Below are 57,671 nucleotides of genomic sequence, written 5' to 3'. Positions count from 1 at the left end.
TTGAGGCGTTGTATCAGACGCGCAACGTCACCGCCGCAGGCCGGCGTCTTAACCGCGCGCAACCTTCCGTCAGCAATGCATTGGCGCGGCTGCGCATTCTTCTGAACGATCCGCTGTTTGTTCGCAGCGGCGGCGGCATGGCCCCCACGCCGCGCGCCCACCAGTTGATGCCGCAAATACAGCGGGTGCTTGAACAGATCCATCTGGCGTTGGCGCCTCCTGCCCGTTTCGACCCGGCCACCGCCGGGCAGCGGCGTTTTACGCTGGCGGCCGGCGACTATGCCGATATCTTGCTGCTGCCCGCCATCATCAGTCGATTACGTCAGACCGCACCCGGCATCGATATTCGCGTTTCGCGCCTGGATCGCCACAATATTTACCGGCAACTGGATCGCGGCGAGGTGGATATCGCGCTGGGAGGGCACCTTTCCGGTGCGGAAAGCCACTATGTGCGCACGTTGTTTGAAGAACATCTGGTGTGTATCGCCAGCCGTTCACACCCACAGTTGGCGGATGGCCGCTGGGATCTGGCGCGCTACCTCAGCCTGCCGCATGGGCTGTACGCACCGGCAGACGACGGTTCTGCCAGAGGGTTGGTCGACCGGCGTCTGGCGGAAATTGGCGGTCAACGGCGCGTTGCCGTGACCTTTTCACACATTGCCGCTCTGCCGGCGGTGGTCGCCGACAGCGATCTGATCGCCACGCTGGCCGCCAGCGCGGCCCGGCATTTTTCCGATCCGCAACGCGTACGCATTCTCCCGCTGCCTGACGAGTTGGCCATCGCGCCTTTCCCCATTGAGCTGATCGCCGGCCGGCAGGCGCAACGCGACCCGGCTTTAATCTGGCTCTGCGAGCTTATCGGTCAACTCTCCTTCGCCTTCTCTCCACGCTAACGGCGACATTCGCTGCATTTTCAACCGTTCAAACGCATGTTCCCAGGCCCGTCGGTGGGCCCTGGAACGCCCACCAAATAGGAATCATCCGAATTAACATTCGCCAAATTTATATATTTGATCATCTTTAACTGGCAAATGGTAAGGATAAAAAACAGTCAGTGACTTTTTTTACGTAAAAAAAGAGTTGTTTTATAAGCACGTTGGCTTATGTGTTACACATTTAATTTTTGGTATTACCAATTCCCCAATAATTTGAGATAAAAAATGATCTATGCGCATCTATATGTTTTAAATAATAAAAAACAAGATCGTGAGCGAGTTAACGAATTGAGCATTGATCCACAAGGCTATTTTGCAAATGCAGTGCTCTATTGTAGACTGCACAAATCGTGCCTTTGTGTAAACTTTGTTAAATCTTTCGTCAGTTCCTGTCTCCATTCGTGACAGATACGCCATCGGGATCGCGCGTCAATTCTCGTGCGGTAGCTATGTCTAAACCGGGGAATAGTATGGATCGTCTTATCATTGCGCACACGCCTTTGCCCGCCCATCAGCTGTTGTTCAGAAGCCTTTCCGGTGAGGAAAAACTGGCCGGCCTGTTCGAATTCGACGTCGAGCTGCTCAGCCCCGACAATCGACTCGATCTGAAAGCGCTGTTGGGACAAAAAATCACGCTGGAACTGCGGGGCAATCCGTTGGCGCCGCGTTATCTCAACGGCAATATCACGCGCATGACCCTCTCCGGACGAGAAGCCGGCGGCAACCGTTACTATATCTACCGCGCCGTGCTGCGCCCCACGCTGTGGTATCTGACGCAAAACCGCGATTTTCGCATCTACCAGGAACAAACCGTTCCCGACATCCTGACTCAGGTGCTGGGGCAGTATCAGGTGAAAATCGATAACCGCCTGAGTTACGACTACCGCATCTGGGGGTACTGCGTGCAGTACCAGGAGAGCGATTTCGATTTCATCAGCCGTCTGATGGAACACGAAGGCATCTATTACTATTTCACGCACCAGCAAGACGGCCATACGCTGGTGCTGGCTGACGCGCCGGCGGCCCATCAGGAACTCGCCGGCTACGCCAGCATTCCCTATCAGCTCGCGGAAGGCGGCCTGGTGGAAAACAAAGACAGCATCAACAGCTGGAGCGTTTCTGACGCCATCACGCCCAGCCTGTATAGCCTGGATGACTATGATTTTCGCAAGCCGCGCGCGCGGTTGCTGGAGGCCCGGCAAAATCCCGCCTCATTCGCGCAGGACAAAGCCGAGGTGTTCGACTGGCCCGGCCGTTATACCGATCACGCCCATGGCCAGTTTTACGTCAAGGTTCGCCAACAGGAGTTCGAAGCGCAGCATGAGCAGATGAGCGGCGAAGGCAATTCGCAGGGCATTGCGCCCGGCTATCGTTTTCAACTGACCCAGGCGCCGCGTATGGAAGACAACCGCACCTACCTGGTGGTCAGCGCACATTACTTCATGCAGGAAAATAGCTACGCCAGCAACGATAACGACGTCGGCGAACAGCGAACCGAATTTCAGGTCGTTCCGGCGGATATCAATTGGCGCCCGGCGCGCACCACGCCCTGGCCGAAAACCCATGGCCCGCAAACTGCCGAAGTGGTGGGCCCGGAAGGCGAAAGCATCTGGACCGATAAATATGGCCGGGTGAAACTCAAATTCCGTTGGGATCGCCACGGCAGCGGCAACGAAACCAGCTCCTGCTGGGTGCGCGTCTCCAGCGCCTGGGCCGGCTGGAAATACGGCGGGATCCAGATCCCGCGCGTCGGTGAGGAAGTGGTGGTCGACTTTATCAACGGCGATCCGGATCGCCCCATCATCACCGGCCGCGTTTACAACGAAGACAGCATGCCACCGTGGGATCTGCCCGGCGACGCCACCAAAATGGGCTTTATGAGCCGCAGCAAAGGCGGCGGCGTCGACAACGCCAGCTTCCTGTTCCTGGAAGACTCGCCCGGCAACGAATCTTTCGACATGCACGCCGAACGCAACATGAACATGACGGTGGAGAACGACAAGAACGTCAATATTGACGGCAGTCGCACCACCACCATCGGTCGCCAGCAGGACGACACCGTCATCGGCGACGCCACGTTCCTGTACAAAGCGAAGCGCACCACAACGGTCAATGGGCTGGAAACCGCCAACCTGAACGCTCACCAGACGGTGAACATCAAAGGCGGCCGCGACCTGACGATTATCGACGGCGGCGATAAAATCGACATCACCGGCAATCAGTCCTTCAAGCTCGACGGCGCGCAGACGCAAAACATTACGCAAACCCAGCATGTCACGGTGAAAGGCAACCAGACCCTCGACATTACCGAGGGGCAACAAACCAGCACCATCAAGCAAGGGCAGACGGTCAATATCACCTCCGGCGGGCAGCACACCACCATCACCGCCGGCGGGCAAACCACTACCGTCACCGCAGGCGGTCAAACGCTGACGGTGGAGGCCGGCGGCCAGACCACCGACATCACAGGGAATGTCAAAGAAACCTACAAAAACGATCAGCAAACAACCATTAGCGGTTCGCTGACCATCACGGCAAAAACCATCAACATTACCAGCGAGGACGGCGTGTCTATTTCGGCGCCCACCTGGAAAGACAACTGCCACGGCTATAAGTGGACCGCGATAGGCGCCAACCTTGCCTTAACGGGGCTAAGCGTCAAGCACACGATGTTCGATGTTTCCCATAACCCGCTTTCGATCAGCAAAACCAACTTCAAGCTAAGCAACGATCCCATGACGTTCACGCAGCTTGGGGCCTTAATAACCAACGGTTCTTTGCGATTGAGCAGCAAGGCGCTGGCGATCTTTTTATAAGTAGGGATGCCCATGTCCAAAGCCAAAAATATCTTCACCGTAATCGGTTTGATTTTATTGGCCCCTATTCTCAGCCTGGTGGGCTTTTTCAAATTCATCACGGTCGATATCTGGGGCTATTTCAAACACATCGGTTCTTCTCTCAGCGTGATGGAGAACGGAGTTTCCGCCTCCGGGCAGATCGTCAGCATTCGCCAGACCAACCTGTGGGACGGGAATCGGCCGGTCTGCGAAGTTGAAGTCAAGTACATCGCCCAAGACGGAAAAAACCATACGGCCGTAGCGAAAGGTCCGATCAGCGTCGTTGATCTGCCGCGTTATCAGCCGGGTCATTTCACCGCGATAAAGTACGACCCCAAGAACCCCAAAAAAGCGGTGATCGAAGAGTTATCCCGACTTTGAGCGAAAAGAACCTTTTCAATCAACGTGATCCGATTTCAACGTTGTGAAAACGGCGTATCGTCCATCAATTCGCTAAATCACCTTGCATAAGGAAGTGCCACGATGGGCGCATTTATTGCCTTTGCGACGCAGGACAGCCTCTGGGGACAAATCCTGTTTACCTTCTTAGGCATCTTGGTTGGCGGCGTATTGATCGCCGCCATTTGCAAGACAGTCTTACCGACGGGCAGAACGGCGGCATTGTCCGTCCGGTTGCTGGTCTTTGTCGCACTGATGCTGGCGATCCTGAAGTACAACCAGCAGGTGATGTCTGCGGTGAACGTGCCCGCGGAGCTGATCGGGCTCCTGATTTTACCCGGTTTTTTGACGGGTTACCTGGGGGCGGCGGCGCCCGGCAGGCTGGCGCTGGCGATAGAGCTACCCTGTTTTGCGGCGCTCGCCGCGCTGCTGATTCTGGGCACCGCCGGCGTCGGCTTTTTTGCCCCCTATCATTTGGAGAGCGCCGGCCAATTTAGCGCCAAGGCGATCGCCGCGGCATTGTCCGTCGCCGTCGTACTGCTGGTTCGCAGAATAAGCGGGAAGGACAGCGCACTGTCCTCTTGATCATCCATTTCGACGCGGGGCTCTCCCCGTATCCGCGATCGGCTCTGGACGCCGCATCGTTTTCTTCATCTGTTGTGACATAGCCTGATATCTATTAAACCGAAAAACGGATTGTTTTTGAGCATGCAGCCTGGCTGCCGGCTGATATCCACAGGAAGCTTTACACACACAATGAAAGTCGTAAAACCTCTGCGCCTCAGCGCGCTTCATCGCCCCTTCTCTTGGCAAGGGCAAAATCATCTGGGCGTTTCCGTTTTGGCCTTGGCCGACATGGGGGCTTCCCCGCGCCTGCGCCCCGAACCGGAGTTGTGGCAGTTGGCCGCCGACGAACTCACGTTGAGCGGCGGCGTGCTCGATCTGGCTATCCCAAAAGCCTGTGCAGAGTTTCTCGCCACCGGCAACGCCTACACCCACCATCAACAAGACAAAACCGCCTGCGCCGTGAAGATCCAGCTTGATTCGCTGGAGAAAACGCTGGTGGTTTTCGGCGATCGCCATTGGATCAACGATCGCCCCTCCTCTCCCCTCCCTTTTGCAGAAATGCGTCTGGACTGGCGCCGGGCTTACGGCGGGACTCAGTTCGCCGATAATCCACACGGCATCGGCGCCACTCCAGAAACATTTCCGCAAGGCCGCATCCATCGCCTACCCAATGTTGAACCGCTGCAGGGGCGCCTCGCGTCTCCTCGGCAAAACGCCCTGCCGGCAAGCTTTGACGCGTTGGATATCACCTGGCCGCGCCGCTTCTCACGCATCGGTAAAAACTACGACGCCGACTGGTTGAAACACGCTTTTCCCGGCTTCGCCAACGATATCGACTGGCGTCTGTTCAACATGGCGGAAAGCGATCAGCAGTTTCCCCAACGCGACAGCTTGCCGCTTCAGGCCGCCTACCGGATATGGAACATGCATCCTTCAGAGCCGATTCAGCAAGGCCGTTTGCCGCCGTGGCGCGCGCGCTGCTTCATTAACCGGCTGCGCGGCAGCGAAGCGCATTTCGGGGAAATCGCGATGCGCCACACCACCGTGTGGTTCTTTCCCCATCGCGAACAAATGCTGTTGATCTACCAGGGCAGCCTTCCCATCAATGAAGACGATGCCGCAGACGTCATGCAGCTCATGCCGGCGCTGGAAATTGAGGGTAAAAGCCGCACCGTCGCTCATTATCGGCAGGTGCTCGATCAGCGGCTTGATAAAGAGCATGGCGCTTTGCACGCTTTTCGTGAAAAAGATTTGCTGCCGGAGAGCTGTATCGGCCCTTGGTTGGATACGGAAACGCCGACGCAGCAAAGCCCGATGGTAGAAAACATCGCCGCCTACGAACATCACCAACGCGAACAACACCGCCAACGTCTGCAGCGCGAAGGCCGAGACATCGATGACATGTTTCCCGCGCCGCCAGCTGAACCGATGCCCTCTTTGGAGAAGTTGGCCGAATTTGTCGACGACATGGAACAGCGCGCTGAAGCGCATTACCGTGAAATCCGCGATGACGCGCTGGCAAACGGCATTGATATTGACGGCCCAGGCCCCGCCGACCTTTCCGGCGCGGAAAGCTACCAACAGCAGCGCGACCAGCTGTTTCAACAGGCGCGTCAACGCCCCGCCGCGTTTAGCGACAAGCAGCTGGGGGAAAGCGAACGCGCGCTGCACCAAATGTATTTAATGTCGGCACAGGCGCAAAGCCCTGCACTGCGCCTGCGTGGCGATCTGGCGCAAATCATTCGCCAACGCGTCGCCGCCGCCATGCTGCGCGATAAGGATCTCAGCGGCCTGGATCTCACCGGCGCCGATCTGTCCGGCATGGATCTCTGCCAGGCTAACTTGCGCGGCGCTTTGCTGGAAAACGCCAATCTGCGCCAAACCCAATTGGTGGGTTGCGATCTTCGCGAGGCGATGTTGGCGCGCGCCGATCTCAGCGGCGCCGTCTTACAGCAGGCCGATTTGAGCCACGCCTCCTTGGCCCTGGCGAAATGTGAAGCGACGGATTTCGGCGGCGCGCAGTTGCACGAAACCAACATTCAGCAAACGTTGTTTCAACGCTGCGATTTCACGATGGCGTCGTTACGCGACTTGCTGGGATACGAAACCCTGCTCGGGCAGTGTGACTTCAACCGCGCCACGCTGGCCAACATTACGCTGATGGAGCTGCAACTGGAGCAGCTGACATTCAGCCACGCCCGGCTCGACAAAGTCAGCTTCGTCAAATGCCGGCTGCTGGCGGTGAACTTCGATCGGGCGCGGCTAGAGAGCTGCGCCTGGGTTGATACCGAGACGCAAAGCCTCAGCTTCCGCGCCGCACGCCTCACCGCCTGCGCCTTCGCTGCAAAGACGCTGTTGCCGCAGGCGGATTTCGGCGACGCGACGCTGAACCAGTGCAATTTGCGCCAGATGCCGTTGCAGCGAGCTAATTTCAGCCGTGCGCGCCTCGACAACTGCGACCTGTCGGAAGCCCGGCTGAACGAGGCCGATTTCCGTCAGGCCAACGGCAGCGGCAGCCTGTTCATTCGCTGCGATCTGTCCCAGGCCAACCTGCGCGACGCCAATTTCATCGCGGCGATCCTGCAAAAATGCGTGCTGTCAGGCGCCGACCTGCAGGGCACCAATCTGTTCCGGGCCGATTTGTCTCAGTCGCAAGTGGATCAGGCGACCCGGCTCGACGGTGCCTATACCGCCAGGGTGAAAACATTGCCTCGCCACAACGGGAAGGAAGTATGACGTCAAAACCTGAGCAGATACGCCAGCGCGTGAAACGCGGCGAGCTGATTGCCGGTGAGGATTTGCACGGCCTGTCATTCGCCGGTATGGATTTGGCCGGCGGCATGTTCAACGAACTGAACCTGAACGGCGTGAACTTTTCCGATTGCGATCTGCGCGACAGCGTCTTCAGCGATTGCCGGCTCGAACACGCTCAATTTGCGCGGGCGAACCTGAAGCAAACGGCCTTCAATCAGTGCGCCATGGCGGGCGGCCGCTTCAGCGAGAGCCATATCGAACTGACGATGTTCAACGGCTGCCGGCTTGAACAGAGCGACTTTAGCCGGCTGTCGCTCAACCAAAGCCACTGGATGTCATGCCAATTGGCCGGCGCGAATTTTTCCGCCACTCAGCACGATCGCACCACCTTTTACGAAAGCCCGCTCGACGGCGCAGATTTAAGCCATACGAGGCTGTCACTTGTCACGTTCTTTCGATTAAATCTCTGTGAAACAAGGTTTGAAGGGGTTGATTTCGACCGCGTCACGTTTTTCGAATGTGACCACCGCGGCAAAAGTTACGCCGGGCAGCGCCTCATCGCCTGCCAGTTTACCGATAACCAACTGGACGACGTCGATTTCAGCCAGGCGACGTTGCGTCAAAGCAACTTCAAGGGCGCTTCGCTGCTGCGCGCCAACCTGACGGGCGTGCAAGCGCAGCAGTCACTGTGGCTGGAGGCCAATCTGACCCACGCGCAGTGCCGCAGCGGGCAGTTCGATCAGGCGATCTTCAGCGAAGCGACGCTGGACGCCGCCAACTTTAACCAGGCGCGCCTGTATCAATGCGTGTTCCAGCGCAGCCGCGCGGCGCGCTGTGATTTCAGCGACAGCGACCTGACCTACGCCGACTTCTGTTACGCCGACATCGGCGCCGCCGATTTCCGGCGCGCGCGTTTTATGCGCACCCGCATGCACCGCGCCCACCAGCAGCAAACGCGCTGGGGCGATCGCAGCGGGATCCTCGAGCGCGACGAAGAACTGTACGCCGCCGAAACCTGGAGCGCACAGCGCCAGAGCCGAATCTGAATGCATTGACCACTTCACGAGGGGATCACCATGAGCGTTGCCAACACAACTCGCGCCGTCAACATCGCACCGCCCCAGCAGGCCGCCGGCCAGGTCGTCAACCTGTTGCCGGACGGCAGCCTGGTGGTGGAGTGCGAAGGCCGCGGCTGGCATTGCCGCCGGGCGGCGAGCTGCCTGCTGACGCCGGCCCTCGGCGATAACGTGCTGGTCGCCGGTTGCGGCCACCAGCTGTGGGCGATCGCCGTCCTTGAGCGCGCAGAGCCGCAAAGCGCGGCGCGGCTCTGCGTCGCAGGCGATCTGCACATTGAAACGCCGAACGGCTCGCTGTCGTTGCACGGCGCGCAGGCGCTGAACCTGAGCGGCGACGCCATGACGCTGCAAGCGAACAGCGGCGACTGCCACGTCGACAAGATGAAATACAGCGGCGAAGAGCTGTCGGCCTTCGTCAGCCTCAGCCGCCTGGTCGGCAAACGCTGCGAGTCACTGTGGCATTCGGTCAGCCAGATCAGCCATTCGCTGTTCCGCAAAGTGCGCCAAACCGAGCACGTGCGCGCCGGGCAGCTGGATTACCAGGCGGAAGATTACGCCCGCATTCATGCGCGCAATACGCTGATTACCTCGAAAGACATCACCAAGCTGGATTCGGAACAAATCCACGTCGGATAACCTGCGGAGGCCTTTATGTTTGCCAACAGCCAAATGATCGGCGTGGACCTGGCGTTTCCCGACGTCTGTCTGACGCCAAGCCCGACACCGGTGCCCGTGCCTTACCCGGATATCGCCCTGGCGCCGACCGCCATCCCGAATGCGTTCAACATTCTGTTCGTCGGCACACCGGCGCACAACATGGCGACGGTGACGCCCCTGACCAACGGCGACAACCCCGGCGTGGCCACCGGCGTCGCTTCCGGCACGGTGATGGGGCCGTCCCGCCACCTGACCGGCGCCTTTACCGTGCTGCTCAAAGGCACCCCGGCCACCCGGTTGACCAGCCTCAGCCTGCAGAATTCCACCAACGCGCTCGGCATGCGCATCGTGCCGAGCCAATTAAAAGTGTTGCTGCTTGCGCCCTGATGACGGCGCCTTATTACACAGCCATTCAATCAAGAAAAAGAGGACATTGTGAAAACACGGATTACCCTGACGCTGCTGACCGCCCTGACGCTTGCCGGTTGTTCCACCCCGCCGCCACCGCCGCCGGCGCTCAATAACGACGCCATCGTCAGCAGTGAAGTCAATGGCGTCACGCTAAAACACCGCGCCGCGGTGAGCGCGCCGAAACAGTTCAAGCCGATCGGTGAGGAATACCGCAGCCTGTACGCCGCCAGCATCATGAGCAGCCCCGATTATACCGGCACCGCCGTCGGCAGCCTGGACAACGCCGCCGCGTTCTACGCGCTGGGCGAAGTGGAAAACAACTGGTTGGCGATCTCCGCCATTCGCGGCGGCGACCTGGTGGGTTATATCCAGGCCAACGCCGGCGTGCCGGAAGCGCGCTACAAATCAACGCTGCGCAAAGATCTGCCGCGCCGCGCGCGCGCCGCCAAACAGGACTGCGTCAAAGTCGGCGGCGACAGCAAGGCGTGTAAAAACGCCGGCTCAGCCACCTGGATCCTCCAGTAGTCAGTACGCCTGCGGGCGACGAGATTCCCATGATGACGACCCCTATCGCTTCCCGCTGGTGCGGGATGCTGTTTCTGCTGCTGGGCGCGTTGGCGCTCGGCGGTTGCATGTCTTCCGCCAAAAGCGTGCCGTCGCGCTACAGCCTGGTGTTCGATGCCGATCGCCAGGTCAACGCCGCCGCCGGCGCGCAACCGGCGCCGATAAAAATTCGCGTGCTGCTGCTGCGTTCGGATGCGGAATTCATGGATGCCGACTTCTTCAGTCTGCAAAACGACGCCAAAAGCGTGCTCGGCAATAGCCTGCTGGACAGCGATCAGTTCTTCCTGACGCCGGGCCAGACCGGCAAGACGCTCGGCGGGCAAAGCGCATTGGACGCACGTTACATCGGCGTGATCGCCGAGTATCAAAACCTGGACGGCAAGGCCTGGCGCATTTCGCTGCCGCTGCCGGAGCCCACCGAAACCAATTTCTACAAGGTATGGCAATTCTCGCCGGATGAGCTGGAAGCGCATATCGTCGCGGGCGTGAATGGCCTGCGCCCCGTAAAAAAGGTCGACTGATCTACCGCTGCGCTGAAGCGAAGTAACTATAGGTGTGATGATGAAAGATGCTCATAAGGTTGTCTGGACTGAGGGGATGTTTTTACGCCCTCACCATTTCCAGCAGGCGGAAAACTATCTCGAAGGCTATATGCGCAACTGGGGCCAGGCCCACAGCGGCTGTTTCTGGGGGTTCCTGACCCTGGATCTGGACCAAACGCTGCTGCGCCAGGGCAAGATTGCGCTCAACGCCGCCAGCGGCATCATGCCGGACGGCACGCCGTTTCGCTTCTCCGGCGCCCAGCAGGCGCCCGCGCCGCTGGCCATCGCCGACAACAAGACCGGTGAAAACGTGGTGCTGGCCCTGCCGACTTACCGCGCAGGGCGTGAAGACGTGATCTTTCAGGAAAGCCCGGAGGCGCTGGCGCGCTATCTGGCTTACGAGAATGAAGTCGACGATCTCAACGCCGTCTCGGTGGGCAGCGCGGCGCTGCAATTCGGTCGCCTGCGCCTGCGGCTGATGCTGGAGAGCGAGCTGAACGCCGAATGGACGGCGCTCGGCGTCACCCGCGTGCTGGAAAAGCGCGGCGACAACAGCCTGCGTCTCGATACGGCGCAAATCCCGCCGATGCTGAACTGTCAGGGCAACCCGGTACTGAAGACCTTCATCAACGATCTGCAGGGCCTGCTGCAACAGCGCAGCCAGCAGATGAGCCAACGCCTGCTGCAGCCGGGCCGCGGCGGCAGTTCCGAAATGGTCGATTTCATGCTGCTGCAGCTGATCAACCGCCATCTTGGCCAGGTGAGCCATGCCTATCACCTCGACCATCTGCACCCGGAACGCCTGTTCGCCGATTGGCTGCAGTTCGCCACCGAGCTCGCCAGCTTCTCGGCGCAGCGCACCCCGGAAGGCCGCCTGCCGGTGTACGACCACGACAACCTGGCGCTGTGCTTCGGTAAGCTGATGCTGTTGCTGCGTCAAGGATTGTCAGTGGTGCTGGAAGACAACGCCATTCAGCTGACGCTGGTCGAACGATCCCACGGGTTGAACGTCGCCACCGTGCAGGACACCAAAATGATGCGCGACTTCGGTTTCGTCTTGGCAGTGCGCGCCGACGTGGCCGCCGAGGTGTTGCTGACCCACTTCCCGGCGCAGATGAAGATCGCCCCGGTCACGCGCATCCGCGATCTGGTGCAGCTGCAGCTGCCGGGCATCGGCCTGCGCACCATGCCCGCCGCGCCGCGTCAGATCCCCTATCACGCCGGCTATACCTATTTCGAGCTGGAAAAAGGCGGCGACCTGTGGAAACAGATGGAAAAATCCAGCGCCTTCGCCCTGCATCTGGCCGGTGAGTTCCCGGGGCTGGACATGGAATTTTGGGCGATTCGCAGCCATACGGACCGGTAACCTATGACTCAGGAAAATAGCATGGCGCCAGCGGCCAATCCGCTGGTGGACGCCGCCAACCCGCTGCTGAACGCCATTTCGCAGATCCGCCAGTCGGCCACGCACGCCAACCCGGCGCAGCTGCGCCAACAACTGATCGACGAAATGCGCCGCTTCGAGATCCGCGGCCAACGCGCCAATCTGCCGTACGAAGTGATCATCGGCGCGCGTTATTGCCTGTGCACCGCGCTGGATGAAGCGGCGGCGCTGACCCCGTGGGGCAGCAACAGCGTGTGGTCCGGCAGCGGGCTGCTGGTGACCTTCCATAACGAAACCTGGGGCGGCGAAAAGTTTTTCCAGCTGCTGGCCAAGCTGTCGCAGAGTCCGCGTGAGCACATCAACCTGCTGGAGCTGATCAATTATTGCCTGCTGCTGGGCTTTGAAGGCCGCTATCGGGTCATGGAAAACGGCCGTTCTCAGCTGGAAACCATGAAACAGCGCTTGCTGCAGCTGATCCGGACGGTGCGCGGCGGCTACGCCCCTCCCCTGTCGCCTCATGCGTTGGATCTGCCGGTACAGCAAAAACTGTGGCGCCCGCTGGTGCCGCTGTGGGCCTGCGTGGCGCTGACCGGCTTCCTGGCTTCGCTGCTGTTCATCGCCCTCAACTGGCGGCTGGGCGACAACACCAGCCCGGTGCTGGCGGCGATTTACCAAACCAATCTGCCGCAGGTGGCGATCGGTAACCCGGCGCCGGCCGCGCCGCCGACGCTGAGCCTGAAAAGCTTCCTGCGCAAAGAGATCGCCGAAGGGCTGGTGGTGGTGCGCGACGAAGCGCAGCAAAGCGTGGTGATCCTCAAAGGCGACGGGCTGTTCGACTCCGCCGCCACCACGGTGCGCGCCAACTATATCCCGGTCATCGACCGCATCGCCGCCGCCATGAACGGCGTCAGCGGCAAGATCCTGGTCACCGGCTACAGCGACAACCTGCCGATCCGCAGCGCCCGTTTCGCCTCCAACTGGGAGCTGTCGCTGGCGCGCGCCGAAGCGGTCAGCGCCCGCTTGCAAAAACACCTCGCCAACCCGCAGCGGGTCAAGGCCGAGGGCCGCGGCGAGAGCAACCCCGTCGCGCCGAACGATAACAAAGTGAACCGCGCGTTGAACCGCCGGGTAGAAATTACGCTGTTGGTCGCCCCGGAAAACACCCAGGCGGAAATCAACGGCTTGCCGCAAGGAACCGGAAAGTAATGCTCAGTACGTTATTCTCCATCATCACCAGCCGCCTGCTGTGGGGCTTTGTCGGCATTACCGCGCTGGCGTTCATCATCTGGATGATCGGCCCGCTGGTGGCCATCGGCGACTATCGCCCGCTGGAGCCGGAACTCAACCGCCAGATCGCCATTGGCGTCATCTACCTGATCTGGTTCCTGTGCCGCCTGATCCCGCGCCTCTACAGCGCCTGGTTCAACAGCCGCCTGCTGAGCAACCTGCGCGCCGCCGAAACGGTGCCGGCGGAAGACGGCAAGCCCGAGGTTAAACAAGACGATCAGCTGGCGCAGCGCTTCGACGAAGCGGCGCAGTTGCTGAAAAAGGCGCGCTTCGCACCGGGCCAGGGCGACGGCAAACACCGCTGGATGACCCGCTTTAGCCGCCAATACCTGTACCAACTGCCGTGGTATGTGATCATCGGCGCGCCCGGCGCCGGCAAGACCACCGCGCTGGTCAATTCCGGCCTGCACTTCCCGCTGGCGGATCGCTTCGGCAAATCCGCGCTGCGCGGCGTGGGCGGCACCCGCAACTGCGACTGGTGGTTTACCAACGACGCCGTGTTGCTCGACACCGCCGGCCGCTACACCACCCAGGAAAGCCAGCGCGAAGAAGACGCCGGCGAATGGCAAAGCTTCGTCGCGCTGCTGAAAAAATATCGCACCCGCCAGCCAATCAACGGCGTGATGGTCACCATCAGCGTCGCAGATCTGCTGAGCGACAGCGCCGAAGCGCGCGCCGCCCAGGCCAGCGCGCTGCGCAAACGCCTGATCGAACTGCACGAACAGCTGGGCATTCACTTCCCAGTCTATGTGCTGGTGACCAAAACCGACCTGCTCAACGGCTTTATGGCCTATTTCGGCAGCTTCGACAAAGCGCAGCGCGACCAGATCTGGGGATTCACCTTCCCTTACGAACGCTCGCGGCAGCCGGACTTCAACCTGAACGCCGCCTTCGAACAGCAATACGCCCTGCTGCAACAACGGCTGGATGCGGCGCTGCCGGATACGCTGCTGATGGAGCACGACGCGCGCCAACGCGCCGAAAGCTATCTGTTCCCGCAGGAATTCGCCGCGCTGCGCCCGCTGCTCGGCCACTATCTGGAACAGGTGTTCGCCACCTCCAGTTTTGAAACCCGCTTTACCCCGCGCGGCATCTATTTCACCAGCGGCACCCAAGAGGGGCTGCCGTTCGACCGGGTGATGGGCGAACTGAACCGCTACCTGCAGCTGCCGACGGCCAACTCAGGGGCGCAGGCCAACGCGGCCTGGGACAGCGTGGGCCAGGAAACGCCGATCCCGGCGGCCAAGGGCCAGAGCTTCTTCCTGAAAGAGACGCTGGAATCGGTGATCTTCCAGGAGTCCGGGCTGGCGGGCAGCAACCGCTGGTGGGAATACCGCAACCGCGCCCTGCACTGGGCGGGTTACATCGCGCTGGCGGTGGTCCTGGCGGTGCTGGCGATGCTCTGGTTCACCAGCTACGGCAACAACAAGGCCTACCTGACGGAAGTGGCCGCCAAGGTGCCCGGCGTCGAGCGCCAGGGGCAAAACCTGACGCAGGTGGGCAACGGCGACATGTTCTCGCTGCTGCCGTTCCTCAACAGCCTGCTGCACCTGCCGGACAGCCAGAACTTTTCGCTGAACGATCCGCCGTTCACTTACCGCATGGGGCTGTTCCGCGGCGATCAGGTCGGTGACGCCGGCAATGCCCTGTATCAAAAAGCGCTGAAAGAGCTGCTGCTGCCGCAGGTGGCGCAACAGATTGCCACCACGCTGCGCAACGACAACCACGGCGACGCGGACTTCAGCTATGAAGCTTTGAAGGCCTACCAGATGCTGTATCTGCCGAAGCAGTACGACGGCAAATTCCTGCGCGCCTGGGTGATGCTCAACCTGCAGCGCAACCTGCCGCAGGGCAGCACCCAAAAACAGCTGCAGCAGATCGAATGGCACCTGAGCCAACTGCTGGATGCGCAGATCCAGGCCTCGCCCTACGCCAAAGATGAACAGCTGGTGGCGCAGGCGCAGGCCGCCATCAATCGGGCGCCGCTGTCGCAGCGCGTCTATGGCCGCCTCAAGCGCTTGCTGCTGAAACAGACCGACATCAAGCCGGTCAGCCTGGTCGATTTGGCCGGCCCGCAGACCGAGCTGGCGTTCAGCCGCAAAAGCGGCAAACCGGTCACTGACGGCGTGCCGGGCCTGTTCACCTCGCAAGGGTACTGGAAAGCGTTCAACGACAACATCGATCCGGTGACCGATACCCTGCGCAAGGAAGACGTCTGGGTGTTGAACAGCCAGACGCCGGAGCAGAAGAGCGCCGATTTGACCAAGACCATCCGCCAGCTGTACATGCAGGATTTCATCAGCGCCTGGGATGAGCTGCTGGGGGATATCCAACTGGCCAACATCGGCAACCTGACCCAACGCATCAGCAGCGCGCGCCTGCTGTCAGGCAACCCGTCGCCGATGCGCAACCTGCTGGTCAACGTCAGCAAAAACGTCACCCTGCGCGACGAGAAAAGCGACGCCGATTCCCGCTCGCTGCTGGCCAAAACCGAAGACAGGCTGAATCAAAACGCCAACCGCACGCTGGAGGCGCTGTTCACCAACCGGCCGGCCAACGCCGACGGCGACGTGTCGGCCCAGCCGGAACAGCTGGTGATGGCGCACTTCGCGCCGCTGCTGGAGCTGGCGCAAAGCCAGGGCGAAGGCAATAAGGCGATCCCTTTCGACAGCGTGCTGAAACAGGTCGATGAGCTGTACAGCTACCTGACGGCGGTGCAAGGCGCGGCCAACAGCGGCATGTCGGCGCCGCCGAGCGACATCATCCCGCGCCTGCAGGCCGAGTCCGGCCGCTTGCCGGTGCCGTTCAAACAGATGCTGCTGTCACTGGCGATCGGCGCCAGCAGCGACACCCAGCGCAAAGAGATGGAGAACGTGAAAAAGCGCATCAGCTTCGAGGTCGGCAGCTTCTGCCGCCAGGCGATCGCCGGGCGTTATCCGCTGGTGGCCCGGGCGCGCCAGGAAGTGACGCCGGACGATTTGGCGCGCATGTTCGCGCCGAACAGCGGGCTGATGGACAGCTTCTTCCGCGACAACCTGCAGGGCAAGGTCGACACTACCCGCGCCAACTGGCGCTTTACCCCCGGCGTGGACGGCAAGACGCTGCCCGGCGGCGAAGGCATCTTGCGTTCGTTCCAGCAGGCGCAGCGCATCCGCGACGCCTTCTTCGCCAACGGTACCGCGACGCCCTCGTACCGCGTGACCGTGCGGCCGGTGCGGATGGATAACGACATCCTCAACCTGACGCTGGATATCGACGGGCAGCTGTTCAAATACAGCCACGGCCCGCAGGTGCCGCTGGTGGTCAGCTGGCCGGGCACCCGCAATACCAACCAGGTGCATCTGCAGCTGGCGCTGGCCAACGGCACTACCGCCAGTCTGGTGACCAGCGGGCCGTGGGCGCTGAACCGCCTGGTGGATATGGCGCAGTCTTCGGGCACCGGCGGCCTCGGCCGTCAGGCGACGTTCAATCTCGACGGCCACCGCGTCACGCTGGAGTTCACGCCCAACAGCATTCGCAATCCGTTCCAACTGCCGGCCTTCTCGTGCCCGTAGCCCCGAAAGGACATGACCATGAGCACTGATTCAAGCGCCCCGACGAGCATCGGCTGGTACGGCAAACTTCCTTCCGCCGGTGACTTCCTGCAACGCCGTTTGCCTGACCCGGTGGTCAACAACTGGGCTCACTGGTTCCATAACGGGCTGGTGAATTTGCAGCGCGACGCGCAGGGGCCAAACGATCACCCGTTCAGCAACGCGCCGGTGTGGAACTTCGTGATCCCCGCCACGCTCGGCAGCCAGTACGTGCAGATGGGCTGCCTGTTGCCGGCGCGCGACCGCGTCGGGCGGCGTTACCCCATCTGCGCGCTGCGCCTGTTCAGCCAACAGGATTGGCGCCCGCAACAGCTGAACATGGCGGCGAGCTGGTACCAACAGCTCGGCCATACCCTGCTGAACGGCGTGCGCAACGGCTTCTCCGCCGAACAGATCGACCGCACGCTGCAGGCGATCCCGACGCTGCCCAGCCCACCGGCGGAAGCGGACTCCGAGATATTGTCGATTATCGGGTTCCAGCATCCGGACGTGCCGGGCCTCGGCTGGCAACAGGCCGCCGACTGTTTCGATCCGGCGCAGTACACCAGCTTCTGGTGGACCAACCAGGCCGACGGACACCCGCTCTACACCCACGTGCACAGCGGCAACCTCACCGTGCAGCTGTTTTCACTGCTGTTCGAGCCCAACGGCTGGGCGCGCCCCGGCCGCGGCGGCCAGTATCCGCAAATGTTTGATTAACATCGCTCGTTGAAGGAAATTTTATGGCTATCGACACCGATACCCTGCTGGCCCCGGTTGACGCGGACACGCCCTGCGGCGACAACCTGGAATACGACGCCGACTTTCTGGCCATGGCGCGCGCCGCCACCGGCAAGGCCGAACAACAGTTCGGCAGCACCATCATTCCGGAAGAGGCGCCGGACTGGGTGCAGGTCGAGCGCCTCGCAAGCTCGCTGCTGGCGCGCACCAAAGACCTGCGCGTCATGCTGTATCTCACCCGCGCCTGGACCCAGCTGCGCGGATTGCCGGGCTATGCCGACGGGCTGACGCTGATCCACCAGGCGATACTCCGCTACTGGGATGCCCTGCAGCCGCCGCTGGAGTTCGACGGCGAGGCCGACCCGCTGTTTCGCATCAACGCGCTGGCCGACCTTGGCGACAAGGCCGCGCTGGCCGCCAGCGTGCGCGCCGCGCCGCTGCTGAAAAGCGCCGCCGGTGAAATCTCGCTGCGCGATGCCGGCGCCCTGCTCGACGGCAGCAAGCAAGAGTGCCCCAACTTTCCCGGCGGCCGCGCACGGCTGCAGGATGAGCTGGCGCAACAGGATCGCCCCGAAGGCGCGCTGGTGATGCATATCGCCAACACCCTGGCCGCCATTCGCAGCGAAGTCACCCGCCATCTGGGTGAAAGCGCGCTGCCGGAAATGAGCGCGCTGACCAAGGTCTTTTCGCTGGTGGCGCTTGCTGGCCAGAGCGAGGCCCCGGCCGCCACCGAAGCGGACGCCACACAGGAAACCGCCGCTGAGCAGCCACCGGCCGCCGTGCAGAGCGCCTCTGCCCCACTCAACTGGCGCAGCGCGCAGATCCAGTCGCGCGACGACGCCCAGCTGATGCTGGACAAGGTGAAAAACTATTTTCGTCTTCATGAGCCAAGCCACCCGGCGCCGCTGATGATCGATCGGGTACAGCGACTGATTACGCTGGACTTTATGCAAATCGTCCGCGATTTGGCGCCCGATGGGCTTAACCAACTGGAGACCATTCTCGGTCGCCCCGACAACGAGGAGAACAGCTAGCCGCCGACTTTTGTTCTCTTGACGACACCCGATACCGTCTGCCCCTGCGCAGACCCGAATCAGAACCTGACTCTCCCAGCCGGACGAGGCGCGTTCCCAATCGCCATTAGATGGAGTAAATCATGTCAAACTCGAAATCCCGCAGCGGGCAGAAATTCATCGCCCGCAACCGCGCGCCGCGCGTACAGATTGAATACGATGTCGAAATTTATGGCGCAGAGCGCAAAATCCAGCTGCCGTTCGTGATGGGCGTGATGGCGGATCTGGTGGGGAAAGCGGTCGATCCGCAAGCCAGCGTGGAAGAGCGCAAGTTCATGGAAATCGACGTCGACAACTTCGACGAGCGCATGAAATCGCTGAAGCCGCGCGTCGCTTATCAGGTTGACAATACCCTGACCGGCGAAGGCAAGCTGAACATCGATCTGACCTTCGAAAGCATGGAAGACTTCTCCCCCGCCGCTATCGCCCGCAAGGTCGACGCGCTGGACAATCTGCTGGACGCCCGCACCCAGCTTTCCAACCTGCTGTCCTACATGGACGGTAAAAACGGCGCCGAGGAGCTGATCTCCAAGATCCTGCAAAACCCGGCGCTGCTGAAATCCCTGACCGACGCGCCGAAGCCGGCGGTTAACGATGACAACAACGAGCGTGAGGATTAATCGATGAGCAACTCGCCTCAGCAACAGAATGCGTTGCAAACCACCGAGACTTTTTCCAGCGATGAGTTCAGCGCGCTGTTGAACAAAGAGTTCCGGCCGAAGACCGATCAGGCCAAAGAAGCGGTCGAGAACGCGGTGAAAACGCTGGCGCAGCAGGCGCTGGAAAATACCGTCACCGTTTCTTCCGACGCCTACCGCACCATCCAGGCGCTGATCGCGGAAATCGACGAAAAGCTGTCGCAGCAGATCAACCAGATCATTCACCACGACGATTTCCAGAAGCTGGAAGGCGCGTGGCACGGCCTGCACTACCTGGTCAACAACTCTGAAACCGACGAGATGCTGAAGATCCGCTTCATGAGCATTTCCAAGCAGGAGCTGGGCCGCACGCTGAAGCGTTATAAAGGCGTGGGCTGGGATCAGAGCCCGATCTTCAAGAAAATCTACGAAGAAGAGTATGGCCAGTTCGGCGGCGAGCCGTTCGGCTGCCTGGTGGGCGACTACTACTTCGATCACAGCCCGCAGGACGTGGAGCTGCTGGGCGAAATGGCCAAGATCGGCGCCGCCTCGCACTGCCCGTTCATCGCCGGCACCGCACCGAGCGTGATGCAGATGGAGTCCTGGCAGGAGCTCTCCAACCCGCGCGATCTGACCAAGATTTTCCAGAACACCGAGTACGCCGCCTGGCGCAGCCTGCGCGAATCGGAAGATGCGCGCTACCTGGGTCTGGTGATGCCGCGCTTCCTGGCGCGCCTGCCGTATGGCATCCGCACCAATCCGGTGGACGAGTTTGACTTCGAAGAAGATACCGACGGCGCGACCCACGGCAACTACACCTGGACCAACGCCGCCTACGCCATGGCCGCCAACATCAACCGTTCGTTCAAAGAGTTCGGCTGGTGCACCGCCATTCGCGGGGTGGAATCCGGCGGCGCGGTGGAAAACCTGCCGTGCCACACCTTCCCGAGCGACGACGGCGGCGTGGACATGAAGTGCCCGACCGAGATCGCCATCAGCGATCGTCGCGAAGCCGAGCTGGCCAAAAACGGCTTTATGCCGCTGGTGCACCGCAAAAACTCCGACTTCGCCGCCTTTATCGGCGCGCAGTCGCTGCAGAAGCCGGCGGAATACTACGACGCCGACGCCTCCGCCAACGCCCAGCTTTCCGCGCGCCTGCCATACCTGTTCGCCTGCTGCCGCTTTGCGCATTACCTGAAGTGCATCGTGCGCGACAAAATTGGCTCCTTCCGCGAGCGCGACGACATGGAGCGCTGGCTGAACGACTGGATCATGAACTACGTGGACGGCGATCCGGCCAACTCCTCGCAGGAAACAAAGTCGCGCAAACCGCTGGCCGCGGCGGAAGTGCAGGTGGAAGAGATCGAAGACAACCCGGGCTACTACAGCGCCAAGTTCTTCCTGCGCCCGCACTACCAGCTGGAAGGCCTGACCGTTTCTCTGCGCCTGGTGTCGAAGCTGCCTTCGCTGAAACAAAACGACGCGTCCTGATGGACTGGAGTCAGGCCGGATCGCGCGGCCTGGCTGATACATTAACCTCATCACAGGGAAAGAAAGATGAAGGCAAAGCGGTTTTATCTGGCATCGCTGTTGGCAGTCGTCTGCTCGCTCTCCGCCGCGCCGCCAGCTTCCGCAGAGCAGACATCGATAGCGCATTTGACGTCCGATGATGTCAATCTGCCAGGCAGCGACTTTTTCCGTTTCTATCGCAGTACAGATAAACAGGAAAAAGAGAAAGCGCGAATTTATTTGCTGGGCGTGCTGGACGCGACGGAAGGAAAAAGCTGGTGCCAATACAGCCAGCTACAAACCGTCACTCTGCAGGAGTTTGTGTTCGAACTCTTTAATAAACTTCCCGCTGCGCGCCTGCACGAAAGGGCTGCCCCCCTGATTGAAGAGGCTCTGGCGACTCGCTTCCCCTGCAAAGGAGGCAAAGCATGAAACCTTTATATCGTCAGCTTATCGTAGGCAACCCAGAACGAACATGGAACCAAGACAACGCGAAATAATTAAGCATTGAGCCATTATCATTTTAATAATGGCTCGGTAACCCGTACCGATAGTTTTCGGTATTTAAGAAGGTGCATGGCACAAGGATATAAATTGGTAATGCATTACCACACTTGCAATTCCTGCTGCTATTACCTGAGTTTTTCAACGTAACGTTAATACTACTGTTAACCCTTAATAAAGAGTGAAGAAACTATGGCTATTGATATGTTCCTGAAAGTTGAAGGTGCCAGCGGCGAATCCAAAGATTCGAATCACAAAGGCTGGACCGACATTACTTCTTTCTCCTGGGGCGCTTCTCAACCGGGCAATATGGGCGTTGGCGGCGGCGGCGGCGCCGGCAAAGTGTGCTTCAACGATCTGCACGTCAACGCGCTGATCGACAAGTCAACCCCGGCCTTGCTGAAACACTGCTCAAGCGGCAAACACCTGACCAAGATTGAGCTGTCGGTTTGCAAAGCGGGCGGCACCCAGGTTGAATACGCAAAAATCACCCTGGAAGACGTGCTGGTCACCGCCGTGCAGTACACCGGTGCAGGCGGCGAAGACACCGTGGGCGTCACCTACTCCTTCCAGGCGGCGAAAGTGAAACAGCAGTACTGGGAGCAGAGCGACAAAGGCGGCAAAGGCGCCGAAAGCAGCGCAGGTTGGAACATCAAGGAAAACCGCGAAGCTTAATCTGCATGCCCCCCCGGTTACGGCCGGGGGGATTAATATAGGGAAATAACAATGAATAATAATCGCCCCATTTTTTCAGCAGCATGGGCTGCAAGCACTAAAATATATAACGCGCAATATTCAGCTCAAAATGTTGCCAAGATTATCGGCGGGCGTGTCGCCATGAATATTGCGCCCAATGGAAAATGGGAAAACACCTGCGCTGTGCGTATGAGCTACATCTTGAATAAATCTGGCTTCCCCATTCCTTATGTAAAAGATCAGACCGTATCAGGCGCCGATCGTCAATGGTATTTTTTTAGAGTTAAAGATCTTATCGCTTATCTGACAAAGATCTGGGGCAAACCCGACCTTCGAGTCAAATTCCCTCCTCCAGGTGGTGGTGAATTAGCCGGGAAGAAAGGGATCATACTGTTTGAAATTGCAGGTTGGAGCGATGCTGGAGGACATGCTACGCTTTGGAATGGGAACGGCGATTGTTATGATCATTGTTATTTCAATGAACCAGAAGCTCGCTATACAACAAATTACGCTAACTTTTGGGTATTGAGATGAAAAAAATCCTTATCTCTTTTCTTTGTATATATGCTACTTGTGCTATAGCACAGAAAAACCAAGAAGAACCTATTGAAAAGTGGCCACCGCAAGCGGCGTACCGAAACTATTTGCAAAACTACAAGGATATTGCTCTGACCTACTGCATTTCCGTCGCTTATAAGACTTCACCAGAGGCTAGCAAAGATGCAATTGCCTCATCGAATGGTATCGATGCTTGGTCATACTATGCAATTCGTGATGAAGAATCCCCTATCATCAAGCTGACAAAGCAGTATTTGCAAAAGAATTACAATGCCAAGGAAGGGAAAAGCCGCTTAGACTTAATGAAGTGCATGGATATGTACCATAGTGAAGAGCTTGATAAACTTGCGAAAGATTATGTACAGCGCCCTAATGATAATTGGGTGAAAGACAATCCGGACAGAGTAAATGAAAATCCTCCTCGGAAATAATCAGTGAAAAAAATCTCACTGACTGTGGCCATCGCCGCAACCTTGAACGTCAATGCAGCGACAGAAATTGACTATTCCCCTGCCGAGTACCTCAAAAACTACGCGCTTAGCGTTTGCATCGCCGAGGGGTACTCAGCAAAAGAAGTCAAAAACGATGCCGCCGCCGCCGCTCGGGGTTACATGGAGTTCGGCGATTATTCTCTGGAAGCGCATACCGCTGTCAGGGCGCTGGCAAAAGAATTTCTGGCAAAGCCCTATGACAGCATGTCTGGAGAGCCGATGACGATGGCCAAGTGCATCGATCTTGTACATAGCCAAGCGTTGCAAGCCATCATCAAGAAGTACCAAGGGAAAGACGACAGCTGATATCAGAGTTGCTCAAACGACGGCTCATATCAAAGGTTATCTCGGATGAGAAGATACACGTACTTTTTAATGTCTCTGCTGCTCGGAAGCCATGTAGCCCTTGCTGAAAACTCACTCAATATTTTATCGCAAGAGGCACTATATAAAAATTGGTTAGTCAGCCGCTGCATTGGGAAGTCCACTGACTCAGAAAGAACCAAACAAGACGCCTTCCGTTCCGCTTCCGCCTATTTAGAATTGAGTAAACTGCCGATGGATGCATTCGAACAAGGCGAAAAACTGGCTGAACAGTACGCCAATAAAAATAGCCAAGGCTCAGTTAAAGGAAGTTATCATATTTTAGATTGCCTTTCACTGCAAAGCTCCAGTGATGCTAAAGCCATCTTTGAACGTTACTCTAAGTAATAGTCAGGATTATCGAACCCAATTTCATAAAGCTTTCAAATCAAGTAAATTCATTGATTATTAACATGACTACAGACGTCACGCTATCAACTTACTCATATGGATTCTTACTTTCCTATTTTTCATTGTCACTCATCACTTTAGTGGCATTATATTACTTAAAAAAATTATCGGCTCGCAAACACAATTATCCATTTTTTGTTTTCAACTGTCTCATTGTGGTTGTCATGGGAGTCTTACAGCTCTCAATTTTTGCATACGGAAATGATTTTCTTAATCTTTTCTACCCACCAGGCAACGATAACTATGACTCTATTCACTACGGCAGTTTGATGTTCACCTTTATCTACTTAACTCAACTACCAAAAAACACCTATTACAAAGAAGAAAAGAATAGAAGTTAGCCATCTGATTAGATGACTAAATCAACATACGCCCAAAGCAGTCTAAAATCCCCATCAGCAGGAATGCCTTATGCGATTTTCCATTGTAAAAAATAAAAGCGGCCAGGTTCCGCCGCAGAGCAGTTGCGATTTTCTGCCGCCGGGCGGCACCATCGGCCGCAGCGTGGACAACAACCTGGTGCTGCCGGACGAAGAGCGCGCCATTTCCCGCCTGCAGGCGATCGTGCATATTTCCGCTGACGGCGAATGCCGCATCACCAACCGCGGCAACGTCACCCGCGTGCTGCTGAACGACATTCCGCTGGAGCGCGGCCGCCAGGTTGAACTGCAGGATGGCGACGTGCTCGGCATCGACGATTACCAGATTGAAGTCAGCGCGCTACAGCAACACGCCTCGCCACAGGCTCAACCGGTGGCCAAGGCTGCTGCCGTTGCCGCTGCTGCGGCCCCAGCAGCCGCCGCCACCGAAAAATCCGCCGCGCCAATTCCCAACGAAATCTGGGACAGCCTGGTGGAAGAATTTACGCCTAACGCGCCGGCCGCCGTCACACCGCCGCCGATCGCCAATCCGGACAATCATCCGCTGCTGGATACCCCCGCTCACGAGCTGAACCCGGCCGATCCGCTGGCGCAGCTGGCGGGCGATGTCGATCTGCGCCAATTGCAGCAACAGCAAACCGATCCGGCCGCCTTATTCAACACTGACTCCACTTTTGAGCGTGAGCATATCCTGGCCGACACCACCCCCAGCGCGCTGCTGGCGGAGCAGGCTGCGCCACCGCGCCCGGCACCCCCCGTCCGGAATGCGCAGCAACCGGAACAAGAACTGGATCCGCTGGCGCTGTTCGGCGGCTCATCCGCGCCCGCTTCGCCAGAGACGCTGAACAGCAACGATCCGCTGGGGCTGCTGATGGGCGGCGCCGTGCCGCTGGCTCAGCCGGAGGAAGCGGTACAGCCGCCGTCCCCGCCGCCAGCACCGGCTCCGGTCGCCGCCCAGCCGGTAGCGCCGCGCCCTCAGCCGACGCCGCCGCCAGTGCAGATGCCCGAGCCGCAGCCCCAACCCGCGCCGCAGTTCAGCCCGCAGGAGCCGCCTGCGCAGCCGCCGCGTCCGCGCCAGGGCAACCGCCTGGGCATCGATCCGGTTGCCTACCAATCCGCTCAGCGGCAGCACGCCGCCGCGCCGAATGGCGACACCTTGGAAGGACCGTTGCTGGCGGCGCTGCTGCAAGGCGTCGGTCTTGACGATCTGCAGCCGCAGCCGCATTTCGACGAACAACAGATCCGCCTGGCCGGTCGCCTGCTGAGCCTGTTCTCGCAAGGCACCGTCGCCCTGCTCTCATCCCGCTCGATCCTCAAGCGCGGCGTGAAGGCCGAGATGACCATGATCCTCGACGAAGCCAACAACCCGTTCAAGTTGCTGCCTTCGGGCAAAACGGTGCTGATGCAGATGTTCGGCAGCCAGATGCCGGGCTTTATGCCGCCGGAGCAGGCGGTGCGCGACGCGCTGATCGACCTGCAGGCGCACCAGCTGGGGATGATCGCCGGTATTCGCGCCATCATCGCCGCCATGCTGCAGTCGTTTAACCCGGAGCGTCTCGAAGAAGAAGCGCGCAAGGAAGGCGTGGCGCCGCGTCTGTCGCTGCCCGCCAACCGCAAGGCCGCGCTGTGGGACTACTTCGTGAAGAACTATCAGCAAACCTCCGGCGAAATCGAGGACGATTTCCACACCCTGTTCGGCGAAGCCTTCCTGCACGCCTATGACGTTGAAGTGAATCAATACAAAGACTCACAGACCAAACCGGACGCGTAATGAATATCACCATAGCCTCTACCTCCAACCAGGGCGGCCGCGCCTCCAACCAGGATCAGACCGGCGAAGTGCTCGGCAACCGCGCCGCCTGCTTCGTGGTGTGCGACGGCATCGCCGGTTTTCCGGGCGGCGATATCGCCGCCAAACTGGCGCGCGACACCATTTTGCAAAACTTCGACGGCGAAAAGCACCTGAACGCCCAGAGCATTCGTCAGCACATCACCAGCGCCAACGCCGCCATCCACCAGCAGCAGCGGCAGTCGGACGAATACAGCAAGATGGGCACCACGCTGGTCAGTCTGTTTATCGATCGCGATTACCAGCTGGCCTACTGGGCGCACGCCGGCGACAGCCGCCTGTACCTGTTCCGCCGCGGCTACCTGCATGCCGTCACCACCGACCACAGCCTGATCCAACAGATGCAGGACGCCGGCTACCAGACCAACGGCATCAACAGCAACCTGCTGTATTTCGCGCTGGGGCTCAACGAAGAGCGCGACGCCACCTACAGTGACGTGCTGCAGCTGGAAGACGGCGACGTTTTCCTGCTGTGCACCGACGGCTTCTGGCACAGCTTCAGCCAGGCCGAACTGGAACAGTCGCTGCATATGGTCAACTCCCCCAGCGAGTGGATCGCCCTGATGCAGCAGGCATGGAAGAAAAACAATAACAGCGATAACTACAGCGCTATCGCCGTCTGGATTGGCTCACCGCAGGAAACCACCCTGCTGCATTCGCTGGCGGATGCGGAGCGGTTTCTGAGCCGCGACTGAGCAGCGCACATTCACAGCAAGGTTCACTATGAAATATTGGATGCCGGGGCTCGTCGCCCTGATGGCGGTGCCGACCGCGCAGGCGATGAACTATCGCCTGGTTTACTCCCCCAGCCAGAAGCTGGAAGTGTTTATCGATGACGTCAAAAACAGCAATCCGGCAAGCTGGTGCGGCAAAAGCATCCCGCTGCGTATCGTCTCGGCGCAAAGCCAGGATCCGACGGTGCTGAACGACTTTCTGCCCCGCGTCGGCAATCTGCTGGAAAAGCAGTGCCCGAAAGCCGGCCACCTGCCCTGGACGCTGACCGACAAGCGCGGAGAGAAACTGGCCAGCGGCGAAGCCGCCAAAGCGCGCGGCTGGAAACCGGTGGTCAAACAAGAGGCCTCCGAGCCGCCGGAAACCCCGCCGCAACCGGCGATCCCTGCGGCGGTGGCCGTGACTTCTCCGCAGGCGGACAGCGCGCCGGCTCAGCGTTTCAGCCTGCCGCAGGGCTGCCACTTCCGCACCTTCTGGCGTGACGAGGCCAACGGCGGCTCGCTGTTCATTCCCGCCGGCGCCGCGCTGCGCTGCGGCGAGGACGGCTGGCTGCAGGGCAACGGCGCGGTCACGCTGCAACAGGGCGGCCAAACCCTCTCGCCGACGCTGTGGTTCCTGCAAGGTTACCCGCTGGCGCAGGTTAACGGCGGCGATCGCGCGCTGACCGTCGTCAGCGCCAACGCCCAACGGCTCATTTTGGGCGGCAACCCGCAGGCGCCGGGCAGCTTCCTGCTGCTGAACTTCGAACCGAAGCTGCACGCCTGGGCGTTCAACGGTGAAGCGATCGTTGAAATGCCGCGCGTCGACGCCGCCGACGAGAACAAGATCAAACAGCGCGTGCAGCAGGCGCAAACCGCCTGGCAACCGCTGCTGAGCGCCCCCGCCCCGCTGACTTTCAAACTGGTGGAAAAGCTGGCCGCAGACCGCGTTGATCCCGCCAGCGGCAGCTACCTGTCGGTTAACGGCGTCACTCACTGATTATAAGGAAAGCCTGTGAAATCATTAGCAAGCATGCTGCAAGGCCAGTCGATCGGCGCGGCCATCACCGCCGTCGAAAACGATATCAAGGCGAAACCGGCGGATGCCGACCTGCGCGCCGCGCTGGTGCAACTGCTGTGCCTGAGCGGCAACTGGACGCGCGCCAACGCGCAGCTGAAATCCTGGCAGGCGCTGAAACCGATAGCCCAACCGACCACGCTGCTGCTGATGCAGTCAGTCAACGCCGAGCTGCAACGCCAGGCGGTGTTTGCCGGCACGGCCGCGCCGGCGCTGCTGCGGCAGGATCAGCCTTGGCTGAAACTGATGGTGCAGGCGCTGCATCAGGATGCGCAAGGGGCGGCCGAACCGGCCCAGGCGCTGCGTGATGAAGCGCTGGAGGCCGCTCCGGCCGGCGCCGGGCGGTTAACGCTGGCCGAAGGCGAACAAGAACGGCAGCTGCGTTTCGACTGGCTGACCGACGGTGACGGCCGCCTCGGGCCGGTATGCGAACTGGCGCTGAACGGCGTTTACTACTGGCTGCCGTTTGCCGACATCGCCGCGATCCAGTTCCAGGCGCCGCAGAGCGCCATCGACCTGGTGTGGAGCCATGCGCTGGTGCGCCTGACCGATGGCCGCGAACAGGTATGCCAACTGCCCGCCCGTTATCCGCTGGCCGAAGGCAGCGACGACGCGCTGCTGCTCGGCAAGCGCACCGAATGGCAACCGCTGGGCGACGGCACCCACTATGCGGGGCTGGGCCTGAAAACCTGGCTCAGCGAAAGCGATGAATTCCCACTGCACAGCCTGCGGCAGCTGAGCTTCGACGCGAGCGCCTGACCATGAACGATAAGCGCCCACCCCACTACGACGGCGGCGATCTGCGCCACCAGGGCTATCGCTATCGTCAGGACAGCGAACGCCTGACCTCGCGCGACAAAATGCAGCCGGTGCTGCTCGATATGCTGACCGACGACGAACCGCAGAAAAAGCAGGAGGCGCAGGTGCGCAACCTGGTGTCGCACAGCGAGCTGCGCCGCCGGGTATTGCGCGATCTGCAGTGGCTGTTCAACTGCGTCAACAGCGAATCCAATCTGGATCTCGGCGATTTTCCGCAGGTGCGGCGCTCCACTCTGAATTACGGCATCGCCTCGCTGGCGGGCAAGCGCATGTCGGACATCGAATGGCTCGACATTCAGCGCGCGCTGACCGAATCCATTCTCCATTTCGAGCCGCGCATTTTGCCCGAGGGGCTGCAGGTGCGCTGCATCTCGGATACCGGCTCGCTGGAGCTGCACAACGTGCTGTCGATCGAAATCAAGGGCCGCCTGTGGTGCGTGCCCTATCCGCTGGAGTTTCTGTTCCGTACCGACGTGGATCTGGAAAACGGCCACTTCGATCTGAAAGACATAGGGTAAGGCGATGGACAGTAAACTGTTAGATTATTACAACCGCGAGCTGGCCTATCTGCGTGAGATGGGCGCCGAGTTCGCCGAACAGTACCCGAAGGTTGCGGGCCGCCTCGGCATGCGCGGCATCGACGTGGCGGACCCTTATATCGAGCGCCTGATGGAGGGCTTCGCCTTCCTCACCTCGCGCGTGCAGCTGAAAATGGACGCCGAGTTCCCGCGCTTTTCTCAGCGCTTGCTGGAGATCATCTACCCCAACTACCTGTCGCCGACGCCGTCGATGGCGATCGCCGAGCTGCAGCCGGACAGCAGCAAAGGCGACATCAGCAACGGCTTCGTGGTGCCGCGCGGCACCATGATGGACAGCCAGACGCTGAAGAAAAGCGGCATCACCTGCAGTTACACCACGGCGCATGACGTCACGCTGCAGCCGGTGCGCATCGCCGGCGTCGAGCTGGGCGGCATTCCGGCCGATATCCCGCTGGCCTCGCTGGGGCTGCAGCACAGCGGCTGCGTCAGCGCGCTGCGCATTCGTCTTGAGTGCTACGAAAGTGTGACGCTCAACAACCTGCAGCTGGATCAATTGATGTTTTACCTGGCCGGGCCGGACATGCAGGCGCAGCAGTTGCTGGAGTTGCTGATGCAGCACAGCGTCGGGCTTGTCTGCCAAACGGTGGAGGCTCAGCCGCAGCGGCGGGCGCTGGCGTTGGACGGGCTGCGACAGGAGGGCTTCGCCGCCGATCAGGCGCTGCTGCCCAACGATCTGCGCAACTTCGAAGGCTACCGGCTGCTGCAGGAGTATTTCGCCTTCCCGGCGCGCTTCCAGTTCTTCAGCGTCAACGGCCTGCGTCCGCTGCTGCAGAGCGTGCGCGAAGGGAAAAAGGGGCTGCGCCAGTTCGAAATCGTGGTACTGCTGGATCGGCACGACGCCGCGCTGGAACGGGTGGTCGACGCCGCCCACCTGGCGCTGCACTGCACGCCGGTGATCAACCTGTTTCCGAAAGTGGCCGAACGCATCGCGATCAACGAAAAGAACCACGAATACCATCTGGTGGTCGACAATATCCGGCCGCTGGATTACGAAGTGTTTTCGGTGCAGCGGCTCGGCGGCAGCGCCAGCGAAAAACGCTACGAGCAAGAGTTTCGGCCGTTTTACAGCACCCTGAGCGCGGACGACGGCAACTATGGCGCCTACTTTTCGCTGCGGCGCGAACAGCGCACGCTGTCGGAGCACGCCCGCCGCTACGGCACCCGCACCGGCTACGCCGGTTCGGAAGTGTTCGTGTCGCTGGTGGACGAACGGCAATCGCCGTGGCACAGCGATCTGAAATACCTCACCGCCGACGTGCTGTGCACCAGCCGCGATCTGCCGTTGATGCTGTTGCAACAGGATCAGGGCAACTTCGTGATGCCCGATTCGATCCCGATCAAGCAGGTCTCGCTGCGCAAAGGCCCCACCCCGCCGCGCCCGGCGCTGGCCGAAGGGATGATCACCTGGCGGCTGATCAGCCAGCTGCAGCTGAACTACCTCAGCATGATGGACGGCGATCCGGAACAGGGCGCCGCCAGCCTGCGCCAGCTGCTGGGGCTGTACGGCAACCTGAGCGAACCGGCGATCGCCAAGCAGATCCAGGGCGTGCGCCACTGCAACCTGCGGCCGGTCTATCGGCGTGTACCGGAGCCCGGCCCCATCGTATTCGCGCGCGGCATCGCCATCGATCTGACGGTCGATGAGCAGGCGTTCTCCGGCAACAGCCCTTACCTGCTCGGCAGCGTGTTGGAGCGCCTGTTCTCGCGCCTGGTGGCGATGAACACCTTCACCGAGATGACGCTCTCCAGCCAGCAGCGCGGCGAAATCGCCCACTGGCAGGCGCGCATGGGCAAAAGGACGCTGATATGAGCGCGGAAATGATCGCCACCGAACTGGCGCCGCCGCAGATCAACGCGTTGTATCGCCTGCCGGACGACTTCTGGCCGCGGCTGCGCAGCGCGCCTTACCAGCACGATCTGTTTCAGCTGCTGCGGCGCATCGACGCCCAGGGAGGCCAGCCCTACCTGCTGGGGCGCGCGCCGCTGCCGCGCCACGAGATGCTGCGCCTGGGCCAGGAGCCGTCGCTGTCGTTCGCGCCCTCCACCCTGGCGCAGGTGACGCCGCGCGCCAACGGCCCGCTGCACGACGTTTCGATCTTCAGTTTCGGCCTGTTCGGCCCCAACGGGCCGCTGCCGCTGCACCTGACCGAATACGTGCGCGAACGGGTGTATCACCATCAGGACACCACCCTGCTGGCGTTCACCAATCTGTTCCATCACCGGCTGACGCTGCTGTTTTACCGCGCCTGGGCCGACGCGCAACCGACGGTATCGCTGGATCGCCCGGACAACCGGCGCTTCGACGAGTACCTGTCGAGCCTGATCGGCATCGGCCAGCCGGCGCAACAGGAACGCGACAGCATCAACGCCCACGCCAAGCATTTTATGGCCGGTCATCTGATTCGCCACAGCCGCGATCCGGAAGGCCTGAGCAAGATTTTGCAGCAGTATTTCAAGGTGCCGGTGCGCATCGTCGAAAACGTGCCGCACTGGCTGCGGGTGGAGCCGCGCGAGCAGGCGCGGCTCAAGGCCGGCCGCGGCGCGCCGCGGCTCGGCGAGTCGGCCTTTCTCGGCATCGCGGTGCGCGATATCCAGCACAAGTTCCGCATCGAGCTGGGGCCGATGCCGCAGCAGGACTATGACCGCTTCCTGCCGGGCGCCGATCTGTGCCGGCAACTGCGCGACTGGGTGCGCCAATACCTGGGCATCGAGTTCGTCTGGGAAGTGCGCCTGATCCTGGCGAAGGAACAGGCGCACGGCATCCAGCTCGGCGGCGCGCAGCGATTGGGCCTGAGCAGTTGGCTGGCCGACCATCGGCGACAGCGCGATCTCGACGATCTGATCTTCAGCCCTGAACCGCTGGAAAACCCGTTCTGACCCTATTTCGGCCGACGCCCTGCGGCGCCAGGCCACCCTGAGACCTGAGGAAAACCATGTCTGAAATCAGCCGCTCGGTATTATTTGGCAAACTGGATAGCCTGTTATTCACCTCTCTGGAAAGTGCGACGGCGTTTTGCAAGCTGCGCGGTAACCCCTACGTCGAACTGGCGCACTGGCTGCATCAGCTGATGCAATCGCCGGACGGCGATCTGCAGCAGATCGTCCGCCACTTCGCGTTGGACGAGGCGCAGCTGGCGCGCGACATCGTCGAGGCGCTCGATCGCCTGCCCCGCGGCGCCAGCGCCATCTCCGATCTGTCCGAGCACATCGACAGCGCGGTAGAACGCGCCTGGGTCTATGACTCATTGAAATTCGGCGCGGCGCGCATCCGCGGCGGCCACCTGCTGCTCGGCATTCTGAAAACCTACAGCCTGCGCCATCTGCTGAAGGCCATTTCCCCGCAGTTCGAGCGCATCAACGCCGATCTGTTGATGGAGCAGTTCGCCGTCATTACCGCTCACTCGGCGGAAAACGCCCAGGATGCGCCGGCGGAAAGCCGCGCCGAGAACGCATCCGGCGCGGCGCGCAGCGGTGAAAGCGTGCTGGCGCAGTATGCCCAGGATCTGACCGCCAGAGCGCGCGGCGGCGAGATCGACCCGGTGGCCGGCCGCGATGAAGAGATCCGGCAAATCATCGATATCCTGATGCGCCGCCGCCAGAACAACCCGCTGCTGACCGGTGAGGCCGGCGTCGGGAAAACCGCGGTGGTGGAAGGCCTGGCGCTGCGTATCGTGGCCGGCGATGTGCCACCACAGCTGCGCGACGTGAAACTGTGCCTGCTGGACATCGGCATGCTGCAGGCCGGCGCCGGCGTTAAGGGCGAGTTTGAAAAACGGCTGCAGGCGGTGATCGACGAAGTGCAGTCCAGCCCGACGCCAATCATCCTGTTTATCGACGAAATTCACACCCTGATCGGCGCCGGCGGCGCCCAGGGCACCGGCGACGCCGCCAACCTGCTGAAGCCGGCGCTGGCGCGCGGCCAACTGCGTACCATTGGCGCCACCACCTGGTCGGAATACAAGAAATACATCGAGAAAGATCCGGCGCTCACCCGCCGTTTCCAGGTGGTGCAGGTGCACGAGCCGAGCGAAGACAAGGCGCTGCTGATGCTGCGCAGCACCGTCAGCCCGCTGGAGCAACACCACCGCGTGCTGCTGCTGGATGAAGCGGTGGACGCCGCGGTGCGGCTGTCCCATCGCTATATTCCGGCCCGCCAGTTGCCGGACAAGGCGGTGGCGCTGCTGGATACCGCCTGCGCGCGCGTGGCGGTCAGCCAACACGCCGAGCCCGCCCAGGTTGAAGACTGCCGCCATCGCATCGATGCGCTGCAGATCGAATTGGATATCGCCCGCCGCGAGGCCAAGGTCGGCATCGGCGATCCCCTGCGCCCGCAGGAGATTGAAGCTCAGCTGACCGCGCTGCGCCTGGAGCTCGAACAGCTGACCGAGCGCTGGCAGCAAGAGCTGACGCTGATCCAAGAGATCATCACGCTGCGCGCCCAGCTGCACCGGCAGGAAGCGGAGGAGCCTGCCGGCGAAGAAACGGAGGCGAGCCCTGACGCCGACGCGCTGCGCGCCCAACTGGGCGAGCTGCAGCAGCAACTGAGCGCGCTGCAGGGCGAAGCGCCGCTGATCTTCGCCGCCGTCGACGCCAACATCGTGGCGGCGGTGGTGGCCGACTGGACCGGCATCCCGCTGGGCCGCATGGTGAAAAACGAGATTGAAGCGGTGCTGCAACTCTCCGACACCCTGAACCAGCGCGTGATCGGCCAACGCCATGCGCTGGATCTGATCGCCCGCCGGGTGCGCACCTCACGGGCGCGGCTGGACGATCCGAACAAGCCGGTCGGAGTGTTCCTGCTGGCCGGGCCCTCCGGCGTCGGCAAAACCGAAACCGCGCTGGCGCTGGCGGAAACCCTGTACGGCGGCGAGCAGAACGTCATCACCATCAACATGAGCGAATTCCAGGAGTCGCACACCGTTTCGACGCTGAAAGGCGCGCCGCCCGGCTATGTCGGCTACGGCGAAGGCGGCGTGCTGACCGAGGCGGTGCGCCGCCGTCCTTACAGCGTGGTGCTGTTGGACGAGATCGAGAAAGCGCACCCGGACGTACATGAAATCTTCTTCCAGGTGTTCGACAAGGGCTGGATGGAGGACGGCGAAGGCCGCCATATCGATTTCCGCAACACCATCATCATCCTGACCTCCAACGTCGGCACCGATCTGATCGCCGGGCTGTGCAGCGATCCGGAGCTGCTGCCGGAGCCGGAGGCGCTGAGCGGCGCGCTGCGCCAACCGCTGCTGTCGGTGTTCCCGGCCGCCTTGCTCGGCCGTCTGCTGGTGGTGCCGTATTACCCGCTGACCGACGCCACGCTGGGCAACATCGTGCGCCTGCAGTTGGGCCGCATTCAGCGTCGCCTGGCGGAGAATCACGACATCGTCTGCACCTTCGACGACGCGGTCATCGAGCAGATCGTCAGCCGCTGCACCGAGGTGGAGTCCGGCGGCCGCATGGTCGACGCCATCCTGACCAACACCCTGCTGCCGCAGATCAGCCACACCCTGCTGACCGGCAGCGCCAACGACCAGCGCTATCGCCAGCTGCATATCGCGCTGCAGAACAACGAATTCATTTGTCAATTTCAGGCATAACGCCGCGGCCGCCGAGACGGCGGCCCTTTGAACACAGAGAGTCATCACTATGTCGGGAACCGGGATAACCAAACCGAATTCGAACAGCCTGCCGAGCGGCTATCGATTCAACGAATTCGAGATCCAGGAAGCGATCGGCGAAGGCGGCTTCGGCATCGTCTATCGCGCCTACGATCACCAACTGGAACGCACCATCGCCATCAAGGAGTACATGCCGACCTCGCTGGCGAAACGCAACGACGATCTCAGTATCGGGCTGCGCGGCGAGCGCTTCGGCAAAACTTTCCAGGCCGGGCTGAACAGCTTTATTCAGGAGGCGCGTCTGCTGGCGCGCTTCTCGCATCCCGGCCTGCTGCACGTGTTGCGCTTCTGGGAAGAGAACGGCACCGCCTATATGGGCACCCAGTTTTACAGCGGCACCACGCTGAAAAACCTGCAGGCGCAGCAGCCGGAAAAAATCAACGAGGCGTGGATCCGTCGGCTGCTGCCGCCGCTGTTCAGCGCCATCAACACCATCCATCAGGAAGGCTATCTGCACCGCGACATTTCGCTGGATAACATCCAGATCCAGGAGAGCCAGCTGCCGGTGCTGCTGGACTTCGGGTCGGCGCGCAAAGAGATCGGCAACCTGTCGGACGAAACGGAGATCATGCTCAAACCGGGCTTCGCGCCGATCGAGCAGTACACCGAGAACAGCGACGGCGAACAGGGGCCGTGGACCGATATCTACGCGCTGGGCGCCGTGCTGCACACGCTGATCGTCGGTTCGCCGCCGCCGGTCAGCGTGGTGCGCAGCATCGAAGACAGCTACCAGCCGCTGACCGAGCGCCGCCCCGCCGGCTACTCGCCGGAGCTGCTGCGCACCGTCGATCGCGCGCTGGCGCTGAAGCCGGAAGACCGCCCGCAGACCATCGACGAAATGGCCGAGCTGTTGCACCTGCCGATCGCCGATGAAAACGAAATCATCAGCACCCCGGCCGCCGCGCCAGAGAACTTGTTGGTCGCCGCCAACCCGGCCGCCGCTGCGGCCGCCGCCGGCGCCGTTACCGCGCGCGGCACCCAATTCTCGCGCCCGATAATGGCCGGCGCCGGCGTCGCGGCGCTGCTGGTGATCGGCGCCGTCGCCTGGCTGAGCGGCGGCAAGGACGACGCCCAGGCCGTCGCCCAAAACACCGTAGCGTCACCGGCGCAGAAAACCCTGACGGAGCAGCCGAGCGCGCCGCAAACCGCGCAGCCTGCAGCGACAGAACCTGAAAAAGCGGCGCCGCCACCGCAGCCGGTGGCGCTGGTGTACTTCAAACTGCAGCCGGGTGAGCAGGTCAGCCTCGACGGCAAGCCGCAGCAGGTCACTGCGGGCGAAAACGGCTTCGCCAGCCTGAACCTGGCGCCGGGCCGTTATCAGTTGGAGATCCGCCACAACGATCGGCTGCGCCGCCAACAGCTCAGCATCGACACCGCCGGCACCTGGCTGGTCAATCCGGCCACCGCCGGTTAATCCCGTTCTGAAACTCCGCCGCGGCGGGGTTTTCCCTATTTCATGAGACTGACGAGCAACTGCCCCCTCATTGGCCGCGCGGCAAGGCCGCTGCAACGCCGGAGTATGCAGGGCATGACGTCAATCACAGAGGACGTTCTCATGTTGGATCGCATTATTGCGCACACGCCGCTGGGCCAGGAGCAACTGCTGTTCCGCTCGCTGGACGGCATCGAAGCGCTTTCCACTCCTTTCGACTTCTCTATTGAATTGCTGAGCACCGACGCGCGGCTCGATCGCAAAGCGCTGCTCGGCCAACCGCTGACGCTGGAGATCCCGACCCAGGGCTTTCTCAGCGCCCCGCGCTACCTGAACGGCAAGATCACCGCCATCGCCGTCAGCAGCGAAGAGATCGGCGGCACGCGCTACGCGGTGTATAACCTGCACGTGCAGCCGGATCTGTGGCCGATGACCAAAGACCGCAACTTCCGCATCTTCCAGGAACAGACGGTTCCGCAGATCGTCAAGACCCTGCTGGCGGAGCACAACGTGCAGCTGGAAGATCAGCTGACCGGCGACTATCGCCTGTGGGGCTACTGCGTGCAGTACAACGAAAGCAGCTTCAACTTCATCAGCCGCCTGATGGAGCTGGAGGGCATCTATTACTATTTCAAACACGAGATGGGCAAACACACGCTGGTGCTCGGGGATGCGCCCCACCACCACCAGCCCTATCCCGGCTACGAGATGATCCCCTACCACCTGACGCCGTCCGGCGGCAGCACCAGCGAGGAAGGCATCAGCCAGTGGACGTTGTCCGATCGCGTCACGCCGGGCATCTACAGCCTGGACGACTACGATTTTCGCAAACCGAACGCCTGGCTGTTCCAGGCGCGGCAAAACCCGGTCTCACCCACGCCGGGGCAGATCGACGTTTACGACTGGCCGGGCCGCTACACCGAGCATCAGCAGGGCGAGTTCTACGCCCGCGTGCGCCAGGAGGCCTGGCAGGCCGAACATCAGCAGATCCGAGGCACCGCCACCGCCATGGGCATCGCCCCCGGCAGTACTTTCACGCTGTATAACGCCCCGCATGCCGACGACAATCGCGAATATCTGACGCTGCAGGCCAGCTACCATCTGAAAGAGAATCGCTACGCCAGCGGCGACGATCAGAGCAGCGAACACCGCATCGACTTCATCGTCCTGCCGGCGGACGTGCCCTGGCACCCGCCGCAGCAGGCCAGCTGGCCGAAAACCCACGGACCGCAGACCGCCCGGGTGGTCGGCCCGGCCGGCGAATCGATTTGGACCGACAAATACGGCCGCATCAAGGTGAAGTTCCACTGGGATCGCTTCGGGCCGAAAGACGACGGTAGCTCCTGCTGGGTGCGCGTCTCCAGCGCCTGGGCCGGCCAGGGCTACGGCGGCGTGCAGATCCCGCGCGTGAACGACGAAGTGGTGGTGGACTTTATCAACGGCGATCCGGATCGGCCGATCGTCACCGGGCGCGTCTATAACGAAGCCAGCATGCCGCCCTGGGCGCTGCCGGCCGCCGCCACCCAGATGGGCTTTATGAGCCGCACCAAGGACGGCACCGCCGACAACGCCAACGCCCTGCGTTTCGAAGACAAGGCCGGCGCCGAGCAGGTGTGGATCCAGGCGGAGCGCAACATGGACACCCAGGTGAAAAACGATGAGAGCCACACCATCGCTAACGACCACACCCACCTGGTGGGCGGCAACCAGATCAAGCGGGTGGTGCTCAATCAGGCCACCGGCGTCAAAGGCGACGCCTCCGCGCTGACCGGCAAAACGCGCAGCGACGCCGTGGTCAATGCCTTTACCCTCGGCTCCGGCGAATCGCTGCGGCTCGAGTGCGGCGAAAGCGTGATCGAACTGCTGGCGGACGGCCAAATCAACATCACCGGCACCAGTTTCAATATCACGGTGAAAGAGGATGGCGCGATCAACACCGGCGGCCAGCTGGATCTCAACCAGCCTGGCGGCGCCGCACGCACCGCCGCACCGGGTGGCGGCCATCAGGCGGCGATCCAGAGCGCCGTCGATCAGCTGTTCCCTAAAGAGTAGGTAATTGGTACGCCGGGAAAGCCGGTTAACGCCGCCCCTCGGGCGGCGGCAGCGGCGCCGGCATCTATCACGCAAAATGCTCAATCGACAACAAAACCCGGCAGAATTGATAATCGGGTTGTTGAATCGGTCATGGCCTCTGAAGGGAGTGCTGGAGAACAAGGTGGGCGCCGTGAGTTATACGGATTCAGAAAAGGAAATGGCAATGCCTATGACAAAATCCTTGCTGCTCGTAACCAATACGGCCAAGGCAGCGCTGAAGAGTTTGAGGAAGTATCCAAAGCAATGAGCGCATCAGCGAAGTCTGCAGGTGCACTGAACTTTTCTGATCCAGGAAAACAAGGGGCAATAACTTCATTGGCACATATGCGTGGCTCATCTGGCGCACAAGCGATCCTGAACTCCATGGAGTCCGGACGAATAGTTAAGGCTGATACCTTAACGCCGGAGGCAATAGCCAAAATTGAAAGTATGTCGGCGGAAAGCTTTCAGGATAATTTACTTAAAGCTCGGGTAGAATACGATAGAGCAATATATGGAGATACCATCACGACGCAGGGTGATAAACAGTACAACTGGTGGGCACGTTATGGTAATGGCCTTCAAAAGCGGTATGCCCGGGAAGCAGAAGAATTTTTAAAATTATCAAACGAGTGATTTATGTTCAAAAAAATCTTATTACCTACATTGTTTGCTGCTTCTTTGCTTTGCTCCATTGAATCCACATCAGCGATAGATTTGTTACAATATAACAAAATCAACACAGTAAGCGGGCTGGTCAACGATAAAGCGGTCACTGACAATCTTAAAAGCATACTGGGTCAAGACTATGAAAAGTACATCAACAACTTTGATGTGTTCGGTGAACCTCATTCAACCCCAGGTGGTGGGTTATTTGTTGAAGGCTGGCTAAAAGATCTTTATCTGGAAAATGCCTCTGCTCTGGTCATCAATCCCGATGGGAAAATTTATGTCGCCTGGGTTGTACCTGATTCTGATATCATAAATTACAAATCATCTGATAAAGATTCCCCTATTAATAAAGATATTCTGCATTGGGCTGCACGCTTCAAAGACATGCATTTTTCCTCAGACAGCAAAAGAAATAAGGTGAGGACTGAGGAAGAATACTTTGACACACAGTCATTCTCTATCAAGCTCATGACTGTTTGCATCAGTAAAGGAAACTGTAATGATGCTACTTATTATGGAGAGCGTAAAAAAGATGGTGCTGCTGTAACTTTGCAGGGAAAAGTTACACGTGCTGATTGCAATACAGCCCCATGCCCAATAATCAGTTATGAGTTTAAAAATGCATCGACGACCTACATGCTCAGTAAAATTGATAACACACTGACAGTTATAAAGAATGGTAAGATATTAATGAATCAAAAAGGAACTTGGGGGAAATAGCCACCACAACCGCCACCGAGTGATTCCAAGGCACTTGATTCCAAGACGATAAAGTGAGACTTGGCCTATCTACCTACACCGTATAGATATCAAACGGCCTATACCTCAGTGCGAGTGACACTCCCTCCTCTTGTCACCGCTCCTAAACCGAACAGGAATGACAATCACAGGCTGAATCGGCACATCCCGTCGATTCAGCCTTTCTGCGCATCAAGCCGCTCTCACCACTTCTTCACCGTCTGGTAAATCTCGAGGTCGAAATAGCCGTCGGCTTCGCAGTCGTTGAGATAGTGCTCATAGCTCACCCCCTCAACCGGCTGGTAGCCGCTGGCCGGTAGCAGCTTCTGATAGAACTCGCCCCACACCCGCTCGAAATCGCCATCGCTGATGCGCACGTGGTAGACCGCATACTGCCCGGCGGGCAGCGTCTGCACGGTGACGCCCTCGCTGCCCGCCGGCAGCGCGAAATCGTCCGCCACGCTCATCACCACGTCGGCGCGCAGCTTTTCCGGCGCCACTTCCGCCGGATCGTCCCAATACAGCACCAGCCATTTGCCGAACGGCACCTCGTGGCGCTGCCGCCATGCCAACAGTTGCTGCGAGCCCTGCGGGATGGTCTGCGGATACGGCCCCACGACTCTCACTCCCACCACCTTCTCCGCCGCCTTATCGATAATCCTCACGCTCATCGCCCTTCCCCCTCACAATGTCTCAGGCGCCGATTTCGGTACGCACGTCCAGCAACTCGGGGAAAAAGGTCAGATCCAACGCCTTTTTCAGGAAGCTGACGCCGCTGGAGCCGCCGGTGCCTGACTTAAAGCCGATGATCCGCTCCACCGTTTTCATATGGCGGAAACGCCACAGATGGAAACTCTCTTCGATATCCACCAGCTTCTCCGCCATTTCATACGCTTCCCAGTAGGTTTGCGGGTTGTCGTAGATCACTTTAAACGCAGGCAGCAGATCCGGGTTGCGCTGGTAGGGCTGCGTCCAGTCGCGCTCGAGACACTCCTGCGGGATCGGCAAGCCGTGGCGCGCCAGGTACAGCAAGTATTCGTCGTACAGGCTCGGCGCTTCGAGGATCGCCTTCAGCGCGGCGTGCTTTTCCGCATCGCTGCTGAACACCGCCAGCATGGCGGCGTTCTTGTTGCCGAGCAGGAATTCGATCGACCGGTACTGGTGCGACTGGAAGCCCGACGAACTGCCCAGCACGTCGCGAAACTCGACGTATTCCGACGGCGTCAGCGTTTCCAGCACCGCCCACTGTTCGAACAGCAGCCGCTGGATCTGTTTGACGCGCGCGAGGATTTTGAAACAGTGGCTGAGTTTGTCCTGCTGCACCAGCCGCAGCGCCGCCTGCAGCTCGTGCAGCATCAGCTTCATCCACAGTTCGGAGGTTTGATGCTGTATCACGAACAGCATTTCGTCATGATGCGGCGGGTTGGAGAGCGGGTGCTGGCAGTCCAGCAGTTGGTCCAGGCACAGGTAGTCGCCATAGCTCATGCGTTTGGAAAAATCGGTGACAATCGCGCTTTCTAATTCCCGTTTGTTCATCTGTGATCTCCGTTGCGCCCAGCGCCCCATCGGCCTGGAACGTGCCGCAAAGAGAAAACAATAGTACAGAACCCGCCGCCCCGAAGGGCGATAAACGAGAGATGCTTCGCAGATCTCACTCATCTGCGTTAACACAGTACCCCCACCCCCGCTGTTGTTTAGTAAACAACACGGCTGCCGCCTGACGACTCTCACAAATGCGCGATCCCATGCACGCGGCGCCCCGGTTGCAGCTTGCCTGCGGCCGGCTTCCCTTATAGATTGCAGGCTAACGGCAGGCAGCAAGGTAGCGGCAAATGGCAAATATTCGTGATGTGGCGCGGTTGGCCGGCGTGTCCATCAGCAGCGTGTCGAACCTGCTGAATAATCGCAGTCACCAGATGAGCGCGCAGACCCGTGAGCGCATCGAACGGGCGATGGCGACCCTGGGCTACCGGCCGGCTCAATCGGCGACGGCACCCACGCCGCAGGCGAAAATCATCGGCCTGCTGCTGCCGTCGATCGTTAACCCGAGCTTTTCGGCGCTGGCGCATGCGGTCGACGGCGCGGCGCGGGCTCACCGTTACCGGGTCTTGCTCGGCAACGCCTACCGCCAGGAGCAGGAGGAGGCCGCGTTTATCGACGATATGTTCCTGCACGGCGTGCGCGGCATCATCGTGGCGGCGAGCGACATTCGTCAGACCCATTTTGTTCGGGCCGCCGAGCGAGGCATGAAGATTGTCAGCTACGACAGCCCGTTTGCCGAGCAGATGGCCACCGATAGCCGGCTGTTCGACAGCGTGTCGATGGACAATATCGCCGCCGGGCGCCTGGCCGCGCAGCACCTGCTCGAACGCGGCTGCCGGCACATCGTGTTCGCCACCGAAGCGACGCTGACCGTCGGGCGCAGCCACAAGATCGACGGTTTTCTGAGCGCCCTGGGGCACAGCCTGAGCGAACGCCAACGGGTGATCGAAGGCAAGGCCACCAGCGCCTACGGCGACACGGAAATGTTCGAATTGGGGCTGACGCTGGCGCCGCGCGTTCTCGCGTTGGTGCCACGCCCGGACGGCATCGTGGCGATTAACGATGCGTTGGGCATCGGGCTGATGGTGGGCCTGCGCGCCACCGGCGTCCAGGTGCCCGCAGACATCTCGGTGATCGGCATCGACAATATCGCGCTGGCCGGCCTGGCCGAACCGGGGCTGACGTCCGTCCGGCCGCCGCTGGCGGAGATGGCGCAGCTGATGGTCGAACGCCTGATCGGCCGCATCAACAATGATTCGCAACCGCCCGGCGAGTTTCTCTTCCCGCCGACGGTCATCAGCCGGCGCTCGGTCAAAACCGCCGGTTAATAGAGTAAAAACGGCTTTCCCAGACGATGCGCAGTCGGCATCGTCCGGATCGTCACAGCTAAAAGCAGAAAAAATAGAATCGTCGCAATAAATAAACGGCGCGACGCTTTTATGCACGTAACGTCGTTATTCAGCTCTCCGCTCATTGCTTTGGGCCGGACCGCTATTATTCCGATTAACCACATGGAAAAAACCATGATGAAAAAAACAATGCCAAAGGATATTGAACGCTGCGCCATCAGGAAATTGACGCTGCATATTGTGCCCCTCATGATATTGTTGTATTTCCTGGCCTTTCTCGACCGCAACAATATGGCCTACGCCGCCAAAGCGCTGGAAGATAATTTGGGATTGACCGCCTCGGCCTTCGGCTTCGCCTCCGGAATTTTCTTTATCGGCTATTTTCTGTTTGAAATACCCAGCAACGCCGGCACCATAAAATTCGGCCCGCGCATCTGGTTCGCCAGAATATTAATTTCCTGGGGCATCTTCGCGACCCTGCTCGGTTTTGTGCGCACGCCGCTGGAGCTGTATATTTGCCGTTTTATGCTGGGCGTGTGCGAAGCCGGTTTCTTTCCCTCGGTGGTGTATTACTTCACGGTCTTCTTCCCGGAAAAGTACCGCACTAAAATTCTCGGCATGTTCATCATCGTCCAGCCGCTGTCCAACGCGGTCGGCTCGCCGATTTCCGGCTTTATTCTCAATATTCAGCATGACTGGTTCGGCTTCGCCCCCTGGCAGCTGCTGTTCATCCTCGAAGGGCTGCCGCCGATCGTCATCGGCCTGCTGATCCCGTTCCTGATCAAGAACTCACCCAAGGATGTCGGCTATCTGAACGTGGAGGAAAAAGCCTGGCTGATGAGCAACGCCGGCCGCTCCAAATCCGGCTCTAAAATCACGCTGGGCGACTTCCTCAAGGGCATTAAAAACAAGAAATACCTGCTCTACGCGCTGCTCAACTTCGGCATGGTGTGCGGCATTTACGGCTTCGGCACCTGGCTGCCGTCGATCATCAGCGCCATTTCCGGCGGCGATATCTTCCGCGTCAGCCTGCTGGCGCTCATTCCCTACGGCCTGGCCGCGCTGCTGGTCTATCCGTGGAGCCTGTGGGCCAGCAAAACCAAAAAACTCGGCGTGTTCGCCGGCCTCAGCATGGTGATCGCCGCCATCGGCCTGATGGGCGCGGTGACATTTTTTAAATACGACCCGTTCGTCGCGCTGTCATTCCTGTGCATCGCCGCCATCGGCATCTATACCGCCGTGCCGCCGTTCCTATCCATGCCCGCCAACATTTCCACCGGCGCGGCCGCAGCAGCCGGGCTGGCGGTGGTGAGCTGCATCGGCAATATCGGCGGTTTCGTCGCTCCCTATGCGGTGGGCGTGCTGAACGATCTGACCGGCAGCAGCGCGCCGGGGCTGTTTTTCCTGGCTTCGTGCCTGCTGGCCACCGGGTTGATCTGCATTTTCTACTGCGCCAAACAGCGTGAAGGCGTCATCAATTCTTAACGAACCAATAAGGAGTCAATCATGGGCGATCTTGCGGGCAAAAAGGTCTTTATCACCGGGGCGGAACAGGGCATCGGCCGCGCCACCGCGGAGCGGCTGATCAAGGCCGGTTGCGACATCTATTTTCACTATCACAGCGACGAAAGCGGCCCCAAAGCGCTGGTGGCGCTGGCCCATTCATTGGGGCAAAAGGCCGCCTACGGCTACGCCGATCTCATCGATACCGACGAAACGCTGCGCTGCGTCTCGGCCGGCGCCGAGTTGCTCGGCGGCATCGATATCCTGATCAATAACGTCGGCGGCATCGTCGGGCGCAAATGGCTGGGCGAGATCGACCGCGCCTTCTGGCAAACCGTGATCGACGTGAACATGACCACCATGCTGAACGTCACCCAGAGCGCGCTGCCGCACCTGAAAGCGGCGCCGGACGGCGCCAGCATCGTTAACCTGGCCTCACAGGCGGGCCGCGCCGGCGGGCACGCCGGCTCGCTGGTCTATTCCGCCACCAAGGGCGCGGTACTCACCTGGACGCGCTCGCTGGCGGCGGAGCTCGGCGAGCACGGCATTCGGGTGAATGCGGTGGCGCCCGGCCTGATCCTCGGCACCCGTTTCCACAATCGCCACACCACCCAGGCATCGGCGGAGGAAACCGTTCGCGCCATCCCGCTGGGCCGCGCAGGCACACCGGACGACGTGGCGCGCGCCATCGCCTTCCTGGCGGCGGAATACGACGGCTTCATCTCCGGCGCGACTCTCGACATCAACGGCGGCATCTACCGCATGTAATTCAGCTGCGGGCGGCGCGCTTGCCGCCCGCCCATTCAGGAATCGCTTTATGATCAAATCCGCCATCACTCACCCGCCGCTGCTCGCCGCACTGGCGCAATGCGGGCATAAAACCCAGGTGTTGATCGCCGACGGCAACTACGCCTGCGTGACCCACGCGCCGAAAGACGCCACCGTGGTCTATCTGAACCTGGCGCCCGGCACGCTCGCCGCCCCGCCGATCCTGGAAAAACTGCTGGCCTGCATCAACGTGGAAAGCGCGGCGCTGATGGCCTGCCCGCCGGACTTCACCAACACCATCGAAACCGAATACCGGCAGCTGCTGCTGGCACATTGCCCGATCGAACACCTGCCGCGCGAGGCGTTTTACGCCGCGGTCAAATCGGATCGAACGCTGCTGGTGATCGCCTCCGGCGAACAGCGCCGTTTCGCCAATCTGCTGCTGACAGTGGCGCCGGTGGTGTGAAAGAGGTAGAGGGTGTGAGGTGTAAAATGAGGGGGCCAGCCCCCTCATGCCGTTACAGGTCAGCGACCCACTTCTCCAGCTCCCCCGCACGTTCCGCATCGATATAGCTGGTGGCCCAGCCAAACAGGTAAGCGAAGGCGAAAATGCCCACCGTCGACGACACCAGCGTCGGCGCGAAAAACGCGGCGATAGCGGAAAGCGTATACCCTGCGCCGATCGACAACCCGAGCGCTTCGAGCTGGTTGCGGAACGCTTTCCAGTTGCCGGTTGAGAAACCTTCAATCGCGGCGTTTACCAGATCCGCGCCTTTGATCGCCCAATCCACCCCGGTGAAGACCTTGCCTAATACCCGCGCATTGCGGGCATACTGTTCCGCATCGATCATTTTCAGCCAGGTGACAATCGCCGCTTTGTCCTGCGCCTTAAGCTTTTTGTTCAGGCCCTTCGTCAATTGCTCGTAGGTTTTCTCCGCATCTTGCACGTTGCGGATATATTTTCCTTGTATTCCCGCCTCCAAATCCTTGGCGAGTTTGGCGTATTTCGCGCCTATCTTTTCCGCGATATCTTTATTGATACCTGCGGCCAGGCTGACGCCATCCTTGATGGCTTTTAATTCCGCATTTTGATATTCGACGAATTCCTTAACGATCGTTTTTACCGAGCCGGGCGATTTTACCGGTTTGCCGTTGGCATATTTCACCTCCATGGCATTCAGGTTATCCCCTCTCACCACGGCGATAAACGCGGGCCGGTTCTTATTGGCCTTATAGTAGAGGTTGTAGGTCGCCACTCCGTCTTGCTTTTCCACCTTCAAATGATGAAAACCGTAGTAACTCCCGGTCGTGCGGGTCGTCGAGAATTCGCCGGTTTTGCCGTTGCCATGCCAGCCGCTGACGGGCCGATCGCGATGCGAGTCTGTCACGAAACTGCCTAACGAAGAGGCGCCGATCTGCCCGGCATTCAGGCCATTGTTGCCGCCTTTGCCAGGAGTTGAGGGCTTGCGCGCATGGCCGGTTTCGATATCCCCGATCGCCACTGTCACCCCCTTGGCGTTGACCCCCATCACCAGCCCCCCCAGGCCAATGTGCTTCGCCTGCTCGGCCGTCAAACCGGTGGCGGAAAGGCTCAGCGTGCCGGATGGGCTGACGCTTTCAATATGCAATTTCGCATCCGGGTTAATTCTGCGCGCCGCCTTAATCACCGCCTCCAGCTTCATGCGCAGCGCCGGATCGTTTTGGATCGCCGCTATCTGTTGCTGTTCAGGGCTGTTGCCAACGCCGGCGCCGCCGCGATCGCGATCGCCGGAATGGCCTTTATCGCCGCCCCCTGGCTCAGGGCCCGTACCGCGTTCAGAACTCCAGTTAGTCCCATCTCCTTTACCGCCATAATTAAATCCAGGCATATGCTTTCATCCTTATTTCGTTTTATTTTTAAGATGCCGATATTCTCGTTTAACGCGGATTGACACGCGCATTATCCCTATCGGCAAACCGTTTTTAGCTGCCCGTCATTTATAAAAAACTGCAGAAATAAGGACAACGGATGGCGGCTGTCTGGTCGGTGAAACAAATAGGATCGCGTCTGCAGAACCTGAATATATCGCCGCGGGACACACCTGGATGGCTGCGACCTGTTCAGAAGTCATTGGCACACGCCATGAATTGCAATTACAATCATCGCAATTGCAACTCAAAGAGAATGCTCCGCATGTCGCCTCAACGTATAACACTGCCCGCCGCCTCGGCCAGAACCCAAACCCTGGCCGAAGCCTGTATCCGCAAGATGACCTCCGCCAGCCAAAAAGCCGGCGCTTCGCGCCCTTCTGCCAGCGCCTGGACGGCGCAAACTCTGGGCGAACTCAACGCCAGCGGCGACATCTGGCTTATCGACGGCAGAAGGCGCGCCGAGCCGCCGATTTCCCGCTACGCCACCGCCTGGCCGCTCTGGTTTGGCCATCAATCAGAGCGTTATGAGAAGCCGCTGTTTTACTTCGTCAACACGCCCTCGGTGGACATGCTCCGCGGGCTTGAGCCGGAAACCAATCGCAAGGGGATTTTCATCAGCGATGCAGATACCGGCAATGCCGATTTGCCGAAAGGCGTTCAGGCCTGGTTCCCGCTTCAGCTCACGGCCATGCCGGGCTGGTTGCCTTTCGATCCGGCCAATGCCAGAGAAACCGGCGCGATACTCCATCACGCCCTGCGCGCGCTCTATCTGGAGGGAACGAGAAAGATGGTGTATCTCGCGACCAACGCAGACAATGGCCCCCTCTCTTCAGGGGAGCCGTTTGTCGCAGAACAGGCGTTCAGGGGAATGTACCGCGTCGCCACCGCGGCAGACTCACCGTTGCAGGTTCGTCTGTGCGGCGCCGGCCGTGCGCTCGCCCGCGTTCAGCAGGCGGCCGAGGTATTGAAAAACTGGGGGATTGCGTCTGAAATCTGGAGCTGCCCCAGCTACACGCGGTTGGCGCAGGACGCCGAACTCGCCGACATGCAGCGCCAGGACAGCGGCGGCAAATGCCATCTGAAAACGTGCCTGGGTGCCGGGAATGCCCCCGTCGTCGCCGTCACCGACTACTCGCACCTGATTGCCAATCAGCTCAAGCGATTCATTCCCGCACGCTTTGCCGCGGTGGGCTCAGATTCACGGGTGCGCGGCGAAATCCACTACCCGCAGGCGGAATGGATTGCGCTCTGCGCCCTCAAACTGCTGGCCGACGAGCAGAAAATCCCTTCGGCGCTGATCGCCGATGCGCTGCGCGTTCTGCACATCACACCCGATGCCTGATCACTCTCTGGCCAGCTGCATCGCGTTGTCCAACGCGTCGGAGAAGCGTGCGATCTCTTCTTCGCTGAACTGGTTGAGAAAATGGGTGTTGACCACCGTGCGGTAGATCTCCCACATCTTTTTCCGCAGGGCCTTGCCTTCCTCGGTGATAGTCGCGAAGGAGGCCCGGCGATCGTCATCCGATCGAAAACGCGTGACCAGCCGCTCTTTTTCCAGGCGATCCATCAGGCGGGTCAGGTTGTAACGCTCAATCACCAACACGTCCGCCAGCTCATGCATGCGGCGTGTGCCGTTTTCCCCGCTTTCCAATCCCCATAACACGTCATACCAGGCGTAAACCGGCAGCCCCGCTTCCGACAACTTCGCCTCTATCTTTCTGATCATCGCCCGATGCGCGCGCACAAAGGAGAACCACAGGTCGGGTTGTTTATCTGTCATGTCATTTTTCTCGTCAAAAGCGGTGAGTTGCAATTGCAATTGTAAAGGGATAGAGTGGCTTTCGCCATTGTTGCATTTGCAACTCTTGCACTTGCAATTCAATAAATCCCTGTATCGCTCAGCGCCTTATCAGGTAAGTACATTTGGAGCTTTTATGAACCAACCCGTGGTTAAAGCAGATCTTGACCCGCAAGAGACGGCTGAATGGCTTGAGGCATTTGAAGGCGTCACCGATATCGACGGCCGTGAGCGCGCGCATTTTTTACTGGAGAAAATGGCCGAAGCCGATCAGCGAAAATACGGCGATTTCTTCAGCCTGGTCACCACGCCCTACGTGAACACCATTCCGGCTTATAAGCAGCCGACGTATCCCGGCGATCTGGCCGCTGAAGCGCGCATCAATGCGTTTATTCGCTGGAACGCCATGGCGATGGTGCTGCGCGCCGGCAAACATTCCAACGTTGGCGGGCATATCGCCACCTACCAATCGGCCGCAGTGCTTTACGATGTGGGATTCACGCACTTCTTCCGTGGGCGCACCGATGATTTCGCCGGCGACATGGTGTATATCCAGGGCCACTCCGCCCCCGGTATTTATGGCCGTGCCTATCTCGAAGGCCGCATCGACGAGGAGCTGCTCGACAACTTTCGTCGCGAATCCGCGCGCCGTGGCCTCTCCTCCTACCCGCACCCGCGGCTGATGCCGGATTTCTGGCAATATCCCACCGTTTCGATGGGGCTGGGGCCGCTGACCGCCGCCTACCAGGCGCGCTACATGCGTTATCTGGAATACCGCGAGCTGAAACCTCACCAGGGAAGAAAGGTGTGGGCGTTCCTCGGCGACGGCGAGATGGATCAACCGGAATCGCTGGCGGCGATTGCGCTGGGCGGGCGAGAAAAACTCGATAACCTGATCTTCGTCGTGAACTGTAACCTGCAGCGGCTGGATGGCCCCGTGCGCGGCAACGGCAAGATCATTCAGGAACTGGAGGGCACCTTCAAAGCCGCCGGCTGGCAGGTGATCAAGGTGATCTGGGGCAGCGGCTGGGACAAACTGCTGCAAAAAGACCGCTCCGGACTGCTGATGCAGCGGATGATGGAGTGCGTCGACGGCGATTACCAGACCTTCAAATCGCAAAGCGGCGCCTATGTGCGGGAGCATTTCTTCGGCAAGTACCCGGAATTGCTCAAGCTGGTCGCCGACCTGAGCGACGATGAGATCTGGGCGCTGCACCGTGGCGGCCACGATCCGCAAAAGGTGTACGCCGCCTACCATCAGGCGGTGCATACCACGGGCAGACCGACGGTGGTGCTGGCCAAAACCGTCAAAGGGTTTGGCATGGGGGAAGCCGGTGAAGGGCAGAACATCAACCACCAGCTGAAAAAAATGAGCCAGGATGCGGTGAAAGCCTTCCGCGACCGTTTAGGGCTGACAATCTCCGACGCCCAACTGGCAGAGATCCCTTACCTGAAGCCTGAACCCGACAGCGCGGCGGCGAAGTACATCACCGCGACGCGCACTGCGCTGGGCGGCTACATCCCTGCCCGCTTCGGCCAATCCGCTCCGCTGGCGATACCGGAACTATCGCGCTTCGACGGCCTGCTGAAGGGCAGCGGCGAACGCAACATGTCGACCACCATGGCTTTCGTCAATATCCTCGGCACGCTGCTCAAAGACGCCAACATCGGCAAACTGATTGTGCCCATCGTGCCGGACGAATCGCGCACGTTCGGCATGGAAGGCCTGTTCCGCCAGATTGGCATCCATTCCTGGCTCGGCCAGCTGTATACCCCGCAAGACGCCGGGCAGCTCAGCTACTACAAAGAGGCCAAAGACGGCCAGATTTTGCAGGAAGGCATCAACGAATCCGGCGCGATATCGACCTGGATCGCCGCCGGCACCGCCTACAGCAACCACGATGTCGCGACAATCCCGTTCTATATCTTTTACTCCATGTTCGGGCTGCAGCGGGTGGGCGATCTCGCCTGGGCAGCGGCAGACGCGCGCACCAAGGGCTTCCTGCTCGGCGCCACCTCCGGCAGAACCACTCTGATGGGCGAAGGCTTGCAGCATGACGACGGCCACAGCCACGTGCTGTCTTCCGTCATTCCCAGCTGCGTCTCCTACGATCCGACCTATGCCTATGAACTCGCAGCGATCGTTCAGAGCGGCATGCGCAGGATGTTCGTTGAACAAGAGGATATTTACTACTACATCACCTTGCTCAACGAAGGATACCCGCAGCCGCCGATGCCGGCGGGCGTGGAGGACGGGATTATCCAGGGCGCCTATTTGCTCAAACAGAACGAAACGGCAAACCAAGAGAGCCCGCGCGCTCAGCTGATCGCCAGCGGCGCCATCATGCGCGAGGCGCTGGCGGCGGCGGCGCTGTTGGCCGAGGACTTTGGCGTCGCCAGCGATATCTGGAGTGCCACCAGCCTGAGCGAACTGCGCCGTAACGGCATGGCGGCCGAACGCTGGAACCTGCTGCACCCGGAAGACCCGCCGAAAGTCCCTTATATACAGAGTCTGCTGGCGGCGCATCCTGGCCCGGTGGTGGTGGCGACGGACTATATGAAGATCGTCGGCGATCAGATCAAACCGTTCTTGCCGGACCGCGCCTTTATCACCTTGGGCACCGATGGCTTTGGCCGCTCGGACACCCGCGAGGCGCTACGTGAGTTCTTCGAGGTCAACCGCCATTTCATCGCGCTCGCCGCGTTGAAACTGCTGGCTGACGAAGGCCGTATCGCCCGCAGCGAGGTCAACCGCGCCATGGCGCTGTATGGCATCACCCCCGATAAGCCGGATCCGGCAGCGGTGAAGTAACGCATAGCCTACCCACGCCGCCGGCTGTCACCCGCGGCGTTTTTCCTCCTTCGGCTCGGCATCACGCGGCTCCCGCTCCCCCAACCGCACCAGCGGGATATCCGCCAGCCGGGTGGTGTAAGCCGGCGACAGCATTTCGCGCTTCATTTGCCACGGTTTGACGATCCCCTGCCCGGCGAACCATACGCGCCCGCGCCCTTCCTGATTCAGGCGATCGAGGGTCGCCATCAGCCGCTCGCTGTTGCGGCGCGGCGGGCAGTCGTCGAACAGATCGATCTGCGCCATGGCGGCGGCGCTGAAATCCCCCAACATCACGCCGCCCTTCAGATAACGCCGCCCCTCCTGCCAGATGCTCTCCAGCGCGCGCACCGCCATGGCGATGATGTCGCGGCTGTCGTTGCTCGGGGTTTGCAGCCGGGCGGTGCCCATATTGCTGTAATAGCCTTCGCCCGCCGAATGCGGGCTGGTTTTGATAAACACCGACACGTTGCGGCAATAGCGCTTTTCCTGCCGCAGCTTTTCGGCGGCGCGTTCGGCGTAGCTGCAGATCGCCTCGCGCATGTGCGGGTAATGCGTCAAACGCTGGCCGAACGAGCGGGAACAGATGATCTGCTCTTTCGTCGCCGCCTCATCTTCCCACCGCAGGCACGATTCGCCGCGCAGTTCACGTATCGTGCGCTCCAGCACTACGCTGAAGGTTTTACGCGCCAGCCGGGTATCGCAATCCGCCAGCTGCAACGCGGTGTGGATCCCCATCGCCTGCAGCTGGCGTGTCAGGCGGCGCCCCACGCCCCACACCTCTTCCACCGGGATCAACGCCAGCAGCTTGCGCTGGCGCACCGGATCGGATAAATCCACCACGCCGCCGGTGCCGCGCCATTTCTTGGCCGCGAAGTTGGCCAGTTTGGCCAGTGTCTTGCTCGGCGCAATGCCGACCCCGACCGTCAAATGCAGCTCGCGCCGGATGCGATCGCGCACCCGCCGGCCGAACGGTTCCAGCGCTTCGCAGCGCGCCACGCCGTCCAGCCGCAGAAAGGCTTCGTCCAGCGAATAAATCTCCACCGCCGGCGCCATCTCCTCCAGCGTGTCCATCACCCGGCGGGACATATCGGCGTACAGCGCGTAGTTGGAGGAAAACACCGCGACGTTGCGGCGGCGCATCTCCTCTTTGATTTTGAAATAAGGCGCGCCCATCGGCACGCCCAACGCCTTCGCCTCGGCGCTGCGGGCGATCACACAGCCGTCGTTGTTGGACAGCACGATCACCGGCCGCCCCCGCAGATCGGGCCGAAAGATGGTTTCGCAGGAGGCGTAGAAGCTGTTGACGTCTACCAGGGCAAACATGGTTACAGCGCCGCGTAGACGATAAAGGTCACCACGCCGAAGATCTCCAGCTGCGCCTCGTCATTGAACACGATTGGCGCATAGGCGGGGTTCATCGGCAACAGCCGCACGTCGGGGTAGCGCTGCAGTTTTTTGACGGTGAATTCACCGTCCACGGCGGCGATCACGATATTGCCGTGTTCCGGCGTCAGGGCACTGTCGACAATCAGCAGATCGCCGTCCTGAATATTGCCGTCGATCATCGACTCGCCGCTGGCGCGTACAAAGTAGGTGGCGTTGGGATGCCGCACCAGCAGCTTGCCGATATCCAGCCGGCTCTCGACATAGTCCTGCGCCGGGGAAGGAAAGCCGCAGGCCACGCGATCGGCAAACAGCGGTAACGTCAGAGACTCACCTGGTGAAAAAGCATACAACCTTGAATTGCTCAGCATAATCATAACCAAACTGTATATTTATACAGTAAAGCATAAACAAAACGCGAACGCGCGCAACCCCAAATTCCCCTGCGGATCGCGCTTTGCCGCGTAATATAATAATTTTCTGAGTGATTTTTCCTGCAGATTTTGGCGTTCTTCACGTGTGTTTGCACACATGATACCCACCAAAACTGTGGATAATTCGGCACTCAGACCGTTGGCGTATCGATGGGCAGGATGAGTGAGGGATTGTCATTGCGAACGGCGCCGACGGCGGGCGATACCGGTTGCCAGACGAAATCCTCTGCCTGCAGGCTGTACACGTCAGCCTGCATTTGACCAGAGGGCGGGACTAAGCGGGTGTCGAGCCAGTCGCGCGCGGCCGTCGGTCTCTGCTGCGTACAGCGCCGCAAAGAACAGCAGCAGGCCTTGCCTCAGCAAGATCCCACGGGAGGAACGGCGGACGGCCTTACAAAATGACGCCAATAAAATTGCGACTGGCAATGGCATCAATGGGACGGCCAGAGACGAAAGTCAGTACGTTATGCCAGGAGCTTGGGATCACCCGACAAACGCTGTACCGCCACATTTCCCCTGATGGTCCACTGCGAGCTGACGGTATAAAGCTGCTCAACCGGGGATAATTTTAGCGGACGGAAAAATCTGGGGTTCCGGCGTAGAACCCCGAATAAGGAATAGTCCTTAATTCATTTCAGGATTATTAATTCCATCTAAAACCTCTCGGCAATATTCTTTTTTATAGGCTTCATCATTACTTAATGACTTAACCAAAAAATCAGCATTTTTCCAACCATTATCCCAATGCGTATCGAATCCTGACTGTTCATACTTTAATGTTCTAGTTAATGAGTCTTTTATTTGTTTTTTATATTTATCAATCTTCTCATTGGTTGCCCCACAAACATCATGTGCAACACGAGCATTTGAGCCAGAAAAACCTATTGCTGAAATTGCCATCGCTTCATTTGATTTGTCGAAATCATTCGCATATGCCACTGCATTAGATAAAGCGAATATGACAAGAGCAGGTATGGTTTTTTTGTATGAAATCATCTTTCACCTCTCACTCATTGATTGTTCATGGGGTCAGCTTGGATATCGAAAATTATTGTACATTAAGGCTGCTTTTTAATCAGTCTCAACTTCTTTATAGAAGGCCTGAATGCGACAAACTTGGGAAGTACTGTAGCCTGTCGCGTCTGCTGTTTCTCGGATGCTCAGTTTCTTAATCTGTCGGTAGTACAGGACTTTCTGATGTCGTTTCTGATCTGCCTGCTTTCCCCGGTATCTACCCAACGTATGCGCCCATTCAATTCCCTGCTTTTGCCATTGGCGGCGACTCAACCAGTCCTTATGTGACATCGCGGCCATCAGGTCGATTAGCATGTTATTGATGGCGGTTATTACTGCACGGGTGATCGGGTCCGCCTGTGAAGGATCTTTCTCTGACAGCGCCTGCCATGAGGTAGGGACATCCAGGCTGACAATCCGTAACTCATGCTGCTCAATCTGCTTTTTCAACGTCATCCAGTCACTGTTGCTGAGACGGGTCAGGCGGTCTATCTGCTCAACCAGCAAAATATCAGTTACCGTTTGGGGGCGGCATACTTCCGCATCAGTCTCCAGCAAAGCGCCGATGAGGACAGGCTCCAACCCCAGCGTCTATTCCTTTGCCCGGATACGGCCGTCATTCACCAGGATCTGCACCGGCAGTCCGGCATCATACGCGGCCTGATACCCGCCGACGACCTGCAGCGCGTCACCTTCCAGCTTTATGATCGTTCCGTCCGCGCGCCACGCACGAAATAAGTGGCATTAGGATGCCGCACCAGCAGCTTGCCAATGTCCAGCCGGCTCTCGACATAGTGCTGTGCGGGAGAAGGAAAACCGCAGGCCACGCGATCGGCAAACAGCGGTAACGTCAGAGACTCACCTGGTGAAAAAGCATACAACCTTGAATTGCTCAGCATAATCACAACCAAACTGTATATTTATACAGCAAGGCATAAACAAAACGCGAACGCGCGCAACCCCAAATCCCCCTGCGGATCGCGCTTTGCCGCGTAATATAATAATTTTCTGAGCGATTTTTTTTTACGCCTGCTAACGGTTTCACTCTGCCTTGCGCACACGTTATCCACTAAAACTGTGGATAACCTGGTGGGGCCGCAAACGATTCACTCAAACAGCCCGCCGCCGCCCCATTGATGCAGCGTGTTAACGATGGGGGGAACAGCCCCCTTCTTCTGACAAGCAGAGATGCTGCGAGACTTCCCTGACTTGCGCCAACAGCCATTGCAATGTCGATTCCTGACTACAACGCTGGTGCCATAACATTTCCACGTTAACGCTAGGGGGATTAGCCAGGGGCAACTTGCTATATTTCAGGCCGTAATCCCGGCTCCAAACGGCGGCTTGACATGTCGGCACGCTCGCCAATACAGGCGTGCTTTGCAGAATTAACGGTAAAGCAGCAAAGTTGGTCGTAGTATAGAGCGCGGTACGCTTTAGCCCATATTCGCCCAATTGATGATTAATAACGCAAGCGTTAATGCCGCGGTAAGGAATTAGCAGATGCTCTTGTGCAACATAATCCGCCAACGATAATACGTCAGGCAGATCTAATTGATCCGGATGCCACAGGGTGCGAAAACTCATATTGATTAGAGACTCACGCTGGAGCCAGCGCGGGCCATGAGGAGCAACCGTCAAAGCTAAATCAATATGGTCGCTTTCCAGCATCTCTTCCGTCTGAGAAGGCGCAATTCTTATCACATTCAAAGCGACTCGCGGCGCTCGTTGCTTTATTAAAGCCAACAGAGAGGGCATTAGCCACATTTCAACCCAATCAGCCATGCCCAAACGGAATATGTGTTTGTCGTGGCTTGGCTGAAAACAGGCTGCTGGAATAAAGCTTGCTGCATTTCCACCATCAGGGGAGCCAGCGCTTGCACAAGTGCCTCTGCGCGCGGCGTAGGTTCCATTCCTTGCGCGGTTCGGACAAAGAGTTGATCGTTGAACATTTCGCGCAGCCGGGCCAATATCCCGCTCACCGCAGGCTGCCCCAAGTGTAATTTTTCAGCAGCCCGTGAAACACTGCGCTCACGGAATAACACCATTAGCACCTTAATCAGGTTCAAATCGAAGCGGTTAAAATCATTTTCTCTGATAGCCATAATCATTTAATTCAATTTGAATAATGTTCCATCGTTCCAAGATAATACTATTGAGATCTGAATGCGATTTTTTATTCCAGGAGAGTTTATGAAACAGAGTTTAGCGCAGAGAAAAACATGTTGGTTGCTTGCTGCAGCCGGTCTGTTGATTACCTCTGCCGCACTTGCGGAGACGAACAGTCAGGCTCCCGGTTACTATCGAATGCCGCTGGGGAAAATGACGGTGACTGCCGTTTCAGACGGTACCGTTACACTCCCACTAGAGCAGCTGTTGACAAATATTTCCCCAGAAACACTGCAAAAACGCCTGGCTGACGATGGGATATCGTCATTAGCAGAAACCTCAATCAACACCTTTGTTATTGATACTGGCAAACAAAAAATCCTTATTGATGCCGGCGCCGGTTCGCTGATTGGCAAGACAGGAGGTCATCTGTTGGATAACTTGCGGGAAGCGGGTTATCCGCCAGAAAGCATTGATGCAGTACTCATTACCCATATTCACAGCGATCACTCAGGCGGGATCTCATTAAATGGGAAGCCGGCATTCCCAAATGCGCAAGTATACGTTGAGCAAAAAGACGCCGAATTTTGGTTAAACCCTGCCGCCAACCTTAATAAAGTATCGGAAGATAAAAAAGGCATGTTCAATGAATCAGTAAATGCGTTTAACCCTATAAAAACGGCTGGCAAGTTGCGAACATTTAATGCCCCGGCAACGCTGGTGGGAGGCATTCGTGCATTCCCAGCCGCAGGCGATAAAAACGCGCGAGCGTATTTTGGCGCAAATAGCGAAAGAAGGGAGTTGGGTTGGAGCAGCCCATTTTTCATTCCCTGGATTCGGCCATGTAAAAACCGATGGCAATGGCTATCGCTGGATCCCTGCCAATTACACCATTAAGGTAGCGCAGTGACAGCATAACCCCTTCGCTCGGACGCCGGGCGAAGGACGTCAACTTATCAATCGTATACCTGCATGACTTGCTTTCCATTAGCAGGTCATCGTCGTTACGAACGCCAGGCAACATGCTTTTGCAGGT

General features: G+C 59.5%; 51 protein-coding genes and 4 pseudogenes (1 of these 55 cut by a window edge). 43 read left to right on the top strand and 12 right to left on the bottom strand.

Features of this window, described 5'->3' with window-relative positions; translation table 11 throughout:
- From ACOWVD_RS01340 to ACOWVD_RS01170, 35 genes are all read left to right on the top strand, one after another.
- Positions 1-893: the 3' portion of a LysR family transcriptional regulator gene (locus ACOWVD_RS01340; protein ID WP_004934907.1), read on the top strand. 40 nt of this gene lie to the left of the window's left edge; only the last 893 of its 933 coding nucleotides appear in the window; the start codon falls outside the window, past its left edge; it ends in the stop codon at positions 891-893.
- Between the two features lie 512 nt (positions 894-1,405).
- Positions 1,406-3,751 carry a type VI secretion system Vgr family protein gene (locus tag ACOWVD_RS01335; protein WP_306377513.1) on the top strand — a complete coding sequence of 782 codons (2,346 nt, stop codon included), beginning with the start codon at positions 1,406-1,408 and terminating at the stop codon, positions 3,749-3,751.
- A gap of 12 nt (positions 3,752-3,763) precedes the next feature.
- The gene (locus tag ACOWVD_RS01330) at positions 3,764-4,153 is read left to right on the top strand and encodes a DUF3592 domain-containing protein (RefSeq protein ID WP_033643543.1); all 390 of its coding nucleotides are present in this window, start codon (positions 3,764-3,766) and stop codon (positions 4,151-4,153) included.
- 102 nt (positions 4,154-4,255) lie between these two features.
- A complete protein-coding gene (locus ACOWVD_RS01325; protein ID WP_273890089.1) occupies positions 4,256-4,756 on the top strand; it encodes a hypothetical protein in 501 nt (166 codons plus the stop codon).
- 171 nt (positions 4,757-4,927) lie between these two features.
- Positions 4,928-7,474, top strand: coding sequence for a DUF2169 family type VI secretion system accessory protein (locus ACOWVD_RS01320; protein WP_273890090.1), 2,547 nt, complete (start codon positions 4,928-4,930; stop codon positions 7,472-7,474).
- Positions 7,471-8,538 carry a pentapeptide repeat-containing protein gene (locus ACOWVD_RS01315; protein ID WP_277495835.1) on the top strand — a complete coding sequence of 356 codons (1,068 nt, stop codon included), beginning with the start codon at positions 7,471-7,473 and terminating at the stop codon, positions 8,536-8,538. The genes ACOWVD_RS01320 and ACOWVD_RS01315 overlap by 4 nt, the downstream gene beginning before the upstream one ends.
- Positions 8,539-8,568: 30 nt before the next feature.
- Entirely contained in the window at positions 8,569-9,204 is a 636-nt protein-coding gene (locus tag ACOWVD_RS01310; protein WP_015378275.1) for a DUF3540 domain-containing protein, read from the top strand.
- 15 nt (positions 9,205-9,219) lie between these two features.
- On the top strand, positions 9,220-9,612 hold the full coding sequence (locus ACOWVD_RS01305) for a DUF4150 domain-containing protein (RefSeq protein WP_421105384.1): 393 nt from the start codon (positions 9,220-9,222) through the stop codon (positions 9,610-9,612).
- A 48-nt stretch (positions 9,613-9,660) separates the two neighbouring features.
- On the top strand, positions 9,661-10,161 hold the full coding sequence (gene tagV / locus ACOWVD_RS01300; protein ID WP_033632731.1) for a type VI secretion system accessory protein TagV: 501 nt from the start codon (positions 9,661-9,663) through the stop codon (positions 10,159-10,161).
- A gap of 29 nt (positions 10,162-10,190) precedes the next feature.
- Positions 10,191-10,721, top strand: a complete 531-nt coding sequence (gene tssJ / locus ACOWVD_RS01295; protein WP_015378277.1) for a type VI secretion system lipoprotein TssJ — start codon at positions 10,191-10,193, stop codon at positions 10,719-10,721.
- A 40-nt stretch (positions 10,722-10,761) separates the two neighbouring features.
- A complete protein-coding gene (gene tssK, locus ACOWVD_RS01290; protein WP_411295092.1) occupies positions 10,762-12,108 on the top strand; it encodes a type VI secretion system baseplate subunit TssK in 1,347 nt (448 codons plus the stop codon).
- 21 nt (positions 12,109-12,129) lie between these two features.
- A complete protein-coding gene (locus ACOWVD_RS01285; RefSeq protein ID WP_004934945.1) occupies positions 12,130-13,332 on the top strand; it encodes a DotU family type VI secretion system protein in 1,203 nt (400 codons plus the stop codon).
- The gene (tssM, locus tag ACOWVD_RS01280) at positions 13,332-16,967 is read left to right on the top strand and encodes a type VI secretion system membrane subunit TssM (RefSeq protein WP_049240650.1); all 3,636 of its coding nucleotides are present in this window, start codon (positions 13,332-13,334) and stop codon (positions 16,965-16,967) included. Before ACOWVD_RS01285 ends, tssM begins: the two co-directional genes overlap by 1 nt.
- An 18-nt stretch (positions 16,968-16,985) precedes the next feature.
- Complete coding sequence (gene tagF, locus ACOWVD_RS01275; protein WP_049240651.1) at positions 16,986-17,705, top strand: type VI secretion system-associated protein TagF; 720 nt, start codon at positions 16,986-16,988, stop codon at positions 17,703-17,705.
- Between the two features lie 23 nt (positions 17,706-17,728).
- The gene (tssA, locus tag ACOWVD_RS01270; protein WP_033643554.1) at positions 17,729-18,760 is read left to right on the top strand and encodes a type VI secretion system protein TssA; all 1,032 of its coding nucleotides are present in this window, start codon (positions 17,729-17,731) and stop codon (positions 18,758-18,760) included.
- Between the two features lie 122 nt (positions 18,761-18,882).
- Complete coding sequence (gene tssB / locus ACOWVD_RS01265; protein WP_015378282.1) at positions 18,883-19,419, top strand: type VI secretion system contractile sheath small subunit; 537 nt, start codon at positions 18,883-18,885, stop codon at positions 19,417-19,419.
- Positions 19,420-19,422: 3 nt separating this feature from the next.
- Positions 19,423-20,928 (top strand): type VI secretion system contractile sheath large subunit, encoded by a 1,506-nt coding sequence (gene tssC / locus ACOWVD_RS01260; protein ID WP_004934958.1) that lies wholly within the window; start codon positions 19,423-19,425, stop codon positions 20,926-20,928.
- Between the two features lie 66 nt (positions 20,929-20,994).
- Positions 20,995-21,378 carry a Rap1a/Tai family immunity protein gene (locus tag ACOWVD_RS01255; protein ID WP_082996670.1) on the top strand — a complete coding sequence of 128 codons (384 nt, stop codon included), beginning with the start codon at positions 20,995-20,997 and terminating at the stop codon, positions 21,376-21,378.
- A gap of 264 nt (positions 21,379-21,642) precedes the next feature.
- A complete protein-coding gene (locus ACOWVD_RS01250; protein ID WP_004934962.1) occupies positions 21,643-22,125 on the top strand; it encodes an Hcp family type VI secretion system effector in 483 nt (160 codons plus the stop codon).
- 51 nt (positions 22,126-22,176) lie between these two features.
- Positions 22,177-22,680, top strand: a complete 504-nt coding sequence (locus ACOWVD_RS01245; protein WP_071525932.1) for a type VI secretion system amidase effector protein Tae4 — start codon at positions 22,177-22,179, stop codon at positions 22,678-22,680.
- Positions 22,677-23,135, top strand: coding sequence for a T6SS amidase immunity protein Tai4 family protein (locus tag ACOWVD_RS01240; RefSeq protein WP_421105383.1), 459 nt, complete (start codon positions 22,677-22,679; stop codon positions 23,133-23,135). The genes ACOWVD_RS01245 and ACOWVD_RS01240 overlap by 4 nt, the downstream gene beginning before the upstream one ends.
- 12 nt (positions 23,136-23,147) lie before the next feature.
- Positions 23,148-23,501 carry a T6SS amidase immunity protein Tai4 family protein gene (locus ACOWVD_RS01235; protein WP_273890102.1) on the top strand — a complete coding sequence of 118 codons (354 nt, stop codon included), beginning with the start codon at positions 23,148-23,150 and terminating at the stop codon, positions 23,499-23,501.
- A 69-nt stretch (positions 23,502-23,570) separates the two neighbouring features.
- Complete coding sequence (locus ACOWVD_RS01230; RefSeq protein WP_241517463.1) at positions 23,571-23,906, top strand: T6SS amidase immunity protein Tai4 family protein; 336 nt, start codon at positions 23,571-23,573, stop codon at positions 23,904-23,906.
- Positions 23,907-24,380: 474 nt separating this feature from the next.
- Positions 24,381-26,120, top strand: a complete 1,740-nt coding sequence (tagH, locus tag ACOWVD_RS01225; protein WP_197799131.1) for a type VI secretion system-associated FHA domain protein TagH — start codon at positions 24,381-24,383, stop codon at positions 26,118-26,120.
- A complete protein-coding gene (locus ACOWVD_RS01220; RefSeq protein ID WP_004934976.1) occupies positions 26,120-26,893 on the top strand; it encodes a PP2C family protein-serine/threonine phosphatase in 774 nt (257 codons plus the stop codon). The genes tagH and ACOWVD_RS01220 overlap by 1 nt, the downstream gene beginning before the upstream one ends.
- Positions 26,894-26,921: 28 nt before the next feature.
- Positions 26,922-27,908 (top strand): type VI secretion system-associated protein, encoded by a 987-nt coding sequence (locus tag ACOWVD_RS01215; RefSeq protein ID WP_197799130.1) that lies wholly within the window; start codon positions 26,922-26,924, stop codon positions 27,906-27,908.
- A 15-nt stretch (positions 27,909-27,923) separates the two neighbouring features.
- Positions 27,924-28,745, top strand: coding sequence for a type VI secretion system accessory protein TagJ (locus ACOWVD_RS01210; RefSeq protein ID WP_273874418.1), 822 nt, complete (start codon positions 27,924-27,926; stop codon positions 28,743-28,745).
- A gap of 2 nt (positions 28,746-28,747) precedes the next feature.
- Positions 28,748-29,323 carry a type VI secretion system baseplate subunit TssE gene (locus tag ACOWVD_RS01205; RefSeq protein WP_004934985.1) on the top strand — a complete coding sequence of 192 codons (576 nt, stop codon included), beginning with the start codon at positions 28,748-28,750 and terminating at the stop codon, positions 29,321-29,323.
- A gap of 4 nt (positions 29,324-29,327) precedes the next feature.
- Positions 29,328-31,214, top strand: a complete 1,887-nt coding sequence (gene tssF / locus ACOWVD_RS01200) for a type VI secretion system baseplate subunit TssF (protein WP_049188373.1) — start codon at positions 29,328-29,330, stop codon at positions 31,212-31,214.
- The gene (gene tssG, locus ACOWVD_RS01195; RefSeq protein WP_049240660.1) at positions 31,211-32,281 is read left to right on the top strand and encodes a type VI secretion system baseplate subunit TssG; all 1,071 of its coding nucleotides are present in this window, start codon (positions 31,211-31,213) and stop codon (positions 32,279-32,281) included. Before tssF ends, tssG begins: the two co-directional genes overlap by 4 nt.
- Before the next feature lie 56 nt (positions 32,282-32,337).
- Positions 32,338-34,995 carry a type VI secretion system ATPase TssH gene (tssH, locus tag ACOWVD_RS01190; protein WP_421105382.1) on the top strand — a complete coding sequence of 886 codons (2,658 nt, stop codon included), beginning with the start codon at positions 32,338-32,340 and terminating at the stop codon, positions 34,993-34,995.
- 49 nt (positions 34,996-35,044) lie between these two features.
- Entirely contained in the window at positions 35,045-36,490 is a 1,446-nt protein-coding gene (locus ACOWVD_RS01185) for a serine/threonine protein kinase (RefSeq protein WP_049240662.1), read from the top strand.
- Between the two features lie 141 nt (positions 36,491-36,631).
- A complete protein-coding gene (locus ACOWVD_RS01180; RefSeq protein ID WP_164094823.1) occupies positions 36,632-38,560 on the top strand; it encodes a type VI secretion system Vgr family protein in 1,929 nt (642 codons plus the stop codon).
- 132 nt (positions 38,561-38,692) lie between these two features.
- Positions 38,693-39,217: a hypothetical protein gene (locus tag ACOWVD_RS01175; protein WP_197763460.1), complete on the top strand. Its 525-nt coding sequence runs from the start codon at positions 38,693-38,695 to the stop codon at positions 39,215-39,217.
- A gap of 3 nt (positions 39,218-39,220) precedes the next feature.
- The gene (locus ACOWVD_RS01170; RefSeq protein WP_053091199.1) at positions 39,221-39,973 is read left to right on the top strand and encodes a hypothetical protein; all 753 of its coding nucleotides are present in this window, start codon (positions 39,221-39,223) and stop codon (positions 39,971-39,973) included.
- Between the two features lie 221 nt (positions 39,974-40,194).
- On the opposite strand, the gene sbmC is transcribed toward ACOWVD_RS01170, so the two are convergent.
- Entirely contained in the window at positions 40,195-40,662 is a 468-nt protein-coding gene (gene sbmC / locus ACOWVD_RS01165) for a DNA gyrase inhibitor SbmC (protein ID WP_197763459.1), read from the bottom strand.
- Positions 40,663-40,684: 22 nt separating this feature from the next.
- Positions 40,685-41,527 (bottom strand): tryptophan 2,3-dioxygenase, encoded by an 843-nt coding sequence (kynA, locus tag ACOWVD_RS01160; protein WP_033635042.1) that lies wholly within the window; start codon positions 41,525-41,527, stop codon positions 40,685-40,687.
- A gap of 296 nt (positions 41,528-41,823) precedes the next feature.
- Between kynA and ACOWVD_RS01155 the strand changes: the two genes are divergently transcribed.
- From ACOWVD_RS01155 to ACOWVD_RS01140, 4 genes are all read left to right on the top strand, one after another.
- Entirely contained in the window at positions 41,824-42,861 is a 1,038-nt protein-coding gene (locus ACOWVD_RS01155) for a LacI family DNA-binding transcriptional regulator (RefSeq protein WP_421079712.1), read from the top strand.
- A 270-nt stretch (positions 42,862-43,131) separates the two neighbouring features.
- The gene (locus tag ACOWVD_RS01150) at positions 43,132-44,367 is read left to right on the top strand and encodes an MFS transporter (protein WP_228392596.1); all 1,236 of its coding nucleotides are present in this window, start codon (positions 43,132-43,134) and stop codon (positions 44,365-44,367) included.
- 21 nt (positions 44,368-44,388) lie between these two features.
- The gene (locus tag ACOWVD_RS01145) at positions 44,389-45,153 is read left to right on the top strand and encodes an SDR family NAD(P)-dependent oxidoreductase (protein ID WP_021505753.1); all 765 of its coding nucleotides are present in this window, start codon (positions 44,389-44,391) and stop codon (positions 45,151-45,153) included.
- Between the two features lie 49 nt (positions 45,154-45,202).
- Positions 45,203-45,619, top strand: a complete 417-nt coding sequence (locus ACOWVD_RS01140; RefSeq protein ID WP_421105381.1) for an RbsD/FucU domain-containing protein — start codon at positions 45,203-45,205, stop codon at positions 45,617-45,619.
- Positions 45,620-45,671: 52 nt separating this feature from the next.
- Here the strand turns inward: ACOWVD_RS01140 and ACOWVD_RS01135 are convergent, their stop codons facing one another.
- Complete coding sequence (locus ACOWVD_RS01135) at positions 45,672-47,021, bottom strand: colicin-like pore-forming protein (RefSeq protein WP_021505755.1); 1,350 nt, start codon at positions 47,019-47,021, stop codon at positions 45,672-45,674.
- A gap of 305 nt (positions 47,022-47,326) precedes the next feature.
- Between ACOWVD_RS01135 and ACOWVD_RS01130 the strand changes: the two genes are divergently transcribed.
- On the top strand, positions 47,327-48,406 hold the full coding sequence (locus ACOWVD_RS01130) for a transketolase-like TK C-terminal-containing protein (protein WP_197799710.1): 1,080 nt from the start codon (positions 47,327-47,329) through the stop codon (positions 48,404-48,406).
- Here ACOWVD_RS01130 and ACOWVD_RS01125 read toward each other — a convergent pair whose 3' ends face one another.
- The gene (locus ACOWVD_RS01125; RefSeq protein ID WP_015378305.1) at positions 48,407-48,844 is read right to left on the bottom strand and encodes a MarR family winged helix-turn-helix transcriptional regulator; all 438 of its coding nucleotides are present in this window, start codon (positions 48,842-48,844) and stop codon (positions 48,407-48,409) included.
- A 154-nt stretch (positions 48,845-48,998) separates the two neighbouring features.
- On the opposite strand from ACOWVD_RS01125, the gene aceE reads away from it, so the two are divergent.
- A complete protein-coding gene (gene aceE / locus ACOWVD_RS01120) occupies positions 48,999-51,674 on the top strand; it encodes a pyruvate dehydrogenase (acetyl-transferring), homodimeric type (protein ID WP_197763456.1) in 2,676 nt (891 codons plus the stop codon).
- 27 nt (positions 51,675-51,701) lie between these two features.
- Here aceE and umuC read toward each other — a convergent pair whose 3' ends face one another.
- The 3 genes and pseudogenes from umuC to ACOWVD_RS01105 all read right to left on the bottom strand — a co-directional run.
- Positions 51,702-53,018, bottom strand: a complete 1,317-nt coding sequence (gene umuC / locus ACOWVD_RS01115; protein ID WP_049240676.1) for a translesion error-prone DNA polymerase V subunit UmuC — start codon at positions 53,016-53,018, stop codon at positions 51,702-51,704.
- A 2-nt stretch (positions 53,019-53,020) separates the two neighbouring features.
- Entirely contained in the window at positions 53,021-53,455 is a 435-nt protein-coding gene (umuD, locus tag ACOWVD_RS01110) for a translesion error-prone DNA polymerase V autoproteolytic subunit (RefSeq protein WP_015378308.1), read from the bottom strand.
- A gap of 188 nt (positions 53,456-53,643) precedes the next feature.
- Positions 53,644-53,823, bottom strand: a pseudogene (locus ACOWVD_RS01105) (hypothetical protein); the annotation flags it as partial.
- Positions 53,824-53,844: 21 nt separating this feature from the next.
- On the opposite strand from ACOWVD_RS01105, the pseudogene ACOWVD_RS01100 reads away from it, so the two are divergent.
- Positions 53,845-54,078 (top strand): annotated as a pseudogene (locus ACOWVD_RS01100) (resolvase); the annotation flags it as partial.
- 58 nt (positions 54,079-54,136) lie between these two features.
- On the opposite strand, the gene ACOWVD_RS01095 reads toward ACOWVD_RS01100, so the two are convergent.
- From ACOWVD_RS01095 to ACOWVD_RS01075, 5 genes and pseudogenes are all read right to left on the bottom strand, one after another.
- Positions 54,137-54,508 carry a hypothetical protein gene (locus ACOWVD_RS01095; protein WP_126171699.1) on the bottom strand — a complete coding sequence of 124 codons (372 nt, stop codon included), beginning with the start codon at positions 54,506-54,508 and terminating at the stop codon, positions 54,137-54,139.
- A 75-nt stretch (positions 54,509-54,583) separates the two neighbouring features.
- Positions 54,584-55,093 carry a recombinase family protein gene (locus ACOWVD_RS01090; RefSeq protein ID WP_273874565.1) on the bottom strand — a complete coding sequence of 170 codons (510 nt, stop codon included), beginning with the start codon at positions 55,091-55,093 and terminating at the stop codon, positions 54,584-54,586.
- Positions 55,094-55,245: 152 nt separating this feature from the next.
- Positions 55,246-55,425: pseudogene (locus ACOWVD_RS01085) on the bottom strand (DNA polymerase V); the annotation flags it as partial.
- Positions 55,426-55,672: 247 nt separating this feature from the next.
- Positions 55,673-56,284, bottom strand: coding sequence for a LysR substrate-binding domain-containing protein (locus ACOWVD_RS01080; RefSeq protein ID WP_239504274.1), 612 nt, complete (start codon positions 56,282-56,284; stop codon positions 55,673-55,675).
- A complete protein-coding gene (locus tag ACOWVD_RS01075) occupies positions 56,284-56,631 on the bottom strand; it encodes a LysR family transcriptional regulator (RefSeq protein WP_239504264.1) in 348 nt (115 codons plus the stop codon). Before ACOWVD_RS01075 ends, ACOWVD_RS01080 begins: the two co-directional genes overlap by 1 nt.
- A gap of 88 nt (positions 56,632-56,719) precedes the next feature.
- Here ACOWVD_RS01075 and ACOWVD_RS01070 point away from each other — a divergent pair.
- Positions 56,720-57,545: pseudogene (locus tag ACOWVD_RS01070) on the top strand (MBL fold metallo-hydrolase).
- Positions 57,546-57,671 lie beyond the last annotated feature (126 nt).

Source organism: Serratia sp. SA088, assembly GCF_049065515.1.
Lineage (GTDB): Bacteria > Pseudomonadota > Gammaproteobacteria > Enterobacterales > Enterobacteriaceae > Serratia > Serratia nematodiphila.
The sequence above is the reverse complement of the archived record's forward strand: the minus strand, read 5'-3'. Positions and strand labels throughout refer to the sequence as shown.

What these genes read in the sequence shown, in the direction of transcription:
- ACOWVD_RS01335 (WP_306377513.1), top strand. Translation starts at nt 1,406, where the DNA reads ATGGATCGTCTTATCATTGCGCACACGCCTTTGCCCGCCCATCAGCTG.
- ACOWVD_RS01330 (WP_033643543.1), top strand. Translation starts at nt 3,764, where the DNA reads ATGTCCAAAGCCAAAAATATCTTCACCGTAATCGGTTTGATTTTATTG.
- ACOWVD_RS01325 (WP_273890089.1), top strand. Translation starts at nt 4,256, where the DNA reads ATGGGCGCATTTATTGCCTTTGCGACGCAGGACAGCCTCTGGGGACAA.
- ACOWVD_RS01320 (WP_273890090.1), top strand. Translation starts at nt 4,928, where the DNA reads ATGAAAGTCGTAAAACCTCTGCGCCTCAGCGCGCTTCATCGCCCCTTC.
- ACOWVD_RS01315 (WP_277495835.1), top strand. Translation starts at nt 7,471, where the DNA reads ATGACGTCAAAACCTGAGCAGATACGCCAGCGCGTGAAACGCGGCGAG.
- ACOWVD_RS01310 (WP_015378275.1), top strand. Translation starts at nt 8,569, where the DNA reads ATGAGCGTTGCCAACACAACTCGCGCCGTCAACATCGCACCGCCCCAG.
- ACOWVD_RS01305 (WP_421105384.1), top strand. Translation starts at nt 9,220, where the DNA reads ATGTTTGCCAACAGCCAAATGATCGGCGTGGACCTGGCGTTTCCCGAC.
- tssJ (WP_015378277.1), top strand. Translation starts at nt 10,191, where the DNA reads ATGATGACGACCCCTATCGCTTCCCGCTGGTGCGGGATGCTGTTTCTG.
- tssK (WP_411295092.1), top strand. Translation starts at nt 10,762, where the DNA reads ATGAAAGATGCTCATAAGGTTGTCTGGACTGAGGGGATGTTTTTACGC.
- ACOWVD_RS01285 (WP_004934945.1), top strand. Translation starts at nt 12,130, where the DNA reads ATGGCGCCAGCGGCCAATCCGCTGGTGGACGCCGCCAACCCGCTGCTG.
- tssM (WP_049240650.1), top strand. Translation starts at nt 13,332, where the DNA reads ATGCTCAGTACGTTATTCTCCATCATCACCAGCCGCCTGCTGTGGGGC.
- tagF (WP_049240651.1), top strand. Translation starts at nt 16,986, where the DNA reads ATGAGCACTGATTCAAGCGCCCCGACGAGCATCGGCTGGTACGGCAAA.
- tssA (WP_033643554.1), top strand. Translation starts at nt 17,729, where the DNA reads ATGGCTATCGACACCGATACCCTGCTGGCCCCGGTTGACGCGGACACG.
- tssB (WP_015378282.1), top strand. Translation starts at nt 18,883, where the DNA reads ATGTCAAACTCGAAATCCCGCAGCGGGCAGAAATTCATCGCCCGCAAC.
- tssC (WP_004934958.1), top strand. Translation starts at nt 19,423, where the DNA reads ATGAGCAACTCGCCTCAGCAACAGAATGCGTTGCAAACCACCGAGACT.
- ACOWVD_RS01255 (WP_082996670.1), top strand. Translation starts at nt 20,995, where the DNA reads ATGAAGGCAAAGCGGTTTTATCTGGCATCGCTGTTGGCAGTCGTCTGC.
- ACOWVD_RS01250 (WP_004934962.1), top strand. Translation starts at nt 21,643, where the DNA reads ATGGCTATTGATATGTTCCTGAAAGTTGAAGGTGCCAGCGGCGAATCC.
- ACOWVD_RS01245 (WP_071525932.1), top strand. Translation starts at nt 22,177, where the DNA reads ATGAATAATAATCGCCCCATTTTTTCAGCAGCATGGGCTGCAAGCACT.
- ACOWVD_RS01240 (WP_421105383.1), top strand. Translation starts at nt 22,677, where the DNA reads ATGAAAAAAATCCTTATCTCTTTTCTTTGTATATATGCTACTTGTGCT.
- ACOWVD_RS01230 (WP_241517463.1), top strand. Translation starts at nt 23,571, where the DNA reads ATGTCTCTGCTGCTCGGAAGCCATGTAGCCCTTGCTGAAAACTCACTC.
- tagH (WP_197799131.1), top strand. Translation starts at nt 24,381, where the DNA reads ATGCGATTTTCCATTGTAAAAAATAAAAGCGGCCAGGTTCCGCCGCAG.
- ACOWVD_RS01220 (WP_004934976.1), top strand. Translation starts at nt 26,120, where the DNA reads ATGAATATCACCATAGCCTCTACCTCCAACCAGGGCGGCCGCGCCTCC.
- ACOWVD_RS01215 (WP_197799130.1), top strand. Translation starts at nt 26,922, where the DNA reads ATGAAATATTGGATGCCGGGGCTCGTCGCCCTGATGGCGGTGCCGACC.
- ACOWVD_RS01205 (WP_004934985.1), top strand. Translation starts at nt 28,748, where the DNA reads ATGAACGATAAGCGCCCACCCCACTACGACGGCGGCGATCTGCGCCAC.
- tssF (WP_049188373.1), top strand. Translation starts at nt 29,328, where the DNA reads ATGGACAGTAAACTGTTAGATTATTACAACCGCGAGCTGGCCTATCTG.
- tssG (WP_049240660.1), top strand. Translation starts at nt 31,211, where the DNA reads ATGAGCGCGGAAATGATCGCCACCGAACTGGCGCCGCCGCAGATCAAC.
- tssH (WP_421105382.1), top strand. Translation starts at nt 32,338, where the DNA reads ATGTCTGAAATCAGCCGCTCGGTATTATTTGGCAAACTGGATAGCCTG.
- ACOWVD_RS01185 (WP_049240662.1), top strand. Translation starts at nt 35,045, where the DNA reads ATGTCGGGAACCGGGATAACCAAACCGAATTCGAACAGCCTGCCGAGC.
- ACOWVD_RS01180 (WP_164094823.1), top strand. Translation starts at nt 36,632, where the DNA reads ATGTTGGATCGCATTATTGCGCACACGCCGCTGGGCCAGGAGCAACTG.
- ACOWVD_RS01175 (WP_197763460.1), top strand. Translation starts at nt 38,693, where the DNA reads ATGGCCTCTGAAGGGAGTGCTGGAGAACAAGGTGGGCGCCGTGAGTTA.
- ACOWVD_RS01170 (WP_053091199.1), top strand. Translation starts at nt 39,221, where the DNA reads ATGTTCAAAAAAATCTTATTACCTACATTGTTTGCTGCTTCTTTGCTT.
- sbmC (WP_197763459.1), bottom strand. Translation starts at nt 40,662, where the DNA reads ATGAGCGTGAGGATTATCGATAAGGCGGCGGAGAAGGTGGTGGGAGTG.
- kynA (WP_033635042.1), bottom strand. Translation starts at nt 41,527, where the DNA reads ATGAACAAACGGGAATTAGAAAGCGCGATTGTCACCGATTTTTCCAAA.
- ACOWVD_RS01155 (WP_421079712.1), top strand. Translation starts at nt 41,824, where the DNA reads ATGGCAAATATTCGTGATGTGGCGCGGTTGGCCGGCGTGTCCATCAGC.
- ACOWVD_RS01150 (WP_228392596.1), top strand. Translation starts at nt 43,132, where the DNA reads ATGATATTGTTGTATTTCCTGGCCTTTCTCGACCGCAACAATATGGCC.
- ACOWVD_RS01145 (WP_021505753.1), top strand. Translation starts at nt 44,389, where the DNA reads ATGGGCGATCTTGCGGGCAAAAAGGTCTTTATCACCGGGGCGGAACAG.
- ACOWVD_RS01140 (WP_421105381.1), top strand. Translation starts at nt 45,203, where the DNA reads ATGATCAAATCCGCCATCACTCACCCGCCGCTGCTCGCCGCACTGGCG.
- ACOWVD_RS01135 (WP_021505755.1), bottom strand. Translation starts at nt 47,021, where the DNA reads ATGCCTGGATTTAATTATGGCGGTAAAGGAGATGGGACTAACTGGAGT.
- ACOWVD_RS01130 (WP_197799710.1), top strand. Translation starts at nt 47,327, where the DNA reads ATGTCGCCTCAACGTATAACACTGCCCGCCGCCTCGGCCAGAACCCAA.
- ACOWVD_RS01125 (WP_015378305.1), bottom strand. Translation starts at nt 48,844, where the DNA reads ATGACAGATAAACAACCCGACCTGTGGTTCTCCTTTGTGCGCGCGCAT.
- aceE (WP_197763456.1), top strand. Translation starts at nt 48,999, where the DNA reads ATGAACCAACCCGTGGTTAAAGCAGATCTTGACCCGCAAGAGACGGCT.
- umuC (WP_049240676.1), bottom strand. Translation starts at nt 53,018, where the DNA reads ATGTTTGCCCTGGTAGACGTCAACAGCTTCTACGCCTCCTGCGAAACC.
- umuD (WP_015378308.1), bottom strand. Translation starts at nt 53,455, where the DNA reads ATGATTATGCTGAGCAATTCAAGGTTGTATGCTTTTTCACCAGGTGAG.
- ACOWVD_RS01095 (WP_126171699.1), bottom strand. Translation starts at nt 54,508, where the DNA reads ATGATTTCATACAAAAAAACCATACCTGCTCTTGTCATATTCGCTTTA.
- ACOWVD_RS01080 (WP_239504274.1), bottom strand. Translation starts at nt 56,284, where the DNA reads ATGCCCTCTCTGTTGGCTTTAATAAAGCAACGAGCGCCGCGAGTCGCT.
- ACOWVD_RS01075 (WP_239504264.1), bottom strand. Translation starts at nt 56,631, where the DNA reads ATGGCTATCAGAGAAAATGATTTTAACCGCTTCGATTTGAACCTGATT.